Here is a 57671-nt window from a genome sequence, read left to right as displayed (position 1 = left end):
ATCGTCACCACCGAACAATTGCGTGAAGAGTTGTCGTTGTTCCCAGGGCACCAAGGCGTCCACTTCGTGAACCCGTTCCTCACGGGAGTCGCGTCGACGCTGGCGTTCAGGCGTGTTGGCCGGGATCGGAGTCATATCGCTTCCTGCGTGAGTAAATTGGCCAGTTCCTGCAGTTTTTCCACTTGGCGCAGGCACAGGGTGACGTGCTTCTGTGCGAGACCCACTTCCACTTCACGCTGCTCTCGCTGGCCTTGCAGTTGCTGCAACTGCCCTTCTTCACGCCGGGTGCCGGCAGACAGGCTTTGTTCCTTGCGACCCCAGGACTTCAGCGCCTGAAAGCTCACAACCTGCCCCTGATGCTCACTTAACAGTTGTGCAGATTGCCGGGCCTCCTCTTCGCGGGTTTTCTCAAGCGTGTCTTGCGCTTGCTCAATGTGCGCAACCAGCGCCTGCTGTGATCGTTTGGCTTCGCGCAGCGCACGCTCGGCACGGTCTGCTCGGTATCGGCGCAAACGGCGCAGCGTTTCGATGTCACCCGGCAGCCTTTCAGAATGGGACATAGGCGGTCAGCTCCGTCAGTTGATCCATGGTCGTGGTGAGAGGCGAAGGTTCGCGCAGGTCCTGGCGCAGGAAACTGTCGACTGCCTGACGGCTGTCCACCGCCATGTCGGTCAGGGCGTCATTGCCCGCCTGGTATTCGCCCAGTTTGAGCATCAGCTCGATCTGCTGGTAGGCCGACAACAGACGCCGCAACGCGGTGCCCGCCTTGATATGCGCGGGCTCGGCGACGTTGGTGAGAATCCGCGACAGGCTGGCAAGTACGTCAACCGCCGGATAGTGACCACGCTCGGCCAATTTGCGTGACAGCACGATATGGCCATCCAGCAGCGAGCGGACTTCATCGGCCACCGGATCATTCATCGAGTCCTGCTCGATGAGCACCGTGTAGATGGCCGTGATCACCCCCTTACGCGTCAACCCGGCCCGCTCCACCAGGCGCGGCAGCAGGCTGTACACCGAAGGCGGCAAACCTCCTCGCCCCAAAGGCTCGCCCGCGGCCAGGCCGATCTCACGCTGGGCTCGCGCAAACCGTGTCAGGGAGTCGATCAGCAGCAGCACTCGCTGCCCCTTGCGCCGAAACCCCTCAGCCAGTGCCGTCGCGGTAAAAGCCGCGCGGGCACGCTCCATACTGGAACGGTCGGAGGTGGAGCACACCAGCACCGCCTTGGCACGCAATTGATCATCCAGTTCATGGTCAAGGAACTCGCGTAGTTCACGGCCCCGTTCACCGATCAAGCCAAACACGATCACATCGCAATCCACATTACGGGCGATCTCGGCCAACAAAGTCGTCTTGCCACAACCTGCCCCCGCGAACAGCCCGACACGCTGGCCTTCCCCCAGCGTCATCAGGCCATCGATCGAACGCACACCTGTGGCCAATGCACGGTTGATACGCGGCCGTTCCGTGGGCAACGGCGCCTCGCACAGCACCGGAGTCGCATCAGGCGTATCCGCCTCGGCAAACGCGCTGGGCCCGTCGCCGGCAATCGGCCGGCCGAAACCGTCCAGCACCTGACCCAGCAGGTCATGACCCACACGTACCCTGTGCGGCACACCCAGGCGCTCCACGCCGGCACCTACGCTCACGCCTTCCAGATTGCCCAGGGCGCTGAGCACCGCGTCCTGCTGATCGAAACCAATGATTTCGGCAAGCATGTAATCGCCAGGTTGTTTTTCAACCTGGCATAGATCGCCGATACGTGCCTGGGGCAGCCGGCATTGCATCAGCATGCCGTTCACGCGCTGTATGCGACCGCGCACCGTGACGGGCGCAAAGCCATTAAACGCCGTCAATTGACTTTGTTGCCACGCCTCGAGGCGCTCTTGCAGTGTGCCGGTCACCAGCGCACCTCATACCGTTGTGCACCGTCGAAGACCACTTTGCTGTTGTCGATCAGCACCACGCGCAGGCCATTGACTTCATCGCCCACGAACAGTCGGGTGCCTTCCTCCAGAACCACGTGACCGTTCGGTCCGCCGATGATCTGTACGATCTTGAACGGCAGTACGCCGTCGCGCACCCGCACGCGACTGATCACCGGCACAGCGGTATCGAACTCTTTGCCAAACCGATCCAGCATGCGTGCAACCACATCAACGTCCTCCTGCGAAACATCACCACTGAGGGAAATCTGGCCATTGATCACCTGCAAGCTGACCCGCCGGGCCAGCTCTCGCTCCTTGAGCATCTTCAGCAATTGTTGGCGCACCTCGAACGGCGAGGCCAGCTCAGGTTTTTGAATCACCGCCGGCATCAGCGATGCCTGAGCATTGCGCTCTCCACTGAAAATAATGCCGACCGCCGCCATGAGCACGGCAAACGCGAGTGCCAGGCTGAGCAAACGCTTTTGTTGGGACGATGGAATGGATGACAGTTTCAACGTCAGCGGAGCCTGCCCCCCAGGCTCAGAAGGCGGCGGTACAGCCACGGGAGCCGGTGGCCAGGGCTGATCGGCAAGGCTGACACACAAGCGAACGGAGCCAATCAAGAAGACCGTGTTCAGCGCCAGCTCGCCGATCTGCGCCAACACGTGGCCATCGCTGTCCTTAAGAAGTCCAGCCTCGGCCTGCACCGACCAACGATCATCGGCCAAGCGCAAGCGAGCGTGATGCTCGACGACCTCGGGATCGCTCAACAACAGATCAGCGTCCGGGTTGGCGCCCAGGCTCCACTGCTCGCCAAATAGCGGCAGCGCGGCGCCCTGATGCAAGCCATCCAGCACTCGCAGCTCGAACATCATGGGGCCACCCTCGGCTGGCATATCAATAAAGGGTTCATGCCACAGCCCCGCGTAGCAGCTCGTCCTGACCCAGGTCGAATCGGCCCAGGACCTTCACCTTGGAATTGCTCCCCAGCTCGGCGAATGACATCACCGGCACATGGTTGAACTCATCCAACAACAGAGCGCGCAAGGGACTGCGCAGGTCCTGAGCCACCAGCAGCACGCTCTTGGTTTTCGGCCGTAGTGCAAACGCCTGGTTGAGCAGGCCGACCAGCGCAGCACTGCTGTCGTTATCGAGGGCGAAAAACACGCCGCTCTGGGTTTGGCGCAAGGCTTCGCGCAGGATGTTCTCGGTGTGCGGCGAGAGCAGCCACGCGTGCAGGCCATCGGCCTCGCTGTACTGGTGAAATATCTGCGACTTGAGCGCGATACGGGCGTAATCGGCCAGGGCATCCGGCTCGCGCTCATGCTGGCCGTACTCGATCAGCGATTCGACGATCAACCGTACGGCACGCAATGGCACGCCCTCGGCCGCCAGGCGCTGCAGCACTGAAGAAAAACGTGAAAGCGGCATGATGCGTTGCAGCTCCTGCACCAGTTCCGGCTGGTTGTGTTCAAGCCAGCTGAGGATCGACTTGCTTTCCTGAATGCCAAGAAACCGTGGCCCGCTGAGCAACATCGCCCGCTTCATGCGTTCGATGACCAGGCTGTGGGCACTGAAACGCTCGACCTGCGGATCGTCGAGCAACGGATCATCAGGGCTGAGCCACAGCCAATCGGCTTCGTCCCGTTCAGGCAGCCCTCTCTCGCCCCGGTCCGGGGGCTGCGCGAGGGCGGCGTACTCGACCGCGACACGGTCACTGAAAGTGGCCGTCACGACCGGGACTTCATGCACGCAAAAGCGCATCTCATCGACAGCCAGTGAGTCACTGAACTCGGCTTCGAACGGTGGCAGCGTCAAGCCGATATTGGCAACCAGCGCATTTCGGGCCTGACGAATTTTTTGCACGATGTCGATGACCTCCGGGGCCCCGAACATCTGACTGTTGAATTGCAGCAGATACGGCCGTGACGGGTCGAAGCCACGCAAGTCTTCACTGCCGTTCTCTTCCGGACGCACCGCTTTCTCGTCCGCCGCCGCAGGGGCGTCCTCGCGCTGACGCTGGCGCATGAGGTAGTAACCCAGGGCACCGGTCATCATCGAAATCAGAATGAACACCACGGTGGGCATGCCGGGGAGCGTGGCAAAGGCCAGCATGCCCACCGACGCGATCATCCAGCTCTTGGGCTCGCTGGTCATTTGCCGGGCAATTTCGGCGCCCATGTTGCTGACGCCCTTGCGCCCGTCCGGCGCCACGCGGGTGATGATCATGCCGGCCGTCAGGGAGATCAGCAGCGCGGGAATCTGCGCGATCAGACCGTCACCGATGGTCAGCACCGAATACAGCGCCATCGACTCGCCTGCGCTCATGCCGTGCTGGAACATCCCGGTCGAGAAGCCCCCGAGCAGGTTGATGACCACGATAATCAAACCGGCAATGGCGTCGCCCTTGACGAACTTCATGGCGCCGTCCATGGCGCCGAACAACTGGCTTTCGCGCGATAGCTGCTCACGTTTGTCCCGCGCCTGTGCACCGTCGATCAGCCCGGCGCGCAGGTCACTGTCGATCGACATTTGCTTGCCCGGCATCGCATCCAGGCTGAAGCGGGCGGCCACTTCAGCCACCCGCTCCGACCCCTTGGTGATCACCAGAAAGTTGACGATGGTCAGGATCATGAAGATCACCAGGCCCACCGCCAGATTGCCGCCCACCACGAAATTACCGAACGCTTCCACAATGTCACCCGCGTCCTGCTCCAGCAGGATCAAGCGCGTGGTGGCAATCGATAACGCCAGGCGAAACATGGTGGTCAGCAGCAGGATCGATGGGAACGACGAGAACGCCAACGGTCCCGGCAGGTAGAGCGCCAGTACGATCAACAGGCAGGAAATACAGATGTTCAATGCGATCAGGATGTCCACCAGCCAGGTGGGCAGCGGCACGATGAAGATAAACACGATGGCCATGACCACCACCGCGCCGAGCACTTCGGCACGCCGCGCCACCTTGAGCAGCACGCCATTGATCGATGACAGCAGTGTCACCCGTACGTCCTCGTCTCGCCGGGGAATTTCAGGTGGCCGCGTTCTTCGCGTGCCCACTCAAGCATCACGTCCTTGAAGGCTTTCACGGCGCTGGCCTGGGATTGAGCATCAAGCCACCAGGCCAGGGGCAGGGCCTTTATCTCCCTGGACAATTCGTTGAGCGAACGCAGCCGGGCACCAAGCAGCGTGCCGCCAAATTCACTGGCCAGCCTTTGCACCTCGGCCGAATCGATGCCGGTACTGGCGTAGCCCAGAAAACGCTGCAACAGATCCACCGCATTCTGTTCAACGTTAAGGCGCTGGATCAACGCCTCGCAGTTGCCCAGCACCGAGCGCAACTCGCGACACTCGCCCAGCCCTTTGAGCAGGAGGCGCAATTTTTCCGTGGGCACAGACTGCGTGTGGGCTGCGATATCACCGTTCAGCGCCTGAGTCATCAGGCCGACGCCCCTGGAAAACTCCGTCGGGCCGTACATTTTCAACAGCGTTTGCAGCATCAACGCCAAGGATTGGCGCACGACCACAGAGGCGTAATAGAGCGCACGCACGTCCTGACGCTCCTGCGGGTCGGCGCTGGCTTGTTTCAACGCCAGGGCGATATTCAGACCTGCCTGGATCGGGCCGCCGAAATCACGCTTGAGCTCTCTGAGCGCGCCGCGTGCCAAGTCCTCTTCGATCCTCAATCCGTTGGTCTTCGCTTCGCTGGCGATAAGCCCAAGCACCACGAAGGCACGAGCGGGATCACTGCCGGCAAGGCTGACCAGTTTTTCGACCGTGGGCTTGCGCAGCAACTCGAACCGAAGCCGGCGAACAATGGTTTCCAGCGTGGTTTGGCCAGGGTGACCCAGTTGCTCATACAGATGCACGAACTCCGCCACAGGCGAAACTTTCGCGCCAATGGATCGCAGGCCCAGGGCTTGCGCATTAAGTGTCACTTCTTCGGCGAAAATCTGCGCGATGTCATCCAGGGCCAGCGAACGGCTTGGCGCTTCGACAGTGCTGATACCGGGCTTGTCCAGGGGTTGGATCTGCTGCACATCGTTGAAGGATTCGACTTTCATGGGCGGGCCAGAATGGGAGGTTTGTGTCCCTATGTGGCAAGCCGCTGCGGTCCAGTTCCATCAAAACGTTTCAAGCAGATGGACATGAAAATACTTGCACATCCACATCGAACTTTTTGCAAGTTACGGCACAAACAGGTGTATAAGAAAGAATATATATTTATATAAATCAATAAGTTATGTGTTTTCCCCGTTTGGCACAGCGAGTGCAAAAGGGGTCTCTATCGAAACTATTTCGATAGAGCCTTCCCGGAGGAAACCAACATGAATATACCTATTGGTGATCTTGCTCACCTCGTCGGCAGTTCGCCTCAGTTCATGGTTCAACTGACGGACGACCAGCAAAAGAAACTGCGACGCTTCATTCATAAACGCGTGCTCAACCCCGAAGATGCGGACGACCTTCTGCAACTGACTTACCTGGAAGCGTGGCGCAACAGAGAGCGCTTCAGCGGCCAGGCCACGCTCAGCACCTGGATGTGCGGGATTGCCCAGAATCTGATCCGCAACCACTTCAGACGCATGTATGCCAAACCCGTGCATTGCGAGTTCGATGAGTCCTTGTGGCATGGCCAGGATGAACACAACAGTCTGGATTGGGAGTTTGAAGTCAACCGACGTCTGGAAAAAACCCTGAGTGCCATCGATCATCTGCCGGTGGAAATGCGCAAAACGCTATACGCTTCGCTCGAGACCGATGGCAGCTACCAGGACACTGCCGACGCGCTGGACATCCCCATCGGCACGGTACGCTCACGCTTATCGCGGGCGCGCGAACAGCTTAAACGCGTGACTCACAACCCATTGCTGCCATAAGTCCCGCTACAGCAAAACCGTTGGGCGAAAAGGATATCTGCCCAACACGATCGACGCTTTATGTACGCGCCAGCCAAAGACCCCAGCCAGAAGAGCGCACCCGCCTTTCATCCCACCACTCGTCGCCATTTAGCCGCTTTTCGGTTAAACGGTTGAAAGCGTAGAAAAAATCTCAACAAACCCCTTGACGCATTGCCGTTCTGCGCGAATAATGCGCGCCACTTGGCTACATAGCTCAGTTGGTTAGAGCATAGCATTCATAATGCTGGGGTCCGGGGTTCAAGTCCCTGTGTAGCCACCAAGTACTAAAAACGGCTTACCGAAAGGTAGGCCGTTTTTTTATGCCCGCAGGAAAGCCTCGCCGATGTATTGATGCGCTCAAAAATACTCCCTATCTGTATTTTGACGCTCTGCGCACCCGCTGTTAGTGTCCAGCCTCCCCCACCACGGAGCGCTCCCGATGCAACTGGACATCTACCAAGTCGACGCCTTCAGCCAGCATGCCTTCGGCGGCAACCCGGCGGCGGTGTGCCCGCTCACCGAGTGGCTGACGGACGAGCAACTGCAACACATCGCCGCCGAGAACAATCTGTCGGAAACCGCGTTCTTCGTGCCCCGTGGCGACGTTTATGAACTGCGCTGGTTAACCCCGGAAGTTGAAGTGGACCTGTGTGGCCACGCCACCCTGGCTGCGGCGTGGGTGCTGATTCACAAGTTGGCAGATGCGCCACCCGTCTTGCGTTTCGCCACGCGCAGCGGCGAGCTTCGGGTGACGCGCAATGGCGACGAACTGGCCATGGACTTTCCGGCCAGGCAACCCGAACGCTGCGAGCCGCCAAGCGGAATGTTAAGTGCATTGGGGATAGACAACGCCGAGGTGTTCGGCACCGATGACTACATCGTGCTGGTGGAAGATGAAGCACAAGTGGCCGCACTCGCGCCGGATTTCGCACGGCTCAAGGGCTTGCCCAAACGCGGGATTGCCGTCACTGCCAGGAGCACGCGCTTTGACTTTGTTTCGCGCTGGTTCGGCCCCAATGTAGGGGTCAATGAAGACCCGGTCACAGGCTCCGCGCATACGTCGCTGGCACCGTTCTGGGCCGAGCGCCTGGGCAAATCGCAATTGACCGCCGAGCAAGGCGGCACGCGCAAAGGTCAATTGCGCTGCGAGCTGCAGGGTGATCGGGTCATCATCTCCGGTAAAGCCGTGCTGTACATGCAAGGTGTGATTTATCTGTGAACGAGGCGGCTTGCCTTACGTCAAGCCGCTTTCATCCTGGCAGCCTTCAGGCAACCACATTCGGCGTTCTTATACGCTGGTCCGCCAAGTCAATGGTCAGGTCGTGGCGCGGCAGGGGGCTCAACGTATCGTTCAGGTTCATGCGCAACGGTTTGTCCGCATTGGCTCCGTATTCGAAGTCGACGTTGACGTGCTTTTGCGTGTGGCTCAGCGACGCGCTGCTGGAGAAGCTGATGTTGGTCAGGGCCGGCAATGACATGCCATGGGTCTGGGTCGCGGTGTAGTTCATGCTCATGCTTTTCACACGCAGGTTGTTGGGATCTTTCAGCGCTCGCTTGATCAACGGCTCGGTGCTTTCGCCCGCCAGGTGACGGCGCTCGATCGTGCGCAGAACCTGCGGTTTGAGTTCCATGCCGAGCGTCACAGAGGTGCCTTCACCCTGCTGCAGCTGTTGGATGATCCGCGCGAACTGCGGGTCCTCCCCGAGCCACTGCACGATGGCGGCCTTGTTGCCCGGCGCGACATCGTCCAGCCAGGCAAATCGCCCGTTGTCCTGCAGCCCCACCCTTGTCACGCTGGATTCGACCGACGCCAGCTGACGCAAACCGGTTTTCATCAGGGTGTGCTGGGTCATGCATTTTTCCAGCGACTGGCCGATGGCGTGGTAGTCATCCAGCTTTGTCGCTGAAGGAGGATGCGCCGCCATGAAACGCTGCAACATTGCCAACTGCTCCTGCGGGTCAGCCGACGGTGCCATGACGGCCAGGTCCTGCCTGAACTGCGGTGAGTACTTCGACAGACGCTTGTGGATATCCTCGATCTGAGCCTGCGTTACCGGTTGCGCAGGCTTGAAGGAGAAATCGACGGCTCGGGATTGCCCACGGTCGAATTTCACCCTGGCCGATACTTCCGGCAAGGCAAAGGCGACAGCCGTCGGCCCGCCCGCTTCACCTCTGCCCAGCGCCAGCGCGTTGACCGGTGCGAAGTTGGCCCCAGCTTCAGCCTGCCCCAGCCATTGCACGTTGCGTCCCTCGTGACGGCTGGTGTCCGTCGCTGAACGCACGGTGGACTGGTGCGCATCCGCGTGCATCAGGTTGATATGGCCTACCCCGCCGAGGCCGGCGCGTATCACCGAATCAAACTCGGCGATACGTTCCTGCGGGTTGTACATCAGCCGCAGCTGGGCGAGCCCGTCCAGACTCACGTCGGCACTGACTCTAGAACCTTCTCCAGACGCGTGTTCCTTGCCCAGCGCCAGTAAGTCCTGGAATCCCCCGGATTGCCCCATCAGGATCGACATCATCTTGCCGAAGTCAGCCTCCTTCACGTCAAAACCGATACTCGACTCGCTGTTTTTCTCAACGCTCGCCAACAACTCACCCGCCACCCTCAGACCAGGTCCAACGGCCCCCCCGCTTTGGCCCAACGTCACACCAAAACCCACGGAGCCGGTCAGGCGTCGCGTGTCGTCGGTGCTGATCTCAACGCGAGCGCCCTGGTCGGTACGGCTGATACTCACACCATGGGTATGGGATTTCGAGGCCTCCAGAAAAAACTCCAAAGGCGCCACCGGTTTTATGCCCGTCGTTATCACACCTAGACTTTTGCCTTGGGTTCGGCTCGGGCTGAGGGTCTGACCACTTTCCATTTGCCGCACTTGCTGCGTCATCGCGTCCTTTATGGACGCATCGGCGGGCAATCCCAGCAGCCCCGAAAGGTGCCAATGCAAGGCGGACCCTGGAGTACCCAGGTCCTTGGCCAACAGTTTGAAGTTGTCATACAGGGATTCCGCCTGGTCGTAACTGACAATCTTCTGGCTGGACAGCGTGTGCACAGGGCTCTCTTCAAAGCCTTTCATCACTGCCTTGAGCGACGCCTCGATTCTTTTCAAGGCGCTTGGGCTATGGCCGGACATGCTGCCCAGCGCCTCAACCAGCTCCGCCAGTTGCTTGAGCGTGCCGGCATGGTGGATCAGGTCGCCCTCGATGATCGCCGAAGGGTGGCCGAGGTCACGTTTACGCTCCGGTTTCCACTCGGGCAACCTCAGGCCCTGTCCTTCGAAGTTGGCCAGCAGCGCTGCCGTGGTCTTCTCGGATGAGGGGTCAACCCGCTTGAATGCTTCATACAACTGGTGCAGCGTCGAGTCGGCGCTCATCACCGCTCGGCTGAGCCTGGGCTGTGGGTCCAATGACAGCCCATGCAGGTCACCTAACAAGCGGGCGCTCGACTGGCTGCTTTGTTCGACTTTGGTCAGCGCCTGACTGAGCTGCTCGGCCAGTGCCTGCCGCGGCCCAGGTTCGCTCAGGGCCGCTAGACGAGTACTCAGGCCAGCGCCCACAGGCTTGCTCCTGGAGAGCGACTCGAGCTGTTGGTGCAGGCGTTTGTCGTCAGCGTATACGCTCTCCAATCCCCGGCGACCCTTGATGTGATGCCCAATGGACTGGCCTTTCTCACCCAGGGCTTGCAAAGGATGGAAGTGCGCCTTGATCCCCTGGAAGAACTTGCGCTGGGTGGGTATCCCTTCGCGTGTTTGCCCAAACACATTGCTGCTGGCCGTCAGTGCGCCTCCTGACACAGACGCGCGCATCTGGGAGGCCGCTAATGTATCGGCCAATGAAGCCTGCTGCACCGCCGGTCGCACCGGTCCCCACGCCATTGCGCCTGGGGCCGCATTATCCAATCGATGGAATTGCCTGTTCCAACCGCCGATCAAGTGTTTGTCAGCGCCCATGCGCAGGGACTCCAGAGATTGTCCCCGGGGCAGTTCAACCTGGGTCCAGCGTGGCGCCGCCTCGCTGCCTTGCCAGGCGTGGCGATCGAGCTTGAATAATTCACCCGCCTGAGTGTGTGCATAAAGATTCGCTTCATGATCCAGCGCCAGTGTCTTGATGGCGAGCGGCGGTGAAGGCCGTAACGGGCCGACCGCCCCGTCCACACAGACATGGAGCTGATGGTCTTTATCGACGGTTACAAAGTTGCGGCCGTCGGCTACCGCGAAGCCTGTGACCGGACGTTGAATATCGCCCGCAAGCACTTCCTCCAGTGACACCTGGGGACGAGGCTTGGGCAGTGCGCTCAATTCATGACTGGCGCCCTCGAACACCGGGTCACGCACCTTTGTGACAGTCACCGCTTTGAGTTGCCCTGCTTGCAGCACGTAGGCGCGTCCATCCAGGCCCCGCTCCAGATGGGCCACGCCCTCTTGTGCGCATTTATCCCAACGTTGCGCTGCCGCATCCCAGCTCAGCAATGTGCCTGAATCAAACGCCAACTTGCCGCGCAGCCCGAGATCGACGGCGGTGGTCAGTGCCTGCTGACTGGGCAACGGCAAGCCTTTCTCGATGCCCTTGACCAGCACGTCGCTGAGGTTCCACGCCGGGCGCAGCCCGCCAGCCCTCTCCAATGGCACGCTGTGCAGTTGCTGCCGGGCATCACGGACCTGGGCATTGAGCTGCCCGGCGTCATCATGGAAGAACCCCTCGACGCGCACCGCGCCCTTCAGCGTCTGCTCCAGCGGTACGAGCGATTGCGCAACCATCGGCAACGTGCCGTCCCGCGCCAGCCGCAGGTCCGCGCGCAGCAGTTCACCGTCAGCCGTGGCGCCGTACAGCGTACTGCCAGACAAGCCGATTCGGCTGAGTTGCACAGGCGCGCCGCGTTCATCGAGCGGACGTACAACCGCCCTTTCGGCACCTTGAACCTGCACCACCGATACGCCCTGAGCCTGGCTCAACACCGCCGAAGTCCGCCCCTGCGCGCTGCTGTCCAGCGCCTCCCGTGGGGTCTTCAACAGTTGCCCCTCACGGGTCAGCCCGATACGGCTGTAGGTCCGGTTATCGGCGTCGGGTAGCCAGGACAGGGCAAGGGGTTCGAAGCGATACAGGCGTCCTTGGTCCAGCCGAAATTGCTTGCCGTCGGCGCTCGTCTGTACACCGCTGACGCTTCCCAAGTGCCCGCGACCGGGGCTCAATGGCGATACGCAACCTGCGCCGCCATCGGTTTCGGGCAGGCTGCTTCTGAAGACCGCCGCAACAGCGGGGGTGGGCTGAATATGAAACAGGTAATCTCGCTCATCCCTGAAACGCAAAGTGCCGGCAACCGAGGCGCCGTCGGCGACATAATGCTTGTCTGGCGCATTGAGATGGCGGGCGATATCACGTCCCGCGAGGGTCGTATCAGGCTCCAGCCGCCCGCCTTTGAGGCGGATATCGAACAGCATTGAAGCGGGGTTCAACGATTGATAAGAGGGCAGCGGCGGGACAGGCGCGGTGGCTGGGCTGGAAGATGCATTATCGGCGCGAGCATGCTCGATACCGTCATGTTTTGCGTGAGGCAGACCATCTAATCTTCTGTGCATAGCAGGCTCCAGAAATAGATAAATACCAATTACCGAGTGAGCATTTGCCTCGTTTTGGTTCCAGCGTGGCGCCATAAACCCGGCCCGGTCCCCGTCTCTTCTGCGCTAAAGTCTGCTGACAGGAAGACCAGATCATTCTCAAAATGAACGGAGTTCAACGCGTGCTTTTTATTTCCCGCCGTCAACTATCAACCGTTGCCTTCACGCTCGCCCTGGCCGGCTGCCACACCACGATCAATGAACAACCACCCGCACCGGAGCTGGGTTCGGGCTATCGCACCGATCTCGTCACGCGTCATGCCGCGCGCCATATGGCTGCCGCCGCCAACCCGCTCGCCGCCGAAGCCGGACGCGACATGTTGCGCCAGGGCGGTTCGGCCATTGACGCCGCGATCGCCATGCAAGCGGTGCTGACACTGGTGGAACCGCAGTCGTCCGGCATCGGCGGCGGCGCATTCATCATGCTGTGGGATGGCAAAAACCTGCGAGCCTACGACGGCCGTGAAACCGCCCCGGCCGGCGCGACAGAGCGGTTGTTCCTGAAGGCCGACGGTACGCCCATGGCGTTCACCGATGCGCAGATTGGCGGGCGCTCGGTGGGCACGCCGGGGGTGTTGCGGGCACTGGAAATGGCGCATAAAAAGAGCGGCCACCTGCCGTGGGCCCAGCTGTTCGAGCCGGCAATTCAGTTGTCCGAACAGGGTTTCGCGATCTCCCCACGCCTGCACAGTTTGATTGCCGCCGACCGCTTTATCGCGCAATCGCCGGACATGGCCGCGTATTTTCTGAATGCCGACGGGTCGCCAAAAGCTACCGGTACATTGTTGAAGAACCCGGCACTGGCGAAGGTGTTCAAACGTATCGCCAAGGAGGGCCCCGACGCGCTGTATCACGGCCCGATTGCCGATGAAATCGCCCTCAAGGTGCAGGGCAATCGCAATGCCGGCAGCCTGACCCAGGCGGACCTTCAAGGCTACGCCGCCAAGGAGCGCACGCCGTTGTGCACCGACTACAAACAATGGAAGGTGTGCGGCATGCCGCCGCCTTCGTCGGGCGGGATCGCTGTTGCGCAAATCCTCGGCACATTGCAGGCGCTGCAAACGCGCGATCCGCGCCTGGCCATCGCGCCGATGACGCCGCTCAAGAGCCCCTCGCCCGCCGGGCTTGAACCCACGCCCGAGGCCGTGCATCTGATCGCCGAAGCCGGGCGCCTGGCGTTCGCCGACCGCGCGCTGTACGTGGCTGACGCGGACTTCACGCCGGTGCCGGTTGCCGGCCTCGTTGCGCCAGACTACCTGGCCCGGCGCGCCGCACTGATCGGTGAACGCAGCATTGGCATCGCCACGCCGGGTCAACCGGCAGGCCTGCAGGTGGCTTACGCGCCGGACCGTTCGCCGCTGCGCATTTCCACCTCGCAAGTGGTGGCCGTGGATGACCAGGGCGGCGCCGTATCGATGACCACCACGGTCGAGGCGGCGTTCGGCTCCCACGTCATGGTCCAGGGCTTTTTACTCAATAATCAGATGACCGACTTCTCGTTCATCCCCGAAGAAAACGGCCAGCCCGTCGCCAACCGCGTGCAACCCGGCAAACGCCCGCGTTCGGCCATGGCGCCGACCCTGGTATTCGACCGTCAGAGCGGTGAGTTGCTGGCCACCGTCGGTTCGCCGGGCGGCTCGCAGATCATCGAGTACGTGAGCAAAACACTGGTCGCGATGCTGGACTGGAAACTCGACCCACAGGCCGCTATCGGCCTGCCGAACTTCGGCAGCCGCAATGGCGCAACCGAGCTGGAAGCCGGGCTGTTCAGCCCGGGCGTGAAGCAGGCTTTGAAGAGCAAAGGTCATGAACTGAGCGAAATCGACATGACCAGCGGCGTCCAGGCTATCGTTCGCACGCGTGATGCCCAGGGTGAGGTGTCATTGAGCGGTGGTGCAGACCCGCGCCGTGAAGGCGAAGCGCTGGGCGACTGATTCAACCTGGGTGGCGAGGGCGATTGCTCCCTCACCCCCCATTTAAGTCCTGTAACGGACGGTCAGCGATTCGCGATCAGATGTGAACCGAACAAGACGTAGCATCCCCCGGCAAAACGATCGAGCCATTTACGCGAACGGCTGTAAAGAGTGGCCATGCGTTCGCTGGAAAACAGCAGTGCCACACTGGTGTACCAACTGAACGACAAGGTCGCCATGACGATCACCGCCAACGTCAGCAACACCGGCGAAGGCGACGGCGGCATGGTGGATGCGAAGATAGTGGCGACGAACAGCGCCGCCTTGGGGTTGGACAGGTTACCCAACAGCCCCAGACGCCAGGCGGAAAACAGCGAGCGCCGCGCCGCGTCCGGCAACGGGCTCTGGCCCATGCTGGTTGCCGAGCGCTTGAACAGTTTCAGCCCCAGATATATCAAATAGCAGCCACCGATGATCTTGAACGCCAGGTACAACATAGGCGCGGCCGTAAACAGCGACTTGATCCCCAGCCCACCCGCCAACCCCCACAGGATCGTACCGGTGGCCACGCCCGCCGAAGCCACTACACCATGTCGGCGCGAACAACTGGCGGCCAATTGGGCGGTGTTGAAGAAGTTGGGCCCGGGCGTGACCACGGCCACCGTCCACAGCAGGGCCAACGAGACCAGCGGCGCCACATAAGCGGGGTTGAACAGTTCCATCGCGGCCAGCTCCTTCAAGGCAATACGCAGCCTGGATCATAGGCCTGGCCGAACAACTGCACAATCGTACAAGACCCCGGCAGACAAGGGGCGCAGACTCGGCTAACGTGTTTCCACCTCCTTTTGTGACAGTCACCATGGGCAACCCTACCCACACGCTGGACTGGCTGCACCGCGCGCCGCACGCCAGTGGCCTGGACCGTATCGAAGCCTACTTTGCCGGCTTCGCGTTCGACCCTCATCGCCATGACACCTACGCCATCGGGCGCACTTTGTTCGGTGTGCAGAGTTTTCATTATCGTGGCGGCATGACCCACAGCTTGCCTGGCGCCACCATGGTGATTCACCCCGATGAAGTCCATGACGGCCGCGCGGGCAGCGATGAGGGTTTCAAGTACCGGATGATCTACGTGGAACCGGCGCTGATCCAGCAGATCCTCGGCGGCAAGCCGCTGCCCTTCATACCCGGCGGCGTTTCCACCGACCCGCGGCTGCACCGCGCCAGTGAGGTATTGCTGCAAAGCCTGGATTGCCCGATCGACCCGATGCAGGAGCAGGACGCCATGTTCGACCTGGCCCATACGCTCAGCGCTGCGTCCGGCGTCATCACCCACCGCAAATCCTTTGATTACATCGCCGCCGAGCGCGCCCGGGAATTTATCCACAGCGCCCTGGGCCGCAGCATCACCCTGGATGAAATCGCTGATCACGCCGGGCGCGACCGCTGGGCGCTGTCGCGGGATTTCCGCTTGCTGTTCGGCACCAGCCCGTACCGCTACCTGACCATGCGTCGGCTGGACCTGGTGCGCCAATTGCTGGCCCAGAGCGTGTCCCTGGTGGATGCCGCGATGACCGCCGGCTTCACCGACCAGAGCCACATGACCCGGCAGTTTCGCAGCACCTACGGCATGCCACCGTCGCGCTGGGTGAAGATGCTCGGACGTTGACTCAAGACCTGATGCTTTTTGTAGGAGCGAGCTTGCTCGCGAAAAACGCCAACGATAACGCGTGCTTCCTGAATGAACGCGGTGCCTGTGAGTTTTTCGCGAGCAAGCTCGCTCCTACAGACGGCATCAGGGCCTGCCCCCTCCGACAGTTCGGATAAGGCGGCGTTGCTGGCATTTGGTCATGGTTTGTAAAGGGCCAGCAAGCCGTGTCCCTTTAAATTGCAGGACGTTTCCGAGACAATCCCCGCCGCCTTGTGCCTGTTGGAATCGATGGCTAGTCTTCGGTCCGTCACTGAATTTCAGTGATCGGGTTTAGCAGCCTGAGTTCAATAGGCACACGTTGTCACCGCATTATGGCGGCTGTACGTGGGGCACCTTCGGGTGCGCTGGTTTTCCTATTGACCGGTCTGCTAACCCGCGTACAGCTGCCACCTCACGTTTAGCAGCGTTGGTGGTCGCTCCCTTGTTCAATAGGAGTTACACCATGACCAAAGCACTCCCCGATCCACCCATGGATTGCCTCGTCGTCAATGAAGAACTCAGCTTCGAAGACGCCCAACTTTACATTTCCCATCTGATCCACAGCGCATCGGCCACGGTGTGGGACTGTTGCGATCACCTGCAACCCCACGACCGCGCAAGAATCCATGCCGCATGGCACTTGCTGGAGATGGCCAAAACGGTGGTAAACCGCACCATCGAGTGCATGCCACGAACCTGAAAACACTACAAAACCAATGTGGGAGGGGGCTTGCCCCCTCCCACATTCCAGATAAGGCGGCGTTGCTGGCATTTGGTCATGGTTTGTAAAGGGCCAGCAAGCCGTGTCCCTTTAAATTGCAGGACATTTCCGAGACAATCCCCGCCGCCTTGTGCCTGTTGGAATCGATGGCTAGTCTTCGGTCCGTCACTGAAATTCAGTGATCGGGTTTAGTCGCCCGGACTCTAATCAGGCGCATGGTCCTCCATGATGTTTTATGGTGGCTGTGCGCAGGGCACCCTCGGGTGCGCCGGATTTTCCTGATTAGCCGGTCGACTAACCTGCGTACAGCCGCCACCCTTCGTTTAGTCGCGACTGGGCCGGCTTCTGACTTAATCAGGAGTTACACCATGACCAAAGCACTGCCCGATCCACCCATGGATTGCCTCGTCGTCAATGAAGAACTCAGCTTCGAAGACGCCCAACTCTATATTTCCCATCTGATCAACAGCGCATCGGCCACGGTGTGGGACTGTTGCGACCACCTGCAACCCCACGACCGCGCAAGAATCCATGCCGCCTGGCACTTGCTGGAGATGGCCAAGACCGTGATAAACCGCACCATCGAATGCATGCCACGAACCTGAAAACACTACAAAACCAATGTGGGAGGGGGCTTGCCCCCGATAGCGGTGTATCAGCGACAGACAGGCTGGCTGACACACCGCGATCGGGGGCAAGCCCCCTCCCACATGAATCACGATCATCGTCCTGACCTGAGTCTCAGCCAACCAGGGTATGTCGCTTGCCGAACACCGCCACACTCGCCACGCCCACCGCCCCCATCACCAAGCAATACCCCACACAAATCCACGGACTGGTGGGCATTAACGCAATCAGCAGCAGTGGTGTGGTACTCGCCCACAGCGCGTAGGCAATGTTGTAGGTGAAGGAAATCCCCGACACCCGCACCTGCGCCGGAAACAGCCCGACCATCACCGAGGGCACCGCGCCCACCACCCCGCAGCTCAAGCCGGCCACGGCATAGGCGGCGCCCAGCCAGACCCCGCCGCTGATCAGGCTGGCATACAGGATAAACACCCCCACCGGCAGCAGCAGGCTGTAGACCAGCACCGCGCGCCAGGCGCCGATGCGGTCCACCAGCAGGCCGGCCAATACGCAGCCGATGTTGAGAAACACAATCCCCAACGCGCTCAAGGCGAAGGTGTGGCTGGGGCTCATGCCGAAGGTTTTCTGCATCATGGTCGGGGTGATGACCACCAGCACCACCACCGCCGACGTCAGCACGCACGTGAGGATCATCGCCGGCAGCAACACGGCGCGATGGTCGCGCAACACGGTGCGCAGTGGCAGTTCGGCAGCAGCCTGGCGGCGGGCCTGCATTTCGAGGAATACCGGCGTTTCGTTGAGCCAGCGGCGCAGCCATACGCCGATCACGCCAAACACGCCGCCGAGCAGGAAGGGGAAACGCCAGGCATAGTCGAGAATCTCGGCCGGCGTGAAGACCTGTGCAAGCAACGTGGCCGTAAGCGCGCCGAGCAAGTAACCGAACGTCAGCCCGGCCTGCAGGAACCCCAAGGCATACCCACGATGACTGCGCGGGGCATGTTCGGCGACGAAGGTCCAGGCGCTGGGCACTTCACCGCCCACGGCGGCGCCCTGCAATACGCGCAGCACCAGCAGGATCAGCGGTGCGAAATAGCCGATTTGCGCGTAGGTCGGCATGACTCCGATCAGCAGGCAGGGCAAGGCCATCATCAGGATGCTCAAGCTGAACACGCGCTTGCGTCCCAAGTGGTCGGCAAAGTGCGCCATCAGGATGCCGCCCAGCGGGCGCGCGAGGTAGCCGGTGACGAAGATGCCAAAACTTTGCAACAGGCGCAGCCATTCGGGCATTTGCGGGGGGAAAAACAGTTGGCTGAGGGTCAGCGCGAAGAACACGAAGATAATGAAGTCATAGATCTCCAGGGCGCCACCGAGGGCGGCCAGGCCCAGGGTTTTGTAGTCGGAGCGGGAGAAACGCTGCGCCTGTGAAGAAGCGGTGGCAGTCATGTGCATGCTCGGCAGACAAACAAAATGGCGTGCAGATTATGAGCTGAACCGGATGATGGCAATCGCGGTGGATATATTTGTTTTACTCATTGATCGATGAAGATAACTACATTCCCAAATCAATGAAGGTAGCGGAACATGCCGCAAAACTGACGCGCCTGTCGTTGCAACAGGCGCAGTTACGAAGATTCACCGTCATACCGGACGAGCCTCAGCCAATACCTTCGCACGAAACTTCGGCGGTAAATCGGCAGGTGTCAGCAGGTCCACGCTGACTCCCAGTAGATCCTCGAGCTCCACTTGAAGCCCCCCAAGATCAAAAAGGGTGGTTCCCGGTGGGGCGTCAACCAGAAGATCAAGGTCACTGCCTTCCTGATCGGTCCCCATCAACACAGATCCAAATACTCTCGGATTGGAGATGCGAAAACGTCCCACCACTTCTCTGACGGCTGCTCGTTGTAAATCAAGGGCGGTTGAAGGCTTCACGGTTCACCTCGGTGACATCCATTAGAAGACAAGTCTAGCAGCGCTCACCCTGAGTAGACACGCTCCCCTTCAAACCGCTGTCTTCGTTCCGTCACATTGCATTGCTACCGTCCTGCGAAACATCTTGCAACACCTCGCCAAGGACTCCCGCGCAATGAGTGACGAGCACGTAGATCGCCCTTCCACAGATTCCGTAGGCCAGGCGCCGGCTGACAGCAGTCGCCGGCGGTTCCTGGGGGGCGCTGCGGTGCTGGGGGTGGGCGCGACCCTGAGTGCCTGCGGCAACACCGGCGAAGCACCGGAAAAACCGGCGGCGCGGCCGCTCACAGCGCTGGAGCTGGACAAGGCCCTGCGCGACCAGGTGAAAACGGTCGTCGTGATTTACGCGGAAAACCGCAGTTTCAACAATCTGTTCGCGGATTTCCCCGGGCTTGAGAAACCGCTCTCGGCGCTTTCCACCACGGATTACCAGCAACGCGACCGCGATGGCAGCGTATTGCCCGCCCTCCCCCCGACCTGGGGCGGCGTGCTACAGGTCGGCCCGCAAAGCGTGGATGGGGTGACCTACCCGAGCGCCGTGCAGTTCCAGGAAAACCTGCCCAACGCGCCGTTCGCCCTCAAGGGCCCGAATGCCGAGGACTTGCCCCTGAGCCTGGTGACCCGTGACTTGTGGCACGTGTTCTATCAGAACCAGATGCAGATCAACGGCGGCAAGAATGACGGTTTCGTGGCCTGGGGCGATTCCGGTGGCCTGGTGATGGGCCATTACGCCCAAAGCCGTTACTCCCTGCGCCTGTGGGACGTCGCCCGGGAGTTCGTGCTGTGTGATAACTTCTTCCAGGGCGCGTTCGGCGGCTCGTTTCTTAACCATCAATACCTGATCAGCGCCACCGCGCCGACCTATCCCAACGCGGCTCAATCAGTGGCCAAGGCGCAGATCGCCACGCTGCAAAGCGACGATCCCAGCGACCCGCGCCTGAAACCCTTGGACAGCTCGCCGGCCAGTGCCCTGACCGGCCCACCGCAGTTCGGCCCCAGCGCCTTGACCCCGGACGGTTACGCGGTCAACACGCTGGCCCCGCCCTATTGGCCGACCTGGATCCGCGACCCGCAAAACCCCGATTACTCCAAACCGGACCTGCCCAACGTGCTGGTGCCGCAAACCCATGAACACATTGGCGACAAGCTCTCGAAAAAGAACATCGACTGGGCCTGGTACGCCGGCGCGTGGCAGGCCACCCTGGACCAATTCAAGGATTCGGGCGGTATCCCCAAGATTCCGAACTTCCAGTATCACCATCAGCCGTTCAACTACTTCAAGCAGCAGGGCCCCGAGAACCGTGCGGAACGTGACAAACGCCTGCGCGACGGCGGCCTGGGCGATGAAGCGAGCACCAACACATTCTTCGCCGACGCCCAGGCGGGCAAGCTCCCTGCGGTTACTTTCTACAAGCCTCAGGGCAACCTGAACATGCATGCCGGCTATGCCGATGTAGCCTCGGGCGACCGCCACATCGTGCGTGCCTTGAAGGTGCTGCAGGAAAGCCCGCAGTGGAGCAACATGGTGGTGGTGGTGACCGTCGATGAAAACGGCGGCTGGTGGGACCATGTGGCACCGCCCCAGGGCGACCGCTGGGGCCCGGGCACGCGGGTACCGGCGCTGGTGGTGTCACCGTTTGCGCGCAAAGGCACGGTTGACCACACGGTGTATGACACCGCCTCGATCCTGCGCCTGATCACCCGTGTGTTTGAGTTGGAGACGCTGGACGGCCTCAAGCAAAGAGACGACGCGATGCGCGCGCGCGGCCAGAAGCCCATGGGGGATTTGAGCGACGCCTTGCAGTTCAGCGTTTAGCTTCACTTATCCAATCGCGACACCCGCTGCGATTTAGCACGCGGTTTTCCTGGTCAACCGCTACTGTGTGAAGGTGGGCTTTCATCCCGCGCAGACGGGCTTTCGCTGACAAGGAATCAACTATGTTCAAACCAACCACGCTGGCCTTGACCCTGGCCGCACTGCTGGCCAGTGCGGTCGTACAGGCCGACATCGAAGTGCCGTTGGGCAACACGCAACGTGTTACCCGGTTATTCGCGTTTCCCAACAACTGCAACGTGATCTGTTTTCGGCCCTGGACGCTGGAACAGACCGCCGAGCACTATTTGAACCAGAGCCTGCAACGTGACGGCTACAGTCGGGCCAAGGTCAGCGTCAAGGTCCATGATGACCAGGTCGCAGCGAGCTTCAGTGGCGTACCGGACGGTTACGGCCAGCCCCTGACGGCCCTGCTCAACACCGCTGACCTGGCTTACCAGGGCGCCAGCCAGCTCAACACCGACGGCAAGTGGGCCTACAACTGGTACCTGTTCCTGCCGCTGGGCATGGCTCTGGAAAACCGCAAAAGCATCGAGCTGCTGCACTTCCCGCCGGATTATTCGCTGACCCAGGCCCAGGATTACCTGGAATCGGCCACCACCGACCGCTGGGCGACCTTGCTCACCAGCAATGGCATTCCTGCCGGCGAAACCCCGGCCTACCAGACCATTATCGATATCGCGCCCATCGCCGCGCCGTCCAATGCGGGCAAAGACCTGGAAGCGGTCTACAGCTATTTCACCGACTACCAGACCCGCATGGTCAAGGAGTTGAGCTTGCGTCCCGACGGTGCGTTGCCGATGGTGGCCTTCGGCGCGCCGGTGCGCAGTTGGATCAAGCAACAATACGGGCAGACCGTGGCGGTACTGGGCCTGGCGCAGATCAGCCCGGAGCCGGGCAAGCCGGTGTGGGTGCTCGGCGCTAACCACCCGAGCTACATCTGGTACGCGGCCAGCCCGGACACCTATGACGGCAATGAGCAAAAAGCCGATGAGGCCGGCCTGAAAGTGATGGGCCAGGACCTGAGCGCAGCCTGCTGGCAAGCCGGCATGGGCCAGAAACCCGCCAGCGACGCGAATGTGTTGCTCAAGGCATGCATGAACACCTGGCAGGTCACGCGCAAAGAGCAGACCTGCGAGTTGTTCTATACCTCGGTGCGCGACCTGACGGCGGAGCAGGCCAACGCCAAATGCGCCACGCCCACCCTCAAGGAACAGTTGAAACAACTGCGCAGTCCCGCGCCGCTCCCCTCTCTCGCGCCACCCGCGCTGTAAGCCGTGGCAACGATTTCTACTGTCAGATTTGACAGTAGAAATCGTCGGCGACTTGGGCGAGTCTTGGGCAGCACCCGTTTACTGCAAGAGATTGGCCGTCAGTTAACGCCCGCAGTTCCATGCAGCCCTAGGAGGAGAGTGATGAAAACTCGCGCCAGGGATAAGGCTGAAGCGGCTGTGTTTGACAGCCTTTACCCGTTCAAGACGCTGGGTGTCGACCAGGGTTACCCCTCAAGCGAACACTTCCAGGTCGTGCAAGGCACTCAGGGGACGCCCGCCGTCATCAAGGCCCGCGTCGCCTTCGGCAAAGGCGTGCGCATCGCCAGGATTTGCGGGTATGCCGTCAGCGAACGCCGCCGGCATACGCTGCAGCTATCGCCACGCATTCACTTGTACGACGCCTGGTTCTGCGGCCTGCTGCAGCACTCGTGCAGCCCAAACGTGTTCCTGGACACCACTTACCTGGAACTGTGGACTGCACAGCCCGTCCCTGTCGGTACCGCGTTGACGGTTGATTACGCCGCAACCGAAGACGCGCTGTTCCGGCAGTTCGGCTGCCATTGCGACGAGCCGAACTGCCGGGGCTGGATCACCGGCAGCAAGGAGCCGTTGAACGCCGAAGGCCAGGCCTACATGGCCTGGTGGCGCGAGCATCAACGGTCTTAGGCTTCGCCCAGCGGCCGCAGACGGTACTGCGGCGGCAGTTGCTCGAAGCCACTGATGGTGGTGTTCAAGCTCTTCCAGCGACCATCCTTGATGCCGTAGATGCAGCCATGAATCGACAGGCTCTGCCCGCGATGCCACGCGTTCTGCACAATGCTGGTATGGCCGACGTTCGCCACCTGCTGAATCACGTTCAGCTCGCACATACGGTCTACCCGCTCTTCTTCGGTGGGCAACTGAGCCAGCACGTCGCGATTCTCGTAGTAGAGATCACGAATGGTGCGCAGCCAGCCATCGATCAGGCCGAACTGGCGATCCTGCATCGAGGCACGCACGCCGCCGCAGCCATAGTGACCGGTAACGAGGATGTGTTTGACCTTGAGCACATCGACGGCGTACTGGATCACCGACAGGCAGTTGAGGTCAGTGTGCAGCACCACGTTGGCCACATTGCGGTGCACGAACAGATCACCGGGCAGCATGCCGACGATCTCGTTGGCCGGTACACGCGCATCGGAACAACCGATCCACAGGTATTCCGGGGTTTGCTGGCGGGCGAGCTTGGCGAAGAATTCGGGATCTTCCTGTTTGATCGCATCCGCCCAGCGTTCGTTGTTGTCTAGCAGGTCTTGTAGTTCGTTCATCAGGGAAAGCCTCAGGAATGATGCGCAGTTTTGTGACTGACAAGCCCTCGTCCGGGTCACGCGTGGCGCAAATTAGCTTGAATCTTTGGGGCACACAGCCTGTCCACTCACTATAAGCCCCACAGTATGAGGATTGGCCATGACTGAATCACGACGTCCCTACGACGCTGCGCAGCCCGAACCGATTGATGATAACGAAGACCGCATGGGTTCGATGCGCGAGCTGGATTTTGATGAAGAAGACCAGACGGCCCAGATCGGCGATGAAATACCGCGTGACGAGCGCGAGCACCTGATGCCCGAAGAGCGGGTGCGCGAAGCCGGCATGACCGGTGCTTCGACGGATGATCATGAGTCAACCGATGACGATATGAGCCCGGAAACCCTCATCCATGAAGACGGCGCGCGGGATGCGCGGGAAGCCGGTGAAGACAGCGCGGCTGACTATGATCTGAGCGTTGTTGGTGAAGAGGATATCGGCGGCGGAAATGGCCTGGACGAGGCCGAACTGGCCGACCTGGACCCGCTTAACGGCAAGCGCTGACACAACGCAGTTCAACATGTGGGAGGGGGCCTGCCCCCGATGGCAGTGTGTCAGGTGCTTATCTGTCACTGATACACCGCCATCGGGGGCAAGCCCCCTCCCACATGGATTTCGGTGTTCAGTCGACTAACGTACAGGCTATGACGACCGCATATTCACAGCCGGGTAATAATCCCGCCGGCGCCCCATCTGGCCCGCCCAACGGCAAGCGCTGAGACAACGCCGTCAAATGTGGGAGGGGGCTTGCCCCCGATAGCGGTGCGTCAGGCGCTTATTTGTCACTGATACACCGCCATCGGGGGCAAGCCCCCTCCCACATGGATTTAGGTGTTCAGTCGACTAACGTGCAGGCCATGACGACCGCATATTCACAGCCGGGTAATAATCCCGCCGGCGCCCCATCTGGCCCGCCCAACGGCAAGCGCTGAGACAACGCCGTCAAATGTGGGAGGGGGCTTGCCCCCGATAGCGGTGCGCCAGGCGCTTATCTGTCACTGATACACCGCCATAGGGGGCAAGCCCCCTCCCACATGGATTTCGGTGTTCAGTCGACTAACGTACAGACCATGACGACCGCATATTCACCGCCGGTTAATAATCCCGCCGGCGCCCCATCTGGCCCGCTTACCGGCAAGCGCTGACACAACGCGGTCAAATGTGGGAGGGGGCTTGCCCCCGATAGCGGTGCGTCAGGCGCTTATTTGTCACTGATACACCGCCATCGGGGGCAAGCCCCCTCCCACATGGATTTCGGTGTTCAGTCGACTAACGTACAGGCTATGACGACCGCATATTCACAGCCGGTTAATAATTCCGCCGGCGCCCCATCTGGCCCGCTTACCGGCAAGCGCTGACACAACGCGGTCAAATGTGGGAGGGGGCTTGCCCCCGATAGCGGTGCGTCAGGCGCTTATTTGTCACTGATACACCGCCATCGGGGGCAAGCCCCCTCCCACATGGATTTAGGTGTTCAGTCGACTAACGTGCAGGCCATGACGACCGCGTCTTCGCGGCCGCCCACAGCAGGGTAGTAATCCCGGCGACGGCCAATCTCGTTGAAGCCATAGCGCTCATACAGGCGAAACGCTCCGGTATTGCTGTCCCGCACTTCCAGGAAACACTCTCGAGCGTTGGCTGCGTAGGCGCGTGACATCAGATGTTCCAGCAACGCCAACCCCAACCCTCGCCCCTGGTTCTCCGGCTTGACGGTGATATTCAACAGGTGCGCCTCATCGAGGATGATCTGTACCACGCCATGCCCCACTTGCTGCTCGCCTTCGAACATCAGCCAGATCTGGTATTTGCCCAGGCCGTCGAGAAAGATGCCACGGGTCCAGGGGTGGCTGAACGCTGCGTATTCGATCTTCAGCACGGCGTCGAGGTCGGCCTCGGTCATCGGGCGAAAGGATAAAGCCTCACTCATCGGTTGTTTTCCAGCGCGCCATCAGCCGGCGCATGGCTTGCCAGACATCAGCCTTACGCTGTGGCTCTTCCATTAATAATTCCAGGCCCGGCAGCGCCCAGACCGAACCCAGGCCCTCGACCTGCAGTTCGCGGTACCAGGCTTCGGCATTGGCTTGACCGGCAAAGCGCACGGCGGGCAGGCCGATCAGCCACAGGCAGACGCAAGGTTCGTCTTCCAGGCGTGCCGAGACAAAACTCTGTACAAAATCCCGCGCGGCTTCCGGGCCCTGGTCCATGGTGCCGCGCACCAACAGCGGCCAGCGCACCGGGTCGCCGACGATTTGCGGGCTGTCGGGCAGGCCGGCGGCGCGCAGCATATCCTTGAGCAGCAGGTAAGCGGGGTCGCGCGACTGGAAACGTTCGCCGGTGGGCAATTCCACCAGCAGCAGGCAACGGCCCGCGCGCAGCAGTTGCAGGGCAAAGCGTGGCGGCGGCACCACCGGGGCCTTGACCACCGGGGCCGCCTCCTCGGCAACCACCGCCTTGACCACAGGTGACGGGCGCGGCACCTCGATTTTCGTGCGCTCCACCGTCGCCCGCACGTCGGGCAAAGGCTTGACCACCGCAACCGGCGCGGCGGCCTCCTCGCCTGAAGGCTCGAACGCCTCATAGGGCTCAGGCACCTGCAACAGCTCGGGCCGCGAGGGCGCGGCAAACGGCAGTTCGGTGCGGGGCAGCCAGTTGACCACCTGCATGGCGCTCAAGTAAGCGCGACGTCGGGACTCGATAAGCACAGCTCGGCCACTTGTGGATAACTAAAGAGCGGGGATTCTACCGCTGTTCGGCAACAATCGCCCACTGCACACTGACCGGCTGTGGATAAATCCCGCGCCCGATGCAGTACAATCGCGACTTTTAATCGCCAACCAGCCGGCCATTCCCATGATCGAACCCAAGCGCGTCCTGCGCGCCCTCGCCGAACACTGGGCCTTACTTGAGCCACTGTGCGAACACTTCGACCAAGGCACCCTGAGCCTGAGCGAACTGCGCGCGCAACTGGCCGCCCAACAACTGGACAGCACGCCCCAGGACATCACCAGCCTGCTGGACGTGTGGATTCGCCTGGATATCCTGGTGCCTGTCGCCAAGAGCCCGAACCGTTTCGAGCTCAATGCGCAGATCCACGACTTCCTGGCTTATCTGCGCAAGGAGCACCGGCTTGGCCTGTGCCTGGAAATCGAAGCCTACCTGCGCCACCTCGAGCGCCTGGCCGGTTATATCCAGGACGCCTTCGACATCCGCGATGGCCACGACCTGGCCCGCCAACTGCGCCTGCTGGACATGCGCGTGCGCGATGTGCTGAAAAAACTCGCCAACGACGAACAGGCCCTCGCGGCCGTGGCTGACCGCGCCAAGACCAGCGACCGCCAGATCCCGTTGCGCCAGCGTTACGCCGAGGTGCTGGCAACCTGGGACGAATACGTCGAACCGATGATCCAGCTGGTGAACGCCGACGGCGCGTTCGAACAAGGTGTGCGCAAGGTCGAGAACGTGCTGCTGCGCCTGCTCACCGAGCAGCAGCGCCTGGGCCAGTTGGTGGACGACGACATGCTGTTGCGCACCCATGCGCGCATCCTCGAGATGCAGACCAGCGCCCAGTTGACCTTGCGCCATGCGCGCGAGCTCTTGTTGCCGCTACGCGAAGAAGCCCGCCGACACAATGCCGTGACCCGTGGCGCGGCGCTGGCCCTGTCGGCGATCCGCCGCAAAGGCCTGGACGCGGTGCCGCAGGCCGCCATGCCGCTGTTCACCCGCCCGCAAAGCACCTTCCTGGGTAGCGCGAGCCAGGTGGAAGCCTATGTGTATGCCCTGGCCAATTTCGAGCCTAAACCGGCGCGCTTCCCCAAGGCGCACAAAACCCACAAGGGCGAAGCCCAGCGCGCGCCGCGAACGGTCAAGGAAATGCTCGAGCGCTGCGAAGACGCATTGCCGATGCCGGACCTGATGACCTGGCTGCTGGAGCAGGAACCGGACGGCGCCACCGACGAGTTGCTGTACTGGTTCTCGCGGCTCTCGCGGGAAAAACGTTTCAAGCGCGAACGCCTGGAGCGCCGCGACTATCACACACACGAGCACCAGGTCAGCCTGCGCTCCTTCGCCCTGCTCCCGGCCGGCGTTGACGCCACCGAGAATTCTGCGAGCACGCCTTATGCATCTTGATCTATCCGAACTGTCCCAGCTGGCGCCGATCTTTCGCGAGCTGTTCAAGGGTTACCACGTCAGCCGTCGCGACCCGGAGCTGTACGCGCAGCTGTCGAACTTCCAGGACCAGTACCGCACGCTGTTCAAGGCCCTGGGCTTCGAGCTGGTCTGCGATACCCGTGGTTTCTATTACTTCGTGCCGGATTCGGCCATCGCCAGCGCGCAGGTGAACAAGACCGCGCAGCGTCTGGCCCTGTTCACCTTCATCCTCGTCGAGCACCTGGCCGACCAGGGTCGCGACCCGGTCGCCGTGCTCGATGGCGGCAGCCTGGGCCGCGATGAGCTGCCGTCGTTGCTGGAAAAGTACCGCGACCTGTTTATCCAGGCCGAAGTGCAGACCCAGGAAGAACTCGAAGAAAAAATCATGCGGCGCATGACTCAGTTGGGCTTTGCCGGCGAAGACAATGGCATCTATCGCTTCCTGCCGCCGATGCATCGATTCCTCGACGTGTGCCTGTCGGTGCAGCAGGACCGCGATCTCGCCGCCAGCGTGCACAGCGTGTTGCCGCTGCCGGTGCCGGTGATCATCGACGCAGACAGCGATGAAAAACTGCTGGAGACCGATGACCCGCTGGACCTGAGCGACTTCGCTGAAGAAAGCGAAGAAGACGCCCTCGCCCGCGCCATTGCCGAAGAACAGGAGACCGACGCATGAGTAAGGAACGCTACGGCATACGCCGCTTCGCCCTGTTGAACACCGCCGGCTACAGCCTGGGCTTGTTCCCGCTGGAAGAGCCGCTGTCGGTGTACGGCGCGAACAACCTGGGTAAATCCGCGTCGATCAACGCCTTGCAGTTCCCGATCCTGGCGCGCATGTCGGACATGAGCTTCGGCAAGTACACCCTGGAGCAATCGCGGCGCTTCTATTTTGCCACCGACACCAGCTACATCCTGGTAGAAGTCTCGCTGCCTCACGGCCCGCATGTAATCGGCGTGGTCGGGCGCGGCCCGGGCGGTGGCTTCGGTCACCAGTTCTTTGCCTACGCCGGCAAGCTGGACCTGGCCCACTATCAGAAAAACGACACCTGCCTGCGCCAGAAAGAACTGTTCACCAACCTTGAGCGCGAAGGCCTGAAAGCCTATGAGCTCAAGCCCGATGAACTGCGGCGCTTGCTGGTGGGCGGCCATACGTCGATTCCGCTGGACCTGACGCTGATTCCCCTGCGTTCCACCAGCGAACAAAGCCTGAAGACGTTCCGCGCGCTGTTTATCAACCTGTTGCACATGCGCGAAATCACCGCGGCCAAGCTCAAGCAATTGTTCCTCGATGCGTTCGAACACAGCCTGCGCTCCGGCAGCGTCGATTACATCGCCGCGTGCGAAGAAGCCTTCCGCGATGTGCGGCGCATGGAGCAGGACTACCATTCGCTGGTGGCCGCCGGGCCGTTGGTCGAAGCGCTCGCCAATGGTGTGAAACAGCGCGATATTTTGCGCGGCAAATTGCATCGCCTGTCGCCGTTGCTGGATTCGCTGCTGGGCACCTGGTCGGACTACGCCAGTGCGCGCAAGGAAGAGCTGACGATCCAGGCCGAGCACTATCGCAACGAGCAGGATGCGCTGCAGCACGACCAGCGCGGCGGCACCCAGGAGCTGATGCGCCTGGAGCGTGAGATCAGTGGCATCCAGCGTTGGTTGGGCGAGCTGTCGGTGCTCAAGCATCGCTTTGCGCTGGTCGATGATGTGAGGGTTTTGGAGCAGCAGCTGCTCGCGGCCAAGGATGCTCACGACGAATTGGCGGGCGCCCTGGCGCAATCCCGGCAATTCAGCGCCGAGGATTTGGACGAGCGTCTGCGCGACCTGGAAAAACGCTTGAAGTCGGTCAAGCAGCAGCTGGACCACGCGGACAACAACAGCTACGCCAAGCTGCGCGAAGAGTTTTCGCAGCAGGACGTCGAGCGCCTGATGCGCCTGTTCAACAGCTCGTTGTTCAGTCTGCCGCTGGGCGAGCACGGCATCACGCTGGACGAGGACGGTCAGTGGGTCAAATCCCTGGAGCAAATCCTCGATGGCTTCAAGGGCGAGCGTTTCGAGGTGCCGGGGCTGTCCATCGACATCTCGCACATTGAACCACCGGCGTTGCAGGCGCTGGCCGATCGCGCGGCACTGCGCGATCAGAAAGAGCGTCTGGAAAAAGAGCTCAAGCAACTCAAGACTCAGCAAGCCGTAGCCTCCGACCGCGCCGCGAGCAAGACCCAGACCGAAGCGCTGTACCAGCAGGTGCTCGACGCGCAGAAGGCGCTGGAGGATTTCCGCCGTGCGCAAACCCTGAGTGCGGAAGAAGGCGAGAAGCTGGAACACCTGGCGCAGATGGAAGCGGCCCAGGACGAACTGAAGCGCTCCAGTGATGCGTTCACCGAACGCGTCCAGCAGCTGTCGGCCAAGCTGCAACTGGTCGGTCGCCAGATCGGTGATATGGAAGCCAAGCAACGCACGCTGGACGACGCCTTGCGCCGTCGCCAGCTGTTGCCGGCGGACCTGCCCTTCGGCACGCCATTCATGGACCCGGTCGACGACTCCATGGACAACCTGCTGCCGCTGCTCAACGATTATCAGGACAGCTGGCAAGGTCTGCTGCGCGCCGATGGCCAGATCGAAGCGCTGTATGCGCAGGTGCGCCTCAAGGGCGTGGCCAAGTTCGACAGCGAGGATGACATGGAGCGTCGCCTGCAACTGCTGATCAACGCCTATGCCCACCGTACCGACGAGGCCTTGACCCTGGGCAAGGCGCGCCGCGCGGCGGTCACCGATATTGCGCGGACCTTGCGCAATATCCGCAGCGACTACGACAGCCTGGAACACCAACTGGCGTTGTTCAACCGCGAGATCAACAAGCGCCAGGTCTCCAACCTGCAGAGCTTTCGCATTGTGCTGGCACCGAACAAGGAAGCTCTCAAGCACATCGACCAGATCATCCACAGCGCCGGTCAGTATGAAGAAGGCGAGACGTTGTCGGTGTTCGACCTCAGCCAGAGTGCCGAGCAGGACAACAAGAACGAAGAAGCCAAGGAATACCTGGCCCGCCTCGTCGCAGCCAACCATAACCAGCTGGGCCTCAAGGATTTGTTCGAACTGGCGTTCGAGATCACCAAGGTCAACGGCCAGCCGGTGATTCATACCGATATCGATGGCGCCGCGTCCAACGGCACCACCATGACCATCAAGGCGCTGACCAACATGTACTTGTTGCTGCACTTGATGGACCGCGAACAAGCCGGGCGTGTGCGCTTGCCGTACTACCTCGATGAGGCAGCGGATATCGATGAGAAGAACCAGGCCGCGTTGCTGGAAACCAGCCTGCAGCTGGGTTTCGTGCCGATCCTGGCCAGTGTGAAGCCGCAGGTGTCCGCCCAGGTGGCGATCGATCTGGAAGGCGGCAGCGGGCCGAACGGGATCTACATTGATGAGGCGGACTGGAAGTATATCCGTCGACATGATGCGGTGAATGCCACGATTAACGTGCAGGCGGATGAGCCGGAGCTGGATGAAGTCTGACGTGTAGCGCTGAAAGGCAAAAAGGCCGCGATCTTCTGGATAGCGGCCTTTTTTGTGGGCTGGCGTTTTGTGTTGGATTTGAGGGCCTCATCGGGGGCAAGCCCCCTCCCACATTTTGATGTGTGAATACATTCAAAGTGTGGGAGGGGGCTTGCCCCCGATGGCCGCGCCTCGGTCTACTTGCCCAGTGGAATCTTGGGCGCCCAGGTCAGCCACTCATCCTCGAACTTGTCGAACAGCGCAAAGGTCTGCTGCGGCCGCGCCGGGTTGCCCATGCGTTCGCCATCAGGGGTGGCAAAGGCAATACCGCCGGCCACCAGCGTCTCCAGGGACTCGGTCCGCACCGTCGCGCCCTTGAACAAGCCGAAGTCGAGCCCGAAGCCGCTGGTGTTCCAGAAGCGGCTGCCGCTGCGGACCAAGGGTGCATATTTGGGTTCGATGAGGATATGCACCAGGACACGGTCGGCGGTCTGCCCCAACTCATAGCCGGTGACTTTGCCCACGGTGACTTCACGGTAGGTGACGGGCACGCCTTCCTTGAGCGAACCACGGCGCGCGGCGCTGAGCGTCAGTCTTAGGCCAGCCTCCTGATGTGCGGCCTCAGGCGGTTGCGCAAGGGCGACAAAACTCTTCTGCGGGCCGGCGTTTTTCGCCGCCGGTTGCACTTCGATGTACTGCCCGGTGACCAGGGTCTGCAGGTTCGCCGTCTTCATCAGGCCCAATTCAGGTTTGACCACCCAGAACTGACTGCCCACCCGTGCAATGCGGTCGGCCACTTGAGTGATACGCGCGCTGAGCAGCACTGATTGCATGTCCGCACTCAGGTCCACACTTTCGATCTTGCCCACGTCCAGGCCTTTGAAGCGCACCGGCGTGCCAGGGCTCAAGCCGTCGGCGCGGTCAACCTTGATGGTGACCAGCGTGCCGTGCTGATTGGCAGCGTCGCGATCGGCAAACAGGCGGAAACGCGGGATGTGCCTTTTCAGCGGTACGTTCGGTTCCGGCGTTTCAAAAGCAATACCACCGGCCATCAGGCTGGCCAGGGATTCACTTTTCACCTGGATACCGCTGGTCAGCCCACCAGTGAGGGTGACACCGCTGGCATTCCAGAAACGGGTCGAACCGTTGACCAGGCTTTCATACTCTTTCTCGATGTGAACACCGATCACCAACTGCTTTTTCTTGCGTGAGAACTGGTAGCTCTGTACCGAACCGACCTTGACCTGCTTGTACAGAATCGGGCTGCCGACATCCAGCGAGCCCAGGTTGTCGGTGAGCAATACCATGTGCAGGCCCGGGGAGCGCAGGTCCAACGGTGGCGCCTTGGCGCGAGCCACGTATTCACGTTGTGGCGCGGTGCCCTTGTCACCGGGGCGGATGGCGATGTAGTTGCCTTTGACCAAGGCCTCCAGGCCGGTGATGCCGGCCAGGGAGATGGACGGTTTGACCACCCAGAATTGCGTGTCCTGCACCAGATAGTCTTCGGCCAGGGGGTCGAGGGTCAATTCAGCGCTGGCACTGGACAGGTCCGGGTCGATCTTCAGGGTTTTCAGGCTGCCGACCTCGATACCCTTGTACATCACGGGCGTACGACCAGCCTGCAGGCCTTCGAAATCAGTGAGCTTGACCTTGACCTTGATGCCCGCGGCGGCGGCGTCGAAATCCTCGTACAAGCGGAACGGCAGGCTCGGGTCGGTTGGCGGGCTGTCCTTGCGATTTTCCGGCGTGGCAAAGGCGATACCGCCGGCAACGATGCTGGAAAGCGATTCGCTGCGAACCTTCACACCCGACAGATTGGCGTCGATGCTGATGCCGCTGGCGTTCCAGAAACGCGTGTGTTTGCGCACCAGGTTGGCATAGGTCGGTTCGATATAGACCTTGATCTCGACGGTACTGTGGTCCTCGGACAACAAGTAGCTTTTGACCTGCCCCACCTGGATCTGCTTGTAGAACACCGGGCTGCCCCGGTTCAGCGAACCCAGGCGATCAGCCTTGAGCGTCAGGTGCAGACCAGGCTTGGCATCGGATAACGGCGGCTCCTCGGAGAGCGCCTTGAACTTGCGGGTCGGCTCACCATCCCCCGGGCTTGCGGCGATATAATTACCCGACACGAGGGTTTCCAAACCAGTGATACCGGCGAGGCTGACGCTGGGCTTGACCAGCCAGAAGCGAGTATTGGTCCTGAGGTATTGCTCGACGTCCTTGTTCATCTCGATGGTGGCAATCACCCCGCGATTGTTGCCTTCGTCATCCAGCGCCAAGGCTTTGACCTTACCCACCGTCATGCCTTTGTAGACCACCTCGGTCTTGTTGACTTGGATGCCCTCGCCGCTTTCAAAGCGGACCTGGATCTCGAGACCTTGCTGGGAGTAGGCACGCCAACCCAGCCAGCCACCGATGATCAGGGCAATCAGCGGCAGCACCCAGATGGCCGACCAATTGGATGCAGGGCGGGTTTTAGCTTTAGGCAAATCACTCATGGTCGTCATCCGACTCCGTGTTATCCCAAATCAGTCGGGGATCGAAGGTTACTGCGGCAAGCATCGTCAAGATCACCACACTGGCGAACGCTGCAGCGCCGAGATTGGCCTCGACACTGGCAAGTCGCCCAAAGTTTACGACCGCCACCAGGATGGCGATCACGAAGATATCCAGCATGGACCAGCGACCAATGAATTCGATAAAGCGGTACATGATAATGCGTTGTTGCGCGGACAACGGCTGCCGGCGCTGTACCGAAAACAGCAGCAGGCCGATGCCCACCAGCTTGAACGTGGGCACCAGGATACTGGCGATGAACACCACGGCGGCAATGGGGAACATGCCGTGCTGTACCAACTGGATCACGCCGGACATGATGGTGCTGGGGTCGCCCTGGCCGAGGGAGTTGACGGTCATGATGGGCAGCAGGTTGGCGGGGATATACAGGATCGCCGCCGTGATCAGCAATGCCCAGGTACGTATGAGGCTATTGGGGCGACGTGCGTGGATCAGCGCACCGCAACGGCTGCAGAGTTGCTCATCGGCGTCCGCTTCCTGCTTGTTCAACTCATGGCATTCCGTACAAACCAGAATGCCTGCATCAATCGCCCGCATGGTCATCCTCTCCCGACAACGCCTGCCAGATCTGATGGGGTGACATCACCACCTCGAGCAGGACCTGGACCATTAAAAGACTGACAAAGCACGCCAGGCCCAGGCCGAGCGTAATGGAGGCCATGTCCGCAAGCTTCACAAGCGCCACCAGGACGCCCATCAAGTAGACCTCCAGCATCCCCCAGTCTTTCATATGGTGGTAGATGCGGTAGAACAGCAGTCCATAACTGCGACCGATGTTCCAGCGAATGCTGAGCAACACAGCCAACTGGCACAGCAATTTGAGCAGGGGAATACCCATGCTGCAAAGGAAAACCACGATGGCAACCCCTTGCATACCGGTGTTGAACAGGCCGACCACGCCGGTCCACACGGTGTCCTCTGAGGACTGCCCGAGTAGATTGAGCTGCATGATGGGTAAAAAGTTCGCGGGTATATACAGCAATAATGCTGCCAGCACCAGGGCGAGGCTTCGCTCGACGACATTGTGCCGGTGCGCGTACAGCTCGTAGCCACAACGCGGGCATTCAGCTTTTTCACCAAGGGCGAGCACGGGCTTGCGCATCAGCAGGTCGCACTCATGGCATGCCACCAAGTCATCCAGCGGTAAGTCCGACACCTCAAGGGCATCAACCGGATCCGGCATAAATAGGGCTCTGGCTCTAAAAAAGGTTAGGTGCCTATTCTAGTGGTCTGGTTCAGAAATAACTGTGCAAATTTGTCAGGCGCAATACTTTTCGAGCGCCCAAAACAAAACCCCAACTGCTTTCGCAATTGGGGTTTCGGAATTTAATCTTGACGATGACCTACTCTCACATGGGGAAACCCCACACTACCATCGGCGATGCATCGTTTCACTGCTGAGTTCGGGATGGGATCAGGTGGTTCCAATGCTCTATGGTCGTCAAGAAATTCGGGTACTGAGTCGTGACCAGATGGCCTCGCTTCAGCAAATTGGGTATGTGATAGTTTTCGGTGTTTTGTGAGCGTCGAACTTTCGGTTCATCTCGTCTTCACACACCGCAATCTGATGCTCGTTAGAGTAGTCAAATTGCTTGGGTGTTATATGGTCAAGCCTCACGGGCAATTAGTATTGGTTAGCTCAACGCCTCACAGCGCTTACACACCCAACCTATCAACGTCGTAGTCTTCGACGGCCCTTCAGGGAACTCAAGGTTCCAGTGAGATCTCATCTTGAGGCTAGTTTCCCGCTTAGATGCTTTCAGCGGTTATCTATTCCGAACATAGCTACCCGGCAATGCCACTGGCGTGACAACCGGAACACCAGAGGTTCGTCCACTCCGGTCCTCTCGTACTAGGAGCAGCCCCTCTCAAATCTCAAACGTCCACGGCAGATAGGGACCGAACTGTCTCACGACGTTCTAAACCCAGCTCGCGTACCACTTTAAATGGCGAACAGCCATACCCTTGGGACCGGCTTCAGCCCCAGGATGTGATGAGCCGACATCGAGGTGCCAAACACCGCCGTCGATATGAACTCTTGGGCGGTATCAGCCTGTTATCCCCGGAGTACCTTTTATCCGTTGAGCGATGGCCCTTCCATACAGAACCACCGGATCACTAAGACCTACTTTCGTACCTGCTCGACGTGTCTGTCTCGCAGTCAAGCGCGCTTTTGCCTTTATACTCTACGACCGATTTCCGACCGGTCTGAGCGCACCTTCGTACTCCTCCGTTACTCTTTAGGAGGAGACCGCCCCAGTCAAACTACCCACCATACACTGTCCTCGATCCGGATAACGGACCTGAGTTAGAACCTCAAAGTTGCCAGGGTGGTATTTCAAGGTTGGCTCCACGCAGACTGGCGTCCACGCTTCAAAGCCTCCCACCTATCCTACACAAGCAAATTCAAAGTCCAGTGCAAAGCTATAGTAAAGGTTCACGGGGTCTTTCCGTCTAGCCGCGGATACACTGCATCTTCACAGCGATTTCAATTTCACTGAGTCTCGGGTGGAGACAGCGCCGCCATCGTTACGCCATTCGTGCAGGTCGGAACTTACCCGACAAGGAATTTCGCTACCTTAGGACCGTTATAGTTACGGCCGCCGTTTACCGGGGCTTCGATCAAGAGCTTCGCGTTAGCTAACCCCATCAATTAACCTTCCGGCACCGGGCAGGCGTCACACCCTATACGTCCACTTTCGTGTTTGCAGAGTGCTGTGTTTTTAATAAACAGTCGCAGCGGCCTGGTATCTTCGACCGGCATGAGCTTACGGAGCAAGTCCTTCACCCTCACCGGCGCACCTTCTCCCGAAGTTACGGTGCCATTTTGCCTAGTTCCTTCACCCGAGTTCTCTCAAGCGCCTTGGTATTCTCTACCCAACCACCTGTGTCGGTTTGGGGTACGGTTCCTGGTTACCTGAAGCTTAGAAGCTTTTCTTGGAAGCATGGCATCAACCACTTCGTCATCTAAAAGATGACTCGTCATCAGCTCTCGGCCTTAGAATCCCGGATTTACCTAAGATTCCAGCCTACCACCTTAAACTTGGACAACCAACGCCAAGCTGGCCTAGCCTTCTCCGTCCCTCCATCGCAATAACCAGAAGTACAGGAATATTAACCTGTTTTCCATCGACTACGCTTTTCAGCCTCGCCTTAGGGACCGACTAACCCTGCGTCGATTAACGTTGCGCAGGAAACCTTGGTCTTTCGGCGTGGGTGTTTTTCACACCCATTGTCGTTACTCATGTCAGCATTCGCACTTCTGATACCTCCAGCAAGCTTCTCAACTCACCTTCACAGGCTTACAGAACGCTCCTCTACCGCATCACTTACGTGATACCCGTAGCTTCGGTGTATGGTTTGAGCCCCGTTACATCTTCCGCGCAGGCCGACTCGACTAGTGAGCTATTACGCTTTCTTTAAAGGGTGGCTGCTTCTAAGCCAACCTCCTAGCTGTCTAAGCCTTCCCACATCGTTTCCCACTTAACCATAACTTTGGGACCTTAGCTGACGGTCTGGGTTGTTTCCCTTTTCACGACGGACGTTAGCACCCGCCGTGTGTCTCCCATGCTCGGCACTTGTAGGTATTCGGAGTTTGCATCGGTTTGGTAAGTCGGGATGACCCCCTAGCCGAAACAGTGCTCTACCCCCTACAGTGATACATGAGGCGCTACCTAAATAGCTTTCGAGGAGAACCAGCTATCTCCGAGCTTGATTAGCCTTTCACTCCGATCCACAGGTCATCCGCTAACTTTTCAACGGTAGTCGGTTCGGTCCTCCAGTTAGTGTTACCCAACCTTCAACCTGCCCATGGATAGATCGCCCGGTTTCGGGTCTATTCCCAGCGACTAGACGCCCTATTAAGACTCGCTTTCGCTACGCCTCCCCTATTCGGTTAAGCTCGCCACTGAAAATAAGTCGCTGACCCATTATACAAAAGGTACGCAGTCACCCAACAAAGTGGGCTCCCACTGCTTGTACGCATACGGTTTCAGGATCTATTTCACTCCCCTCTCCGGGGTTCTTTTCGCCTTTCCCTCACGGTACTAGTTCACTATCGGTCAGTCAGTAGTATTTAGCCTTGGAGGATGGTCCCCCCATATTCAGACAAAGTTTCTCGTGCTCCGTCCTACTCGATTTCATGACTAAGAGATTTTCGCGTACAGGGCTATCACCCACTATGGCCGCACTTTCCAGAGCGTTCCGCTAATCTCAAAGCCACTTAAGGGCTAGTCCCCGTTCGCTCGCCACTACTAAGGGAATCTCGGTTGATTTCTTTTCCTCAGGGTACTTAGATGTTTCAGTTCCCCTGGTTCGCCTCTTACGCCTATGTATTCAGCGTAAGATAACCATCTTATGATGGCTGGGTTCCCCCATTCAGACATCTCCGGATCAAAGTCTGTTTGCCGACTCCCCGAAGCTTTTCGCAGGCTACCACGTCCTTCATCGCCTCTGACTGCCAAGGCATCCACCGTATGCGCTTCTTCACTTGACCATATAACCCCAAGCAATCTGGTTATACTGTGAAGACAACATTCGCCGAAAATTCGAATTTCTCGTTTAAGAGAACTCACAAATTTTACCTTAGCCTGATCCGTTACCAGTGAAAGTAACGGTCAGTCTATCTTTCTATCACATACCCAAATTTTTAAAGAACGATCTAATCAAAGACTAGAAATCAATATTCACTTCAGAATATTCATTTCTAAACTCTAACAGCAGAAGCAGTTAATGGTGGAGCCAAACGGGATCGAACCGTTGACCTCCTGCGTGCAAGGCAGGCGCTCTCCCAGCTGAGCTATGGCCCCATAACAAAATTGGTGGGTCTGGGCAGATTCGAACTGCCGACCTCACCCTTATCAGGGGTGCGCTCTAACCAACTGAGCTACAGACCCAATTTCGAGCGCGTAACTGATTAGCTAAGAGCTATCAGCTTGGAGCTTAAAGCTGCTTCTATCGTCTTCTTCAATGAATCAAGCAATTCGTGTGGGAACTTATGGAGCAGCTGATGTCGTCGATTAAGGAGGTGATCCAGCCGCAGGTTCCCCTACGGCTACCTTGTTACGACTTCACCCCAGTCATGAATCACACCGTGGTAACCGTCCTCCCGAAGGTTAGACTAGCTACTTCTGGTGCAACCCACTCCCATGGTGTGACGGGCGGTGTGTACAAGGCCCGGGAACGTATTCACCGCGACATTCTGATTCGCGATTACTAGCGATTCCGACTTCACGCAGTCGAGTTGCAGACTGCGATCCGGACTACGATCGGTTTTGTGGGATTAGCTCCACCTCGCGGCTTGGCAACCCTCTGTACCGACCATTGTAGCACGTGTGTAGCCCAGGCCGTAAGGGCCATGATGACTTGACGTCATCCCCACCTTCCTCCGGTTTGTCACCGGCAGTCTCCTTAGAGTGCCCACCATTACGTGCTGGTAACTAAGGACAAGGGTTGCGCTCGTTACGGGACTTAACCCAACATCTCACGACACGAGCTGACGACAGCCATGCAGCACCTGTCTCAATGTTCCCGAAGGCACCCATCCATCTCTGGAAAGTTCATTGGATGTCAAGGCCTGGTAAGGTTCTTCGCGTTGCTTCGAATTAAACCACATGCTCCACCGCTTGTGCGGGCCCCCGTCAATTCATTTGAGTTTTAACCTTGCGGCCGTACTCCCCAGGCGGTCAACTTAATGCGTTAGCTGCGCCACTAAGAGCTCAAGGCTCCCAACGGCTAGTTGACATCGTTTACGGCGTGGACTACCAGGGTATCTAATCCTGTTTGCTCCCCACGCTTTCGCACCTCAGTGTCAGTGTTGGTCCAGGTGGTCGCCTTCGCCACTGGTGTTCCTTCCTATATCTACGCATTTCACCGCTACACAGGAAATTCCACCACCCTCTACCACACTCTAGTCAGTCAGTTTTGAATGCAGTTCCCAGGTTGAGCCCGGGGATTTCACATCCAACTTAACAAACCACCTACGCGCGCTTTACGCCCAGTAATTCCGATTAACGCTTGCACCCTCTGTATTACCGCGGCTGCTGGCACAGAGTTAGCCGGTGCTTATTCTGTCGGTAACGTCAAAACAATCACGTATTAAGTAACTGCCCTTCCTCCCAACTTAAAGTGCTTTACAATCCGAAGACCTTCTTCACACACGCGGCATGGCTGGATCAGGCTTTCGCCCATTGTCCAATATTCCCCACTGCTGCCTCCCGTAGGAGTCTGGACCGTGTCTCAGTTCCAGTGTGACTGATCATCCTCTCAGACCAGTTACGGATCGTCGCCTTGGTGAGCCATTACCTCACCAACTAGCTAATCCGACCTAGGCTCATCTGATAGCGCAAGGCCCGAAGGTCCCCTGCTTTCTCCCGTAGGACGTATGCGGTATTAGCGTCCGTTTCCGAACGTTATCCCCCACTACCAGGCAGATTCCTAGGCTTTACTCACCCGTCCGCCGCTCTCAAGAGAAGCAAGCTTCTCTCTACCGCTCGACTTGCATGTGTTAGGCCTGCCGCCAGCGTTCAATCTGAGCCATGATCAAACTCTTCAGTTCAAACATCTTTGGGTTTTTAAGAAACCCTAAACTTGGCTCAGCAATCGTTGGTTATTCTTTGATTTCTCGCGGAGTAACTTGTGATGCTGATAATCTTGTTGACTATCAGTCTGACCCCACAAGCACCCACACGAATTGCTTGATTCAGTTGTTAAAGAGCGGTTGGTTAAGATGTTTCGTCTCAACCGAGGCGCGCATTCTACAGCAGCCTCATTTGCTGTCAAGTGGTTATTTTCAGAAGTTTTCGAAGATTTCTTCAACAACTTCAACCACTTGCGCTTGCGATCTCTCGTAAGCGGGAGGCGAATTCTACAGCGTTACACGCTGCTGTCAACACCTCTTTTTCAACTTCCTTTTGGCTTCGATGAACTGAAGCGGCCTGCTGTCGAAAACTACTTAACTCATTGTTTACCAAGGAGTTTTCCGTTTCGACTGCGCCGGAAGTGGGGCGAATTATAGGCGCACAGAATCTGCCGTCAACCTTCTTTTTCACATTTCTGTCATATAAGTCAAAAATGCTCGGAAACGCGAAGGCCGGCCCCTGGGGGCCGGCCTTCCACTTACCCCGCCTTACAAACTTGGGAAAGCAAACTGCGAGGCTTCATGGCTGGCCCGCTGCGGCCAACGCTGGGTGATCGCCTTGCGACGGGTATAGAAACGCACCCCATCCGGTCCATAAGCATGCAAGTCGCCAAACAGCGAGCGCTTCCAGCCACCAAAACTGTGATAAGCCACCGGCACCGGCAGTGGAACGTTAACCCCCACCATGCCCACTTCGATCTCGTCACAAAACAGACGCGCCGCCTCACCGTCACGGGTGAAGATACAAGTACCGTTGCCGTACTCATGGTCGTTGATCAACTGCATCGCCGCTTCCAGGCTGGCCACACGCACCACGCACAACACCGGCCCGAAGATCTCTTCTTTATAGATACGCATCTCGGGAGTCACGTGATCGAACAGGCTGCCACCGAGGAAGAAGCCCTCTTCATGCCCGGCGACGCTCAAGCCACGACCGTCAACGACCAGCTCTGCACCCGCCGACACACCGTCTTCTATATAGCCACTGACCTTATCCCGCGCCTGCCCCGTCACCAGCGGCCCCATGTCCAGGCCACAGGTCGTGCCGGCACCGATCTTCAGCGTCTTGACCTGCGGCACCAGCTTGGCAATCAACGCATCCGCCACCTGGTCACCCACACACACCGCCACCGAGATCGCCATGCAACGTTCACCGCAGGAACCGTATGCCGCACCCATCAAAGCGCTGACGGCGTTATCCAGGTCCGCATCCGGCATCAGAACCGCGTGGTTCTTCGCGCCACCCAGTGCCTGCACACGCTTGCCGCGCCTGGTGGCTTCGGAATAGATGTACTCGGCAATCGGCGTCGATCCTACAAAGCTCAGCGCTTTTACTTCAGGCGCCTCGATCAATGCATCCACCGCGCCCTTGTCACCATGCACCACGCTCAGCACGCCTTTAGGCAGGCCCGCTTCCTGCAACAATTGTGCGATCAGCAACGTCGAACTGGGGTCACGCTCCGACGGTTTGAGGATGAAACAGTTACCGCACACAATCGCCAGCGGATACATCCACAACGGCACCATTGCCGGGAAGTTGAACGGCGTAATACCTGCCACTACGCCCAGCGGCTGGAAATCCGACCAGGCATCAATGTTCGGGCCCACGTTGCGGCTGTACTCCCCCTTGAGAATCTCCGGCGCCGAGCATGCGTACTCGACGTTCTCGATCCCGCGCTTCAACTCACCGGCCGCATCCTCCAATGTCTTGCCGTGTTCTTCGCTGATCAATTGCGAGATACGCGCTTCGTTCTGCTCCAGCAACTGCTTGAAACGAAACATCACCTGCGCCCGTTTGGCCGCAGGCGTGTTACGCCAGGCCGGGAACGCCGCCTTGGCCGAGTCGATCGCCTGTTGAATGGTATCGCGACTGGCCAATGGCACCTGGTGAATGACCTGCCCGGTGGACGGGTTGTACACATCGGCGCTACGACCGCTGTCATTGACCAATTCACCGTTGATCAAATGCTGGATAAGGCTCATGCAGGGCTCCTGAAAAGTTGTTCTATATAGAAGGAGAAATCAGTCGATCTTGTTCAACACTTCACCGACCGCATCGAACAGGCGATCCAGGTCCTGCGGCTTGCTGTTGAAGGTTGGCCCGAACTGCAGGGTGTCACCGCCAAAACGCACGTAGAAACCGGCTTTCCACAGCGCCATGCCGGCCTCGAACGGACGCACGATGGCATCCCCGTCACGCGGCGCAATCTGGATGGCTCCGGCCAGGCCGTAATTACGAATATCAATCACGTTCTTGCTGCCCTTCATGCCATGCAGCGCATTCTCAAAGTGCGGTGCGACATCGGCTACGCTCTGAACGAGGTTTTCCTTTTGCAGCAGGTCCAGTGCCGCGAGGCCGGCCGCGCAGGCCACCGGGTGCGCCGAGTAGGTGTAGCCGTGGGGAAACTCCACCGCATACTCCGGCGTCGCTTGGTTCATGAAGGTGTGATATATCTCGCTGCTGGCAATCACCGCGCCCATCGGAATCGCGCCATTGGTGACTTGCTTGGCAATGCACATCAAGTCCGGGGTCACGCCAAAGCTGTCGGCGCCGAACATCGAACCGGTGCGCCCGAAACCGGTGATCACTTCGTCGAATACCAACAGGATGTTGTGCTGATCGCAGATCTCGCGCAGACGCTTGAGATAACCCTGTGGCGGCACCAACACGCCTGCGGAACCGGCCATCGGCTCGACAAACACCGCAGCGATGTTCGATGCGTCATGCAGTTCGATCAGCTTGAGCAACTCATCGGCCAACGCGATACCGCCTTGCTCCGGCATGCCACGGGAGAAGGCATTGCTCGCCAGCAACGTATGCGGCAGGTGGTCGACGTCCATCATCGACTGACCAAACAGCTTACGGTTACCGTTGACACCGCCAAGGCTGGTACCGGCAATATTCACACCGTGATAGCCCCGGGCGCGGCCGATCATCTTGGTCTTGGTGGCCTGGCCCTTCAGGCGCCAGTAGGCGCGCACCATCTTCACGGCGGTATCGGCGCACTCGGAGCCGGAGTCGGTGAAGAACACATGGTTGAGGTTGCCAGGGGTCAGGTCGGTAATCTTTTCCGCCAGTTGAAAGGACAACGGATGACCGTATTGGAAGCCCGGAGAGTAGTCCAGGGTGCCCAACTGCCGGGCCACCGCTTCCTGGATTTCCTTGCGCGTATGCCCGGCGCCGCAGGTCCAAAGGCCCGACAGCGAGTCGTAGACCTTGCGCCCCTTGTCATCCGTCAACCAGCTGCCTTCGGCGGCCACGATCAGGCGCGGATCGCGCTGAAAGTTACGGTTGGCGGTATAAGGCATCCAATGAGCATCCAGCTTGAGTTGGCTGGCCAGGGATGATGGGGCGTTTTCCGGCATGTTCATCAGCAAAACCTCGCAAGGCAAACGGCAGCGTCGGGATTGAAAAAAGCGTAGTTGCAGCTAAATTGCCACGGCGATAAAGTCGGTGAAATCCAACTTTTCTAACCTTCAGTCAGGACTTCACTAAACTATGAGCAGCCGTCGCCCCGACCCCCTGGCCCAGGTCAGCGACTTTGATATCCGCCTGCTGCGCATCTTTCGCAGCGTGGTGGAGTGTGGTGGCTTTTCCGCTGCGGAAACCGTACTGGGGATTGGTCGTTCGGCCATCAGCCAGCAAATGAGCGACCTGGAACAACGCCTCGGGCTGAGGCTCTGTCAACGCGGCCGCGCGGGGTTCTCGCTGACGGAAGAAGGCCGCGAGGTCTATCAGTCGGCGTTGCAACTGTTGAGTGCGCTGGAAAGTTTTCGCACCGAAGTCAATGGTCTGCACCAGCACTTGCGCGGAGAGCTGATCATCGGCCTGACCGATAACCTCGTCACCCTGCCCCATATGCGCATCACCCACGCCCTGGCGCAATTGAAGGAACGTGGCCCGGACGTGCAGATTCAAATCCGCATGATCGCCCCCAGTGAAGTCGAGCAAGGTGTCCTCGACGGCCGTCTGCATGTCGGCGTGGTGCCCCAGGCCAGCGCATTGTCGGGCTTGGAGTACCAACCGCTGTACAGCGAGCGCTCGCTGCTTTATTGCGCGGTCGGGCATCCACTGTTTTATGCCGACGACAAGCAACTGGACGACGCGCGCCTCGACAGCCAGGACGCCATCGCCCCCACCTTCCGCTTGCCCGCCGAGATCCAGGCCCATTACCAGGCGCTCACGTGCACCGCCAGCGCCTCGGACCGTGAGGGCATGGCGTTCCTGATCCTCACCGGGCGCTATATCGGCTACCTGCCCGACCATTACGCCAGTCTTTGGGTACAACAAGGCCGACTGCGCGCGCTGAAAGCGGCTACACGGTTTTACGATTTGAGCCTGGCATCGGTCACGCGCAAGGGCCGTCGCCCCCATTTGGTGCTGGAAAGTTTTCTGGAAAGCCTGGCAGCAACGCGCTAACACGGGCCCCTCACAAAAAGCTGAGCAGGTGGACAGTTTTTTGCAAGGCACAAGGACCTTGAACCGTCCGCCCCGAGTTGACCCGCCATGCCACCAGAATCCTCCAGCCCCAACGACTTGATCTACGGCCTCGATGATCGCCCCAAACCACTGCCCGCTCTGCTGGCCGCCCTGCAACATGTGCTGGCCGCGTTCGTCGGGATCATCACGCCGCCCTTGATCATCGGTTCCACCCTGGGCCTCACCGCGCACCTGCCCTACTTGATCAGCATGGCACTGATGGTCTCCGGCGTCGGCACCTTCATCCAGGCGCGCAGGCCGTTCGGTATCGGCGCCGGGATGATTTGCCTGCAAGGCACCAGCTTTGCGTTCCTGGGCGCGGTGCTCTCCGCCGGCTTCCTGGTCAAGCAACGCGGCGGCAGCCCTGAGGACATCCTGGCGATGATTTTCGGCGTGTGCTTTTTCGGCGCCCTGGTGCAGATCGTGTTGAGCCGGTTTATCGGCCAACTGCGCCGGGTCATCACGCCCCTGGTGACCGGGATCGTGATTACGCTGATCGGCATCAGCCTGATAAAAGTCGGCATCACCGATCTGGGCGGCGGGTTCAACGCCCCCGACTTCGGCGCCCCCATCAACCTGGCCCTGGGCCTGTTCGTGGTGCTGACGATCATCCTGCTCAACCGCTCGAATACGCCCTGGGTACGCCTCTCGGCCATCATCATCGGCCTGGCGCTCGGCAGCCTGGCCGCGTGGTTCAGTGGCAAGCTGGTGCCCCAGGCATTACCCGACGTGCCTCTGATCAGCCTGCCCGTGCCGTTTCGCTTTGGTTTCAACTTCGATTGGAGCGCCTTCCTGCCCATCGCGCTGATTTATCTGATCAGCAGCATCGAAACCGTCGGAGACCTCACCGCCAACTGCATGATCGCCCGCCAACCCATCAGCGGTGCCTCTTATATAAGCCGACTCAAAGGCGGCGTGCTCGGAGATGGCGTCAGTTGCATGATCGCCGCCACGTTCAGCGCCTTCCCCAATACCACCTTCGCGCAAAACAACGGGGTGATCCAACTCACCGGCGTGGCCAGCCGTTATGTCGGCTTGTACATTGGCGTGGTGCTGGTATGCCTTGGGTTGTTTCCCATGATCGGCGCGGTGTTGCAGCAAATCCCCAAACCGGTGCTGGGCGGTGCGACCCTGGTCATGTTCGGCAGCGTCGCCGCAGCCGGTGTGCGCATCCTGGCCCAGGCGCCGCTGGATCGACGCAGCATGCTGATCATCGCCACCTCCTTCGGTGTCGGCCTGGGCATCGCCGCCCAGCCCAACCTGCTGCACCTGATGCCAACCCTGGTGCAGAACCTGTTCGACTCCGCCATCACCAGCGGCGGGCTGACCGCCATTGTGCTGTGCCTGCTGTTACCCGAGGCCAAAACCGTCCACGCCGTTACAAACCCCACGCCCGAAAGCGACTCCCTGGAATCGCTTTGACGGTTTTATTGCATCAACACTTGTCTGAGGCTTGAGGGTGGGTTATCTGTGCACACGTCGCCCCCATCGATCAGCACGGAAACCTCCATGAGCCTCGAAGTTCCTGCCCACAGCAACCACGCCGGTAAACCCGCCAGCCGCATTCGGCAAAAGAACGAACAAGCGATTCTCCAGGCGGCTGAGGATGAATTCGCGCGCCATGGCTACAAGGGCACCAGCATGAACACCATCGCGGCGAGTGCCGGGCTGCCCAAAGCCAACTTGCACTATTACTTCACCAACAAACTGGGCCTGTACATTGCGGTGCTCAGCAATATTCTCGAATTGTGGGACAGCACGTTCAACGCGCTGACCGCCGAGGACGACCCGGCCGTGGCCCTCTCCCGGTACATCCGTACCAAGATGGAGTTCTCGCGACGCCAGCCACAGGCCTCGCGGATCTTCGCCATGGAGATCATCAGCGGCGGCGAATGCCTCACTGAATATTTCAGCCAGGACTACCGCGCCTGGTTCAGCGGCCGTGCAGCCGTGTTTCAGGCCTGGATCGATGCCGGCAAGATGGACCCCATCGACCCGGTGCACCTGATCTTCCTGCTGTGGGGCAGCACCCAGCACTATGCCGACTTCGCCACCCAGATCTGCCGCGTCACCGGTCGCACCAAGCTGACCAAGCAGGACATGGAGGACGCCGGCACCAATCTGATCCACATTATTCTCAAAGGCTGCGGCATCAAGCCGGCCCCCTGAACGAAGCGACTTATGCCATTCACGCTCACAGGCTTTTGCGAATTTCGTGAAGAAATACGCAAAAGCCGCTTTATCACACTGGCGGCGCCGATTACCAGCGCGCACGACGCCCAGGCATTTATCGAGCAGCACAGCGACCTCAACGCGACGCACAACTGCTGGGCCTGGAAACTGGCCGACCAATACCGCAGCAACGACGACGGCGAACCCGGCGGCACCGCCGGGCGGCCGATCCTGGCGGCCATCGAGGCGCAGGGGTTTGATCAGGTCGTGGTGCTGGTGATTCGCTGGTACGGCGGGATTCAACTGGGCACCGGTGGTCTGGCCCGTGCCTACGGCGGCGGCGCAAATAAATGCCTGCAGAATGCCGAGCGCATCGAGCTGATCAGTCGTGTACCGCTGAGGTGCGCCTGCGGTTTCTCCGAATTGAACCTGCTGAAGCTGCGCGTTGCCGAACTGGACGGGCTCGTCGTGGAAGAAACCTTCACCGCCAACGGCGTGGAGCTGCAACTGGCCCTGGGCGAAGCCCATATCGACACCTTGCAAACCCAGCTCGCCGACCTGAGCCGGGGACGTATCCTGCTGCAACGCTGAAACTGCTACTGTTGCTCACTGGAACTCCCTGAGCCGCGACTCTAAAGGAAGCTTTTCATGTCTACGCCAAAAACCGCACTGATCATCGGCGCCTCGCGCGGGCTGGGCCTCGGCCTGGTCAAGCAACTGCTCCAGGACGGCTGGGACGTGACCGCCACCGTGCGTGACCCGAACAAGGCCGACGCCCTGAAAGCCGTGGGCCCGGTGCAGATCGAAAAACTCGACATGGACGATCAGCAAGCCGTGATCGCCCTGGCCCAACGCCTGAAAGACCGTACCTTCGACCTGCTGTTCGTCAATGCCGGCGTCAAGGGCCCCGCGAACCAGGAGCCTGGTCACGCCACCCTGGCGGAAGTAGGCCAACTGTTTTTCACCAACGCCGTGGCCCCGATCAACCTGGCCCAGCGTTTTGTCGGGCAGATCCGCAAGGACACCGGCGTGCTGGCCTTCATGAGTTCGGTGCTGGGCAGCGTCACCATTCCCGACGATTCGGACATGGCGCTGTACAAGGCCAGCAAGGCGGCGCTCAACTCCATGACCAACAGCTTTATCACCCAACTGGGCGAGCACAAGCCGACGGTGTTATCGCTGCACCCGGGCTGGGTGAAAACCGACATGGGTGGCGAAAATGCGCACATCGACGTCGAGACCAGCGTGCGTGGCCTGGTGGACCAGGTAAATGCCTACACCGGCAAGGGCGGCCATCATTTTGTGGACTACAAGGGCGACACCATCGCCTGGTAGATACACCGATTACCCTGTGGGAGGGGGCTTGCCCCCTCCCACACTGACCGCGTCCGCTTGCCTGCACATGGACCGACACGTAATCTACCCACCTCGCCTTCACTGGCGACCCTGGATCAGCAGACAGGGCAACACTGAGCTGGCAAACCTGAACCCATCATTCAGAGGAGCCGGCCAATGCCTGCGACCCGTATCTGGTTAAAAAATCCGCTCGCGATCTTCACCGCCAATGACCTCGATGCCCGTGGCGGCCTGGTGCTGCAAGACGGCGTCATCACCGAAGTGCTGGCCCAAGGGCAAGCACCTGCACAACCCTGTGCGCACGTGTTCGATGCCCGCGAGCATGTCGTCCTGCCCGGGCTGATCAACACGCACCACCATTTCTACCAGACCCTGACCCGCGCCTGGGCGCCGGTGGTCAACCAGCCGCTGTTTCCCTGGTTGAAAACCCTGTATCCGGTCTGGGCCCGACTGACCCCGGAAAAACTGGCGCTGGCATCGAAAGTGGCACTCGCCGAATTGTTGCTCTCCGGTTGCACCACGGCGGCAGACCACCACTACCTGTTCCCCGACGGCCTGGAAAACGCCATTGATGTGCAGGTCGACAGCGTGCGCGAGCTGGGCATGCGCGCGATGCTTACCCGCGGTTCCATGAGCCTGGGCGAAGCCGATGGCGGCCTGCCGCCGCAGCAAACCGTGCAACAGGGCCAGGTGATCCTCGACGACAGCCAACGCCTGATCCGCGAATACCACGAGCGCGGCGACGGCGCGCAGATCCAGATTGCCCTGGCGCCCTGCTCGCCGTTTTCCGTTACCCCCGAAATCATGCGCGCCAGTGCCGAACTGGCCACCTCGCTCGACGTGCGCCTGCACACGCACCTGGCGGAAACCCTCGACGAGGAAGACTTCTGCCTGCAGCGTTTCGGCCTGCGCACCGTGGACTACCTCGACAGCGTCGGCTGGCTCGGCCCACGCACCTGGCTGGCCCACGGCATTCACTTCAACCCGGAGGAAATCGCACGCCTGGGCGCTGCCGGCACGGGCATCTGCCATTGCCCGAGTTCGAACATGCGCCTGGCCTCCGGTATCTGCCCGACCCTCGACCTGCTCGCGGCCGGTGCTCCCCTCGGCCTGGGCGTGGACGGTTCCGCCTCCAACGACGCTTCGAACATGATTCTGGAAGCGCGCCAGGCTCTGTACATCCAGCGCCTGCGTTACGGCGCAGAAAAAATAACGCCCGAAGGCGTCCTCGGTTGGGCGACCAAAGGCTCGGCGCAGTTGTTGGGGCGTACGGATATTGGAGAGTTGGCGGTAGGCAAACAGGCTGACCTGGCGCTGTTCAAACTCGATGAGTTGCGCTTCTCCGGCAGCCACGATCCGATTTCAGCGCTGCTGCTTTGCGGTGCTGATCGGGCGGACCGAGTGATGATCGCGGGTCAATGGCGGGTAATCGACGGACAAGTGGAAGGCCTGGACCTGAAAGCCCTGATCGCCGATCACACCCGGGCGGCCCGTCAGTTGATCGCCGGAATCTAAACCAAGCACAGTCCAAAATGTGGGAGGGGGCTTGCCCCCGATGGCGGTGTGTCAGTCCTATATAAGTTGGATGAACCACTGCTATCGGGGGCAAGCCCCCTCCCACATTTGGCTTTATGGTGTGCTTGAAATCAGGTTACAACCCCAGCAGCGACAGCATGATAAAGGTCGCAAACAGCACGAAATGCGTCATGCCCTCGATGGCATTGGTTTCGCCATCATTGAGGTTGATCGCACTGACGATCAGCGTGATAAACACCATCACTGTCTGCACCGGCGTCATCGCCATCTGGAACGGCTGGCCGGTGTAGAGCGCCATGGCTTCCATCACCGGCACCGTCAGGATCACCGTCGACAGCGACGCACCCAGCGCAATGTTCACCACCGACTGCATGCGATTGGCCAAGGCGGCGCGCAATGCCGTAAGAATTTCCGGCGCGGCGGAAATAGCCGCCACGACGATCGCAGTGATGACCGGCGGGGCGCCCGTGCCTTCCAGGCCCAGGTCGAGGGTCTTGGACATCACCTCGGCCAACGCGCCAATCACTATGACACCAAACACCAGGGTGCCGATCGAGAACGCAAGGTTCACGGGCTGCGCGTGCTCTTCTTCGGTTGATTTTTTGCGGCGTTTTTCCGGATAGCTGTAGCTGAAGAAATAACTGTGCGGGCCTACCTGCATTCTCAGGAACAAGGTGTAGAGCACCACCATCGCGCCGATGGTGAAGGCCGAGTAAATTTTCCAGTCGGCCTCGGGGATAAACTCCGGCACGACCATCGACACGCCCATGGCGGTGAGAATCATCACGCTGTAGGTGCGCGCTGAGTCATCGTTGTAGGACTGCTCGCCGTGCTTGATACCGCCCATCAACGCGGCCAGGCCGAGGATGCCGTTGATATCGAGCATCACCGCTGAATAGATAGTGTCGCGCACCAGCGTGGGTGAAGGCTCGTTGCTCATCATGATCGCCAGGATCACCACTTCCACCAGCACAGCGGCCAGGGTCAGGATCATGGTGCCGTAAGGGTCGCCGACCTTTTCCGCCAGTTGTTCGGCATGGTGGGCCACACGCATCGACGCCATCACGATAAACGCAATCAAGGCGAGGCCGGCGAGCAACGCCACTATCTGCCCGCTGTGGAGCATCCAGTGTTCCAACGGGTAAGCGGCAATGGCGGCAATCAGCGCCACCAACATGAATTTTTCTTGCTTGAGGGAAGTGAGCATGGGGGGCCTTTAAGTACAGCAAATCAGTCATCGTTGGGGTACAGACTGCGACACGCCGCTAACGTTTCGTTACACCTTAGTTCACGTCGACCTTGTGCAAATAAATCAAATACTCTCCTGCTGGTCAGGTTTTGCCGATTATTTCAGCCATGGCCTGTAGAATGCCGCCATTGCACCTGATGAGATTTTAGTTATGTACGATTGGCTCAACGCCCTGCCCAAGGCTGAACTGCACCTGCACCTGGAGGGCTCGCTGGAGCCTGAGTTGCTGTTCGCCCTGGCCGAACGCAACAAGATTGCGCTGCCGTGGAACGACGTCGAAACCCTGCGCAAGGCCTACGCCTTCAATAATCTGCAAGAGTTTCTCGACCTGTATTACAAGGGTGCCGATGTGCTGCGCACGTCCCAGGATTTCTACGACCTGACCTGGGCCTACCTGCTGCGCTGCAAGGCCCAGAACGTGATTCACACTGAACCCTTCTTCGACCCGCAAACCCACACCGACCGAGGCGTGCCCTTCGAAGTGGTGCTCAACGGCATCGCTGCCGCGCTAAAAGACGGCGAGCAGCAACTGGGGATTACCAGCGGCCTGATTCTCAGTTTCCTGCGCCACCTGAGTGAAGCCGAAGCCGAGAAAACCCTCGACCAGGCGCTGCCGTTCCGTGACGCGTTCGTCGCCGTGGGCCTGGACAGTTCCGAGATGGGTCACCCGCCGAGCAAGTTCCAGCGTGTGTTCGACCGTGCCCGTCACGAAGGCTTCCTCACCGTCGCCCATGCCGGCGAAGAAGGCCCGCCCGAGTACATCTGGGAAGCGATAGACCTGCTGAAAATCCAGCGCATCGACCATGGCGTGCGCGCCATCGAAGACGAGCGCCTGATGCAACGCATCATCGACGAGCAGATCCCGCTGACCGTGTGCCCGCTGTCCAACACCAAGCTGTGCGTGTTCGACGACATGGCCCAGCACAACATCCTCGACATGCTTGAGCGTGGGGTGAAGGTCACGGTGAACTCGGACGACCCGGCCTACTTCGGCGGTTATGTCACCGAGAACTTCCACGCGCTGTACACCTCCCTGGGCATGACCCAGGACCAGGCCAAACGCCTGGCGCAAAACAGCCTGGATGCGCGACTGGTCAAGCCTTGACCGCTATTTACTGAATGAATGAAGGCTAAATGTGGGAGGGGGCTTGCCCCCGATTGCAGTCTGTCAGACAGACATGTATTGACTGATACACCGCTATCGGGGGCAAGCCCCCTCCCACAGGGGCTTAATGTTGTCTGTCAGACTTCAGACAACTCCTCCAACGTTTTGCCCTTGGTCTCCATCCCGAACACCCACACCACCAGCGCCGCCACCGCAAAACACAGCGCGCCCAAGGCAAACACCCCGCCCTGCCCGGTTATTGGAAACACCATCCCGGTGACCAGTGGCCCCAGCAATGACCCCACGCGACCAATCGCCGAGGCAAACCCGGACCCCGTTGCGCGCGCCGAGGTCGGATACAGCTCCGGCGTATAGGTGTACAACACCGCCCACATGCCAAACAGGAAGAACTGCATCAACAAACCGGTCGTAACCAGCAGCCCGACATTGCCGCCGAACACCGCGCTTTGCCCATACAAAAACGCCATCACCCCGCCGCCCAGCAACGTCACCACGCACACCGGCTTACGTCCCCAGCGCTCGACCAGCCACGCCGCCATCAGGAAACCGGGGATCCCGCCCAGGGAAATGATGACCGTGTAATACACCGATTGCGTCACTGCAAAGCCTGACTGCTGCAGCAACGCACTCAACCACGACGTCAGTCCGTAGAACCCGAGCAGGGCAAAGAACCACACGCTCCAGATCATCATCGTGCGTTGACGGTACTGAACCGACCACAACTGCTGGAAGGCCGAGAAGAACGTCCCCGGCGTACTCGCCACCCGCGGCAAGGCAACGGGCTGCGGCAAGTCGGCTCCTCCGAGGGAATCGCGCACCTTTTGCTCGATGCCCAGCAACACCTTGTCCGCCGCCTCGTGGCGCCCGGCCTGTTCCAGCCAGCGCGGCGACTCCGGAATAAAAAACCGGATGGCCAGCACAAATATCGCCGGCACCGCCAGCACCAGGAAGATGTCGCGCCAACCCACCACCGGCAGCAGGAAGTAAGACAGCACGCCGGCAGCGACAAAACCCAGCGGCCAAAAACCATCCATCAGCGCGATATACCGCCCGCGTCGCTTTGCCGGAATCAGCTCCGACAACATCGACTGTGCGATCGGAAACTCCATGCCCATGCCAATGCCCAGCAGGATGCGAAACAGGGTCAGCGTCTCGACCGTCTGCGCCGTGGAGCACAAGTAACTGGCGACGCCCCACAACACGATGCTCCACTGAAACACCGGCTTGCGCCCGAAGCGATCGGCGAGCATTCCGGAGAGCGAAGCGCCGACCACCATGCCGAAAAAGCTTGAGCTGGCCAGCAACCCGGCCTGGGCCGTATTCAGGCCGAACTCGGTTTTGATCGAGCCCAATAGAAACGTCATCATCGCCAGGTCCATGGAGTCGAAGAAAAACGCCAGGGCAATGATGATGAAAATGATTCGGTGGTAACCACTGATGGGCAACCGTTCCAGCCGCTCTGCTGCGCTATAGCCCTGCATCCCCATGCCCCACCCCCAAGTGTGAAAAACCCCTGGTCGAGTGTGCGGCATCGTCTGCCCTGGCGATTGCTGGATGCGACCTGACCGAAACTAGGAACGACGCTCCTGCAATGCGGCCAACCGGTTGATTTGCACAAGCCCGGCATCGCTGACAGACAAGGCCCGGGACTCACCGATGGCACTTACCCAGTTCGACTGCAAAAACAGCCGCAACAGCCCCGCGCCGAGCGCACCGCCGACATGCGGTTGCTGCTGGCTCCAGTCGAAACAGTCACACACCAACGGCGAGGAGATTGCCTGGATGAAAATACCCAGCTCCGCCAAATGCCGGGTGCCCTTGACCGTCACTTCGGTACGTTGCTCATAGCGCTGGATCCAGCCTGCCTGCGCCATCCGTTGGTACAGCCCGGCCGCCAGTTCACCGCCGAGGTGGTCGTGGCACACGCGGGCGCGACGCACCAGCGGCGGGGCCTGCAACGCGGGGAGCTGAACATCCGGTGCAGTGCGCGTCGCACTCGCCATGGTGGTCGTCGCCAGCGCGTCGATGGCGGCACTGACATCGGCCGCCGCCACGCGAAACAGCCGTTTGCCCCGCCGCGCTTCGACCCGCAGCAGGCCGCTGCCGGTCAACCGCGCCAAATGGGCATTGGCCGACGCCGGCGACAGCCCGGCGAACGTCGCCAACTCCTCTGAAGACTTCGCCGAACCGTCCATCAATGCCCACAGCATTGCGGTGCGCTTGGGCTCGGCAAGCAAGCTGGCGATACGACTGATACATGGTGCCTGTTCCATCTTTCGACTCCCGTTGAACCGTTTTTCTGCTGCGGTTGGCGCCAAAGTATAGGGGCCAAAACAGCCGGTTCCATGACGTCTTACAGCCTGGATACGGACAGCACTTGAGTGAAATGTCCTGCTTTGCTGGAGGCCGTTACTTCGCAGCGAATCGCTCCGACAGTTGTGCCGTCAATGTCGCACAACGGGACACGAGCATTTCCCGCAGCAAGTTGACGGGCTTGCTCAACTGCGCACGGTGCGCGCACAGCAGGTTGAGCGGGGTACGCTCACCGCGCAGCTCCGGCAGGATCAGGCGCAGACGCCCGGCCACGACGTCGGTACTCACATCCAGCCAGGACTTGTAGGCAATGCCGACACCCGCCACCGCCCAGCGGCGCACCACGTCGGCGTCGTCGCTGACGCGATCACCGGAAACCGTCAGGCTGACCTCGCGCTTGCCGTCATAAAAACGCCAATGGTCGTGTACCCGGTCAGCGAGCATGTAGAGCAGGCAATTGTGCTGGGCCAGTTGCTCCAGATGCCGCGGTTCGCCGTGGCGGGCCAGATAACTGGGCGCCGCGCACAGCACCCGGATATTTTCCGGCGCGATGGGCAGCGCAACCAGGCTGGAATCCTCGGGTTCGCCATAGCGCAAGGCGATGTCCACCGGCTGGCGGTACAGGTCGGCAATGCGATCCCCCAGCAACAGGCGCACGCTCAGTTGCGGGTATTCACGCTGGAAGTCATCCAGCCAGGGCAACAGCAGGTTGCGACCGAAATCCGAAGGCGCCGACAGTTGCAGCATGCCGCTGACATGGTCCTGCCCACTGGCCAGCAGGCGTCGCCCTTCATCCAACGAACTCAACGCGACGCGGGCGTAGGTGAGAAAACCCTCGCCTTCGGCGGTCAAGCGCAGGCTGCGGGTGGAACGTGCCAGCAGGCGCGTGCCCAATTGTTGCTCTATGCGCTTCAACGCGGCGCTGGCGACCGCCGGGGACAGGTCCATCACGCGCGCGGCGGCCGACAAACTGCCCAGGTCCGCTGCCCGAACAAACAACTGCAAATCATCAAAGCGCAGCATCAATTTCCGCCAATTATCAATTTTCTATTGAAACAGACCTTTGTTTTAGCCGCTTTTATCCGTGCTGGAAATAGCCAATCATCTGGCCATCCCGTTCCCTATCGACCAGGAGTTGATATGTCTACCGCCTTTAACGTGATCGCCACGCTGATCGCCAAGCCCGGCCAACAGGCCACCCTGGAAACCCTGCTGCGCGGTCTGCTTGAGCCGACTCGCCTGGAAGCCGGTTGTGAGCAGTACGACCTGCACCAGGATCTGCAACATCCCGAGACGTTCTACATGCTCGAGCGCTGGAGTGATGACGCGGCCCTGGCCGACCACGACCAGAGTGCGCATATCCAGGCGTTCCGGACCCAGGCCGCCGACGTGATCGAACACTTCGAACTCAAGCGCCTGAAGTTTCTCGCCTGACCACCCCCTTTTTCTGTAGGAGCGAGCTTGCTCGCGAAAAACGCAAGAACGACGTGTTCAACCAGAAGTATTGCGTCCTCGCTAACGATTTTCGCGAGCAAGCTCGCGCCTGCATTGACCGCATTTACTTGGAGAAATCATGAAAGCCATCGCCTATTACACCTCCCTGCCCATCAGCGACGTGAACGCCCTGCAAGACATCGAACTGCCCGAACCCGTCGCCGGGCCGCGTGACCTGCTGGTGGAAGTCAAAGCCATCTCGGTCAACCCGGTGGACACCAAGGTGCGCCAGAACGTCGCTCCGGAAAACGGCGACGCCAAGGTGCTCGGCTGGGACGTGGCCGGCGTGGTCAAGGCGGTCGGCAGCGAAGTGACGCTGTTCAAGACCGGTGACAAGGTGTTCTATGCCGGCTCCCTGGTTCGCCCGGGCGGCAACAGCCAATTGCACACCGTGGACGAACGCATCGTCGGCCATATGCCCAAGAGCCTGGGCTTCGCCGAAGCCGCCGCGCTGCCATTGACCGCCATCACCGCCTGGGAGCTGCTGTTCGAACGTCTGCAGATACCCGAAGGCAAACAGGACCTGGGCCAGAGCTTGCTGATTGTCGGCGCAGCGGGCGGCGTGGGTTCGATCCTGACCCAACTGGCCAGCCAGCTCACCGCGCTGAAAGTCATCGGCACCGCGTCGCGCCCGGAGACCCAGGAATGGGCCAAGGCTCTGGGCGCCGACCTGGTGATCGACCATAGCCAGCCGCTGAGCGAGGCACTCAAACACGCCGGTCACCCGCAAGTGACCCACGTCGCCAGCCTGACCCAGACCGACCTGCACCTGGAGCAACTGGTAGAAGCCCTGCAGCCCCAGGGCAAGCTGGCGTTGATCGACGACCCCAAGGCGCTGGACGTGAGCTCGCTCAAGCGCAAGAGCCTGTCGCTGCACTGGGAGTTCATGTACACCCGCTCGATGTTCGAGACCCCGGACATGATCGAGCAGCACAACCTGCTCAACCGCGTGGCCGCGCTGATCGACGCCGGCACCTTGAAAACCACACTCGGCGAGCACTTCGGCGTGATCAATGCGGCGAACCTGCGCCGTGCCCATGCGCTGCTGGAAAGCGGCAAGGCCAAGGGCAAGATCGTGTTAGAGGGGTTCTAGAAAACGGCTGTCAGTGTCGTCTGTTACTTATGTAAGTAATGGACGACACCATTAGTCCGAGAGTTGACCTTTGTCATCTCTGTGAGCGCATACGGGTTTATATTGGCCGCCTTTGCCACGATTCTTTTACGTGAGGAAGTCAGCAATGAAGATCCTGATAAAAGCGTTAGCAAAAAAATCCCAGTGGGAGGTCCGCCTGGACCAGCGGTCGATT

The 57671-nt window shown here is 59.9% G+C and carries 45 protein-coding genes, 3 tRNA genes and 3 rRNA genes (2 of these 51 cut by a window edge); 24 read left to right on the top strand and 27 right to left on the bottom strand.

Annotated features, from left to right (window positions below; translation table 11 throughout):
* The 6 genes in view from BOP93_RS03495 to BOP93_RS03470 are tightly spaced (at most 37 nt apart) and all read right to left on the bottom strand, a layout consistent with a single transcriptional unit that may run on beyond the window.
* Positions 1-135, bottom strand: partial view of a type III secretion system HrpP C-terminal domain-containing protein gene (locus BOP93_RS03495; RefSeq protein ID WP_104501566.1) — the 5' end (the start) only. Its footprint begins 324 nt before the window's first position; the window shows 135 of its 459 coding nt (coding positions 1-135); it begins with the start codon at positions 133-135; the stop codon falls past the left edge of the window.
* Positions 132-560: a type III secretion system stalk subunit SctO gene (gene sctO / locus BOP93_RS03490; RefSeq protein WP_104501565.1), complete on the bottom strand. Its 429-nt coding sequence runs from the start codon at positions 558-560 to the stop codon at positions 132-134. The genes BOP93_RS03495 and sctO overlap by 4 nt, the downstream gene beginning before the upstream one ends.
* A complete protein-coding gene (locus BOP93_RS03485; protein WP_104501564.1) occupies positions 547-1905 on the bottom strand; it encodes a FliI/YscN family ATPase in 1359 nt (452 codons plus the stop codon). The genes sctO and BOP93_RS03485 overlap by 14 nt, the downstream gene beginning before the upstream one ends.
* Positions 1902-2801 (bottom strand): FHA domain-containing protein, encoded by a 900-nt coding sequence (locus BOP93_RS03480; RefSeq protein ID WP_205885810.1) that lies wholly within the window; start codon positions 2799-2801, stop codon positions 1902-1904. The genes BOP93_RS03485 and BOP93_RS03480 overlap by 4 nt, the downstream gene beginning before the upstream one ends.
* Before the next feature lie 37 nt (positions 2802-2838).
* A complete protein-coding gene (gene sctV / locus BOP93_RS03475; protein WP_104501563.1) occupies positions 2839-4932 on the bottom strand; it encodes a type III secretion system export apparatus subunit SctV in 2094 nt (697 codons plus the stop codon).
* Positions 4929-5993, bottom strand: a complete 1065-nt coding sequence (locus BOP93_RS03470; protein ID WP_104501562.1) for an HrpJ domain-containing protein — start codon at positions 5991-5993, stop codon at positions 4929-4931. Before BOP93_RS03470 ends, sctV begins: the two co-directional genes overlap by 4 nt.
* 264 nt (positions 5994-6257) lie before the next feature.
* Between BOP93_RS03470 and BOP93_RS03465 the strand changes: the two genes are divergently transcribed.
* The 3 genes from BOP93_RS03465 (at position 6258) to BOP93_RS03455 (ending at position 8049) form a co-directional block, all read left to right on the top strand.
* Positions 6258-6809 (top strand): RNA polymerase sigma factor, encoded by a 552-nt coding sequence (locus tag BOP93_RS03465; RefSeq protein ID WP_104501561.1) that lies wholly within the window; start codon positions 6258-6260, stop codon positions 6807-6809.
* A gap of 224 nt (positions 6810-7033) precedes the next feature.
* Positions 7034-7110, top strand: a tRNA-Met gene (locus tag BOP93_RS03460).
* Positions 7111-7269: 159 nt separating this feature from the next.
* The gene (locus BOP93_RS03455; protein WP_104501560.1) at positions 7270-8049 is read left to right on the top strand and encodes a PhzF family phenazine biosynthesis protein; all 780 of its coding nucleotides are present in this window, start codon (positions 7270-7272) and stop codon (positions 8047-8049) included.
* Between the two features lie 46 nt (positions 8050-8095).
* Here BOP93_RS03455 and BOP93_RS03450 read toward each other — a convergent pair whose 3' ends face one another.
* Positions 8096-12406, bottom strand: coding sequence for an AvrE-family type 3 secretion system effector (locus BOP93_RS03450; protein ID WP_104501559.1), 4311 nt, complete (start codon positions 12404-12406; stop codon positions 8096-8098).
* 143 nt (positions 12407-12549) lie between these two features.
* On the opposite strand from BOP93_RS03450, the gene ggt reads away from it, so the two are divergent.
* Positions 12550-14379 carry a gamma-glutamyltransferase gene (ggt, locus tag BOP93_RS03445; protein ID WP_104501558.1) on the top strand — a complete coding sequence of 610 codons (1830 nt, stop codon included), beginning with the start codon at positions 12550-12552 and terminating at the stop codon, positions 14377-14379.
* Between the two features lie 62 nt (positions 14380-14441).
* On the opposite strand, the gene BOP93_RS03440 is transcribed toward ggt, so the two are convergent.
* Complete coding sequence (locus BOP93_RS03440) at positions 14442-15080, bottom strand: LysE family translocator (RefSeq protein ID WP_065896597.1); 639 nt, start codon at positions 15078-15080, stop codon at positions 14442-14444.
* A gap of 137 nt (positions 15081-15217) precedes the next feature.
* Here BOP93_RS03440 and BOP93_RS03435 point away from each other — a divergent pair, with 137 nt between their 5' ends.
* The 3 genes from BOP93_RS03435 (at position 15218) to BOP93_RS03425 (ending at position 17374) form a co-directional block, all read left to right on the top strand.
* Entirely contained in the window at positions 15218-16027 is an 810-nt protein-coding gene (locus BOP93_RS03435; RefSeq protein WP_104501557.1) for an AraC family transcriptional regulator, read from the top strand.
* 484 nt (positions 16028-16511) lie between these two features.
* Entirely contained in the window at positions 16512-16748 is a 237-nt protein-coding gene (locus BOP93_RS03430) for a hypothetical protein (RefSeq protein ID WP_065888068.1), read from the top strand.
* Positions 16749-17137: 389 nt separating this feature from the next.
* Positions 17138-17374 carry a hypothetical protein gene (locus BOP93_RS03425; protein ID WP_098949640.1) on the top strand — a complete coding sequence of 79 codons (237 nt, stop codon included), beginning with the start codon at positions 17138-17140 and terminating at the stop codon, positions 17372-17374.
* A 136-nt stretch (positions 17375-17510) separates the two neighbouring features.
* On the opposite strand, the gene BOP93_RS03420 is transcribed toward BOP93_RS03425, so the two are convergent.
* Together BOP93_RS03420 and BOP93_RS03415 are read right to left on the bottom strand one after the other, a co-directional pair.
* A complete protein-coding gene (locus tag BOP93_RS03420; RefSeq protein ID WP_104501556.1) occupies positions 17511-18800 on the bottom strand; it encodes an MFS transporter in 1290 nt (429 codons plus the stop codon).
* A gap of 195 nt (positions 18801-18995) precedes the next feature.
* Positions 18996-19286, bottom strand: coding sequence for a nucleotidyltransferase family protein (locus BOP93_RS03415; RefSeq protein WP_104501555.1), 291 nt, complete (start codon positions 19284-19286; stop codon positions 18996-18998).
* Positions 19287-19440: 154 nt separating this feature from the next.
* Between BOP93_RS03415 and acpA the strand changes: the two genes are divergently transcribed.
* The 3 genes from acpA to BOP93_RS03400 all read left to right on the top strand — a co-directional run bounded on the left by acpA (position 19441) and on the right by BOP93_RS03400 (position 23099).
* Positions 19441-21141 carry an acid phosphatase gene (gene acpA / locus BOP93_RS03410; RefSeq protein ID WP_104501554.1) on the top strand — a complete coding sequence of 567 codons (1701 nt, stop codon included), beginning with the start codon at positions 19441-19443 and terminating at the stop codon, positions 21139-21141.
* A 122-nt stretch (positions 21142-21263) separates the two neighbouring features.
* Positions 21264-22433: a hypothetical protein gene (locus BOP93_RS03405; protein ID WP_104501553.1), complete on the top strand. Its 1170-nt coding sequence runs from the start codon at positions 21264-21266 to the stop codon at positions 22431-22433.
* Between the two features lie 141 nt (positions 22434-22574).
* Positions 22575-23099 (top strand): SET domain-containing protein-lysine N-methyltransferase, encoded by a 525-nt coding sequence (locus BOP93_RS03400; protein WP_104501552.1) that lies wholly within the window; start codon positions 22575-22577, stop codon positions 23097-23099.
* Here the strand turns inward: BOP93_RS03400 and can are convergent.
* A complete protein-coding gene (can, locus tag BOP93_RS03395; RefSeq protein ID WP_003188288.1) occupies positions 23096-23740 on the bottom strand; it encodes a carbonate dehydratase in 645 nt (214 codons plus the stop codon). The two genes, BOP93_RS03400 and can, sit on opposite strands and share 4 nt — an antisense overlap.
* Before the next feature lie 139 nt (positions 23741-23879).
* On the opposite strand from can, the gene BOP93_RS03390 reads away from it, so the two are divergent.
* Entirely contained in the window at positions 23880-24284 is a 405-nt protein-coding gene (locus BOP93_RS03390) for a serine kinase/phosphatase (protein WP_065932465.1), read from the top strand.
* Positions 24285-25254: 970 nt separating this feature from the next.
* Here BOP93_RS03390 and rimI read toward each other — a convergent pair.
* Together rimI and BOP93_RS03380 are read right to left on the bottom strand one after the other, a co-directional pair.
* Entirely contained in the window at positions 25255-25707 is a 453-nt protein-coding gene (gene rimI, locus BOP93_RS03385) for a ribosomal protein S18-alanine N-acetyltransferase (RefSeq protein ID WP_003188286.1), read from the bottom strand.
* Positions 25700-26443, bottom strand: coding sequence for an energy transducer TonB (locus BOP93_RS03380; RefSeq protein WP_104501551.1), 744 nt, complete (start codon positions 26441-26443; stop codon positions 25700-25702). Before BOP93_RS03380 ends, rimI begins: the two co-directional genes overlap by 8 nt.
* Positions 26444-26630: 187 nt before the next feature.
* Between BOP93_RS03380 and mksB the strand changes: the two genes are divergently transcribed.
* From mksB to mksF, 3 genes are read left to right on the top strand one after another with little or no spacing between them, the layout of a single operon-like run.
* Positions 26631-27908 (top strand): Mks condensin complex protein MksB, encoded by a 1278-nt coding sequence (gene mksB, locus BOP93_RS03375; RefSeq protein ID WP_065932467.1) that lies wholly within the window; start codon positions 26631-26633, stop codon positions 27906-27908.
* Positions 27898-28605, top strand: a complete 708-nt coding sequence (mksE, locus tag BOP93_RS03370; protein WP_065891759.1) for an Mks condensin complex protein MksE — start codon at positions 27898-27900, stop codon at positions 28603-28605. Before mksB ends, mksE begins: the two co-directional genes overlap by 11 nt.
* Positions 28602-31442 (top strand): Mks condensin complex protein MksF, encoded by a 2841-nt coding sequence (mksF, locus tag BOP93_RS03365; RefSeq protein ID WP_104501550.1) that lies wholly within the window; start codon positions 28602-28604, stop codon positions 31440-31442. Before mksE ends, mksF begins: the two co-directional genes overlap by 4 nt.
* Positions 31443-31618: 176 nt before the next feature.
* Here mksF and BOP93_RS03360 read toward each other — a convergent pair whose 3' ends face one another.
* The 10 genes from BOP93_RS03360 to BOP93_RS03315 form a co-directional block, all read right to left on the bottom strand.
* Positions 31619-33922, bottom strand: coding sequence for a PqiB family protein (locus BOP93_RS03360; protein ID WP_104501549.1), 2304 nt, complete (start codon positions 33920-33922; stop codon positions 31619-31621).
* Positions 33915-34538 (bottom strand): paraquat-inducible protein A, encoded by a 624-nt coding sequence (locus BOP93_RS03355; RefSeq protein WP_104501548.1) that lies wholly within the window; start codon positions 34536-34538, stop codon positions 33915-33917. The genes BOP93_RS03360 and BOP93_RS03355 overlap by 8 nt, the downstream gene beginning before the upstream one ends.
* Positions 34525-35184 carry a paraquat-inducible protein A gene (locus BOP93_RS03350; protein WP_104501547.1) on the bottom strand — a complete coding sequence of 220 codons (660 nt, stop codon included), beginning with the start codon at positions 35182-35184 and terminating at the stop codon, positions 34525-34527. Before BOP93_RS03350 ends, BOP93_RS03355 begins: the two co-directional genes overlap by 14 nt.
* Positions 35185-35331: 147 nt before the next feature.
* A 5S ribosomal RNA gene (gene rrf, locus BOP93_RS03345) occupies positions 35332-35447 on the bottom strand.
* 157 nt (positions 35448-35604) lie between these two features.
* Positions 35605-38496 (bottom strand): 23S ribosomal RNA (locus tag BOP93_RS03340).
* 237 nt (positions 38497-38733) lie between these two features.
* A tRNA-Ala gene (locus BOP93_RS03335) sits at positions 38734-38809 on the bottom strand.
* 10 nt (positions 38810-38819) lie between these two features.
* Positions 38820-38896, bottom strand: a tRNA-Ile gene (locus BOP93_RS03330).
* 124 nt (positions 38897-39020) lie between these two features.
* Positions 39021-40557, bottom strand: a 16S ribosomal RNA gene (locus tag BOP93_RS03325).
* The 16S, 23S and 5S rRNA genes sit together here with 2 tRNA genes alongside, the layout of an rRNA operon.
* 570 nt (positions 40558-41127) lie before the next feature.
* Positions 41128-42621, bottom strand: coding sequence for a CoA-acylating methylmalonate-semialdehyde dehydrogenase (locus BOP93_RS03320; protein WP_104501546.1), 1494 nt, complete (start codon positions 42619-42621; stop codon positions 41128-41130).
* Between the two features lie 39 nt (positions 42622-42660).
* The gene (locus tag BOP93_RS03315) at positions 42661-44010 is read right to left on the bottom strand and encodes an aspartate aminotransferase family protein (RefSeq protein ID WP_065935385.1); all 1350 of its coding nucleotides are present in this window, start codon (positions 44008-44010) and stop codon (positions 42661-42663) included.
* 127 nt (positions 44011-44137) lie between these two features.
* Between BOP93_RS03315 and BOP93_RS03310 the strand changes: the two genes are divergently transcribed.
* The 6 genes from BOP93_RS03310 (at position 44138) to BOP93_RS03285 (ending at position 50161) form a co-directional block, all read left to right on the top strand.
* Positions 44138-45058 (top strand): LysR family transcriptional regulator, encoded by a 921-nt coding sequence (locus tag BOP93_RS03310; RefSeq protein WP_104501545.1) that lies wholly within the window; start codon positions 44138-44140, stop codon positions 45056-45058.
* Between the two features lie 87 nt (positions 45059-45145).
* On the top strand, positions 45146-46540 hold the full coding sequence (locus BOP93_RS03305; RefSeq protein WP_104501544.1) for a uracil-xanthine permease family protein: 1395 nt from the start codon (positions 45146-45148) through the stop codon (positions 46538-46540).
* 87 nt (positions 46541-46627) lie between these two features.
* Positions 46628-47287 carry a TetR/AcrR family transcriptional regulator gene (locus BOP93_RS03300; RefSeq protein ID WP_065886509.1) on the top strand — a complete coding sequence of 220 codons (660 nt, stop codon included), beginning with the start codon at positions 46628-46630 and terminating at the stop codon, positions 47285-47287.
* Positions 47288-47299: 12 nt separating this feature from the next.
* Entirely contained in the window at positions 47300-47881 is a 582-nt protein-coding gene (locus BOP93_RS03295; protein ID WP_104501543.1) for an IMPACT family protein, read from the top strand.
* Positions 47882-47938: 57 nt separating this feature from the next.
* Positions 47939-48625 carry an SDR family oxidoreductase gene (locus tag BOP93_RS03290; protein ID WP_104501542.1) on the top strand — a complete coding sequence of 229 codons (687 nt, stop codon included), beginning with the start codon at positions 47939-47941 and terminating at the stop codon, positions 48623-48625.
* A 177-nt stretch (positions 48626-48802) separates the two neighbouring features.
* On the top strand, positions 48803-50161 hold the full coding sequence (locus tag BOP93_RS03285) for an 8-oxoguanine deaminase (protein ID WP_104501541.1): 1359 nt from the start codon (positions 48803-48805) through the stop codon (positions 50159-50161).
* A 136-nt stretch (positions 50162-50297) separates the two neighbouring features.
* Here BOP93_RS03285 and BOP93_RS03280 read toward each other — a convergent pair whose 3' ends face one another.
* Positions 50298-51389 (bottom strand): calcium:proton antiporter, encoded by a 1092-nt coding sequence (locus BOP93_RS03280; protein WP_104501540.1) that lies wholly within the window; start codon positions 51387-51389, stop codon positions 50298-50300.
* Positions 51390-51582: 193 nt separating this feature from the next.
* Between BOP93_RS03280 and BOP93_RS03275 the strand changes: the two genes are divergently transcribed.
* A complete protein-coding gene (locus BOP93_RS03275; protein ID WP_043051475.1) occupies positions 51583-52536 on the top strand; it encodes an adenosine deaminase in 954 nt (317 codons plus the stop codon).
* Between the two features lie 137 nt (positions 52537-52673).
* On the opposite strand, the gene BOP93_RS03270 is transcribed toward BOP93_RS03275, so the two are convergent.
* From BOP93_RS03270 to BOP93_RS03260, 3 genes are all read right to left on the bottom strand, one after another.
* On the bottom strand, positions 52674-54044 hold the full coding sequence (locus BOP93_RS03270) for an MFS transporter (RefSeq protein ID WP_104501539.1): 1371 nt from the start codon (positions 54042-54044) through the stop codon (positions 52674-52676).
* Between the two features lie 84 nt (positions 54045-54128).
* The gene (locus BOP93_RS03265; protein ID WP_104501538.1) at positions 54129-54830 is read right to left on the bottom strand and encodes an ArsR/SmtB family transcription factor; all 702 of its coding nucleotides are present in this window, start codon (positions 54828-54830) and stop codon (positions 54129-54131) included.
* Between the two features lie 136 nt (positions 54831-54966).
* Positions 54967-55893, bottom strand: coding sequence for a LysR family transcriptional regulator (locus tag BOP93_RS03260; RefSeq protein WP_104501537.1), 927 nt, complete (start codon positions 55891-55893; stop codon positions 54967-54969).
* Between the two features lie 117 nt (positions 55894-56010).
* On the opposite strand from BOP93_RS03260, the gene BOP93_RS03255 reads away from it, so the two are divergent.
* From BOP93_RS03255 to BOP93_RS27565, 3 genes are all read left to right on the top strand, one after another.
* Entirely contained in the window at positions 56011-56304 is a 294-nt protein-coding gene (locus BOP93_RS03255; RefSeq protein WP_104501536.1) for a putative quinol monooxygenase, read from the top strand.
* 139 nt (positions 56305-56443) lie between these two features.
* Entirely contained in the window at positions 56444-57457 is a 1014-nt protein-coding gene (locus BOP93_RS03250) for a zinc-binding alcohol dehydrogenase family protein (protein ID WP_104501535.1), read from the top strand.
* A gap of 145 nt (positions 57458-57602) precedes the next feature.
* Positions 57603-57671, top strand: partial view of a hypothetical protein gene (locus tag BOP93_RS27565; RefSeq protein WP_164420429.1) — the start only. It continues 105 nt past the right edge of the window; the window shows 69 of its 174 coding nt (coding positions 1-69); the start codon lies at positions 57603-57605; its stop codon lies beyond the right edge, outside the window.

Origin of the sequence: Pseudomonas orientalis (assembly GCF_002934065.1) — a bacterium.
GTDB lineage: Bacteria > Pseudomonadota > Gammaproteobacteria > Pseudomonadales > Pseudomonadaceae > Aquipseudomonas > Aquipseudomonas orientalis_A.
Note: the sequence above shows the minus strand (reverse complement) of the source record. Positions and strands in the feature narration are given on the sequence as shown.

What these genes read in the sequence shown, in the direction of transcription:
- sctO (WP_104501565.1), bottom strand. Translation starts at nt 560, where the DNA reads ATGTCCCATTCTGAAAGGCTGCCGGGTGACATCGAAACGCTGCGCCGT.
- BOP93_RS03480 (WP_205885810.1), bottom strand. Translation starts at nt 2,801, where the DNA reads ATGTTCGAGCTGCGAGTGCTGGATGGCTTGCATCAGGGCGCCGCGCTG.
- BOP93_RS03470 (WP_104501562.1), bottom strand. Translation starts at nt 5,993, where the DNA reads ATGAAAGTCGAATCCTTCAACGATGTGCAGCAGATCCAACCCCTGGAC.
- BOP93_RS03465 (WP_104501561.1), top strand. Translation starts at nt 6,258, where the DNA reads ATGAATATACCTATTGGTGATCTTGCTCACCTCGTCGGCAGTTCGCCT.
- BOP93_RS03455 (WP_104501560.1), top strand. Translation starts at nt 7,270, where the DNA reads ATGCAACTGGACATCTACCAAGTCGACGCCTTCAGCCAGCATGCCTTC.
- BOP93_RS03450 (WP_104501559.1), bottom strand. Translation starts at nt 12,406, where the DNA reads ATGCACAGAAGATTAGATGGTCTGCCTCACGCAAAACATGACGGTATC.
- ggt (WP_104501558.1), top strand. Translation starts at nt 12,550, where the DNA reads ATGAACGGAGTTCAACGCGTGCTTTTTATTTCCCGCCGTCAACTATCA.
- BOP93_RS03440 (WP_065896597.1), bottom strand. Translation starts at nt 15,080, where the DNA reads ATGGAACTGTTCAACCCCGCTTATGTGGCGCCGCTGGTCTCGTTGGCC.
- BOP93_RS03435 (WP_104501557.1), top strand. Translation starts at nt 15,218, where the DNA reads ATGGGCAACCCTACCCACACGCTGGACTGGCTGCACCGCGCGCCGCAC.
- BOP93_RS03430 (WP_065888068.1), top strand. Translation starts at nt 16,512, where the DNA reads ATGACCAAAGCACTCCCCGATCCACCCATGGATTGCCTCGTCGTCAAT.
- BOP93_RS03425 (WP_098949640.1), top strand. Translation starts at nt 17,138, where the DNA reads ATGACCAAAGCACTGCCCGATCCACCCATGGATTGCCTCGTCGTCAAT.
- BOP93_RS03420 (WP_104501556.1), bottom strand. Translation starts at nt 18,800, where the DNA reads ATGACTGCCACCGCTTCTTCACAGGCGCAGCGTTTCTCCCGCTCCGAC.
- acpA (WP_104501554.1), top strand. Translation starts at nt 19,441, where the DNA reads ATGAGTGACGAGCACGTAGATCGCCCTTCCACAGATTCCGTAGGCCAG.
- BOP93_RS03405 (WP_104501553.1), top strand. Translation starts at nt 21,264, where the DNA reads ATGTTCAAACCAACCACGCTGGCCTTGACCCTGGCCGCACTGCTGGCC.
- BOP93_RS03400 (WP_104501552.1), top strand. Translation starts at nt 22,575, where the DNA reads ATGAAAACTCGCGCCAGGGATAAGGCTGAAGCGGCTGTGTTTGACAGC.
- can (WP_003188288.1), bottom strand. Translation starts at nt 23,740, where the DNA reads ATGAACGAACTACAAGACCTGCTAGACAACAACGAACGCTGGGCGGAT.
- BOP93_RS03390 (WP_065932465.1), top strand. Translation starts at nt 23,880, where the DNA reads ATGACTGAATCACGACGTCCCTACGACGCTGCGCAGCCCGAACCGATT.
- rimI (WP_003188286.1), bottom strand. Translation starts at nt 25,707, where the DNA reads ATGAGTGAGGCTTTATCCTTTCGCCCGATGACCGAGGCCGACCTCGAC.
- BOP93_RS03380 (WP_104501551.1), bottom strand. Translation starts at nt 26,443, where the DNA reads ATGCAGGTGGTCAACTGGCTGCCCCGCACCGAACTGCCGTTTGCCGCG.
- mksB (WP_065932467.1), top strand. Translation starts at nt 26,631, where the DNA reads ATGATCGAACCCAAGCGCGTCCTGCGCGCCCTCGCCGAACACTGGGCC.
- mksE (WP_065891759.1), top strand. Translation starts at nt 27,898, where the DNA reads ATGCATCTTGATCTATCCGAACTGTCCCAGCTGGCGCCGATCTTTCGC.
- mksF (WP_104501550.1), top strand. Translation starts at nt 28,602, where the DNA reads ATGAGTAAGGAACGCTACGGCATACGCCGCTTCGCCCTGTTGAACACC.
- BOP93_RS03360 (WP_104501549.1), bottom strand. Translation starts at nt 33,922, where the DNA reads ATGAGTGATTTGCCTAAAGCTAAAACCCGCCCTGCATCCAATTGGTCG.
- BOP93_RS03355 (WP_104501548.1), bottom strand. Translation starts at nt 34,538, where the DNA reads ATGCGGGCGATTGATGCAGGCATTCTGGTTTGTACGGAATGCCATGAG.
- BOP93_RS03350 (WP_104501547.1), bottom strand. Translation starts at nt 35,184, where the DNA reads ATGCCGGATCCGGTTGATGCCCTTGAGGTGTCGGACTTACCGCTGGAT.
- BOP93_RS03320 (WP_104501546.1), bottom strand. Translation starts at nt 42,621, where the DNA reads ATGAGCCTTATCCAGCATTTGATCAACGGTGAATTGGTCAATGACAGC.
- BOP93_RS03315 (WP_065935385.1), bottom strand. Translation starts at nt 44,010, where the DNA reads ATGAACATGCCGGAAAACGCCCCATCATCCCTGGCCAGCCAACTCAAG.
- BOP93_RS03310 (WP_104501545.1), top strand. Translation starts at nt 44,138, where the DNA reads ATGAGCAGCCGTCGCCCCGACCCCCTGGCCCAGGTCAGCGACTTTGAT.
- BOP93_RS03305 (WP_104501544.1), top strand. Translation starts at nt 45,146, where the DNA reads ATGCCACCAGAATCCTCCAGCCCCAACGACTTGATCTACGGCCTCGAT.
- BOP93_RS03300 (WP_065886509.1), top strand. Translation starts at nt 46,628, where the DNA reads ATGAGCCTCGAAGTTCCTGCCCACAGCAACCACGCCGGTAAACCCGCC.
- BOP93_RS03295 (WP_104501543.1), top strand. Translation starts at nt 47,300, where the DNA reads ATGCCATTCACGCTCACAGGCTTTTGCGAATTTCGTGAAGAAATACGC.
- BOP93_RS03290 (WP_104501542.1), top strand. Translation starts at nt 47,939, where the DNA reads ATGTCTACGCCAAAAACCGCACTGATCATCGGCGCCTCGCGCGGGCTG.
- BOP93_RS03285 (WP_104501541.1), top strand. Translation starts at nt 48,803, where the DNA reads ATGCCTGCGACCCGTATCTGGTTAAAAAATCCGCTCGCGATCTTCACC.
- BOP93_RS03280 (WP_104501540.1), bottom strand. Translation starts at nt 51,389, where the DNA reads ATGCTCACTTCCCTCAAGCAAGAAAAATTCATGTTGGTGGCGCTGATT.
- BOP93_RS03275 (WP_043051475.1), top strand. Translation starts at nt 51,583, where the DNA reads ATGTACGATTGGCTCAACGCCCTGCCCAAGGCTGAACTGCACCTGCAC.
- BOP93_RS03270 (WP_104501539.1), bottom strand. Translation starts at nt 54,044, where the DNA reads ATGGGGATGCAGGGCTATAGCGCAGCAGAGCGGCTGGAACGGTTGCCC.
- BOP93_RS03265 (WP_104501538.1), bottom strand. Translation starts at nt 54,830, where the DNA reads ATGGAACAGGCACCATGTATCAGTCGTATCGCCAGCTTGCTTGCCGAG.
- BOP93_RS03260 (WP_104501537.1), bottom strand. Translation starts at nt 55,893, where the DNA reads ATGCTGCGCTTTGATGATTTGCAGTTGTTTGTTCGGGCAGCGGACCTG.
- BOP93_RS03255 (WP_104501536.1), top strand. Translation starts at nt 56,011, where the DNA reads ATGTCTACCGCCTTTAACGTGATCGCCACGCTGATCGCCAAGCCCGGC.
- BOP93_RS03250 (WP_104501535.1), top strand. Translation starts at nt 56,444, where the DNA reads ATGAAAGCCATCGCCTATTACACCTCCCTGCCCATCAGCGACGTGAAC.